Genomic DNA, 55819 nt, shown 5'->3' on the forward strand with positions numbered 1-55819 from the left:
TTGTGCCTGCAAGGGGGCTGATCCGTCGTTGCAAATGCTCGCTGGACATCGAGTCCAGCTCCGCTTTGCGCCTCGGCTGAGCCCCCTTGCAGGCACAACGCGCTCCAGGCCCAAAGCCCGACAGCCTCCTAAGCCTGCCGTCCGGCCCCGTCGAATGGCACGACGGCTATGCCGTGACCGACGACGACTCGCAAGCGCCGCTGCCGGGGCCCGCCGGCGAGCCCGACTACCCCGACCTGGCCGAGCGCATCGCCGACCTGCGCCCACGCAGCAGGCCGCTGGCGGCCGCGGAGCACCCCTTCCGCCATGTGCAGGCACGCCGCTTCACGCAGCTCGTCTTCAACATCCCGGCCTACCAGCGCTTGCTGCTGGACGACTTCGCGCGCGACCGCGGCGAGCTGATCCTGCGCGACCTGCGCACGCCGCGCGACTTCGCCGCGCTGCCGGAGCGCGTCATCGTCAACTGCACCGGCATCGGCGCGCGCACCCTGCTGGGCGACGACAGCCTCACGCCCATCCGCGGGCAGACGGCCCGGCTGGTGCCGCAACCGGCGGTGGACTATGCGGTGATCTATCGCGGCAGGAACGTGCTGGCCCTGCCCCGCCGCGACGGCCTGCTCGTGGCCGCCATGGGCGAGCATGACTTCGGCAACGCCGACCTGCGGCCCGATCACGAGCATTCGGCTGCCGCCGTGCGGCGGCTCGCGGCGCTGTTCGACGGCAACGTGTAGCGCTGCCGGCCAACCGGCGTGTTCTAGAAAGTCTCCCAGTCACCCTCGGCGCCGCTGGGCGCGGGCGCTGCGGCCTTGGGTGCCGGTGCTGAGGCGGCTTCAGCCAGCGCCGGCCGTGGCGCGGCGGCTGGCCGGGGCGCCATGGGCCTGCTGGCCGGCTTGGGCGAAGCCGGCACCTTCACGGCCGGCGCATGGCGCACCACCGGGCGCGGCGCCGCGGCCGCCGGGGCCGGGGCTGCGGCGTCCACACGGAACGCTGACACCGCCTCCACGAGCCGCGAGGTCTGCGTGCGCATGCTTTCGGCGGCGGCGGCCGTCTGCTCCACCAGCGCGGCGTTCTGCTGCGTAGCCTGGTCCAGCTGGCTGACGGCAGCATTGATCTGGCCCACGCCCTCGCTCTGCTCGCGGCTGGACACGGTGATCTCCCCGACCAGGTCCGTCACGCGGCGCACCTCGTTGACCATCTGGCCGATGGTCTCGCGTGCCGACAGCACCTGCGTGCTGCCGCTCTCGACCTTGGTGACGCTGTCGCCGATGAGCAGCTTGATCTCCTTCGCGGCCTCCGCGCTGCGCTGGGCCAGCAACCGCACCTCGCCGGCCACGACGGCGAAGCCCCGGCCCTGCTCTCCGGCGCGGGCCGCCTCGACGGCAGCATTCAACGCGAGGATGTTGGTCTGGAACGCGATGCCATCGATGGTGCCGATGATGTCGGCGATCTTGCGGCTGGAGCCCGAGATCGCGTCCATCGTCGTCACCACCTCGCCCACCGCCGTGCCGCCGGCCTGGGCCACTTCGGACGCGCGATTGGCGAGTTGATCGGCCTGGCGGGCGTTGTCGGCGTTGGCCTTGATCTGCGCAGCCATCTGCTCCACCGAGGCCGCCGTCTGCTCGAGGCTGGACGCCTGGCTCTCCGTACGCGCGGACAGGTCGGCATTGCCCTGGGCGATCTCGGCGGCCGCCACGTTGAGCTGCTCGCAGCCGCTGCGCACGCCGGCCACCATGCGCCCGAGGTTCTGCGTCATCTGGTCCAGCGTCGTCAGCAGCTGGCCGAGTTCGTCGCGGCCGGCGCTGGTCAGGCGCTGGGTGAGGTCGCCGGCAGCCACCGCCTGGATCGCTTCGGAAGCCCGCCGCACGGGCACGGTGATGGAGCGCGTGATGACGACAGCCGCCACCGCGCCGATGGCAACGGCCACCAGCGACGCGAGCGCGAAGGTCCACAGCACACGGCGGTATGCCGCCGACGCCGCCTGCGTGGCCGCGTCGGCAAGCTTCTCGTTGTAGGCCCACCAGGCCGTCGTGCTCTCGCGCAGCGCGCGAAAGACCGTGCGGCCCGCCTCGGCGCTGAGCTTGCGCGCGGTGTCGATGTCGCCTTCGTCGGAGGCCGCCAGCACCTTGTCCTGCAGCGCAAAGTAGGCCTCCGCATCGTCGGACACCTTCTTCATCAAGCCCCGGTCCTGATCGTCAGAGACCAGAGCCTCGTAGTCCTTCAGCCGCTGGCGCAACTCCTGGCGCGCCTTGCCGGCCTCGGCCGCGAGCGCCTTCTTCTCGTTGTCGCCGATGGTCAGCATGTTCTGCTGTTCCAGCCGGCGGCCGCTGGCGCCCAGGCTCTCGACCTGATGAATGATGCGCAGCGACGGCAGCACGTTCTGCGGGTAGTACTCGGCATGCTCGTTAATGGCCGCCGCCAGCAAGGCGCCGACACCGGCCATGGCCAGCGTCAGGCCCAGCACCACCACGAAAGCCACGCCCAGCCGGGCGCCCACACGCAGGTTCTTCAGGAAGTCCACAGCTGTCCCCTCTCGTTATGTCGGGGGACTGTGCCTTTTTCGCTCTACACAGGCAATGCGGGCAGCGCCCGCCGTTGTCAGTTTTCTGACGGTGTATCGGACTCGCTGAGCAGCAGGGCCAGCAGCACCGCCGTGCCCAGCGGCATCAGCACGACGACCGCGATGAACCACGGCACGAACGCGCGGCCCGTGCGCCGCACCAGCTGCAGCATGAACACGCAGTGCATGGCGCCGGCCACCAGCAGGCCCAGGCCCATGACGGCGATCTTGGCCGCCGGCGGGTCCGGCTCGTTGGCGCCGCTGATGAGCTGCCACAGGCACAAGCCCGCCACCAGCAGCGTGATCACCGCGTACTCGACGCCACTCTTGATGTCGCTTCGCATTCAGCTTTCCTCGATCAGTTTTTTCAGCGGCGCCGGCAGCGCGTAGGCGGCGAGTTTCTCGCGGGCGACCCAGTCACCGTCGGGCGCCGCCCCCGGCGATTCGATGCGCAGCGTGTGCAGCACCCAGTCGAAATGCGTCAGCGCATGCTGGATGCGCGGCAACACCTGCGGCTCGGCACCGGCGGGCAGCGCGGCACGGGCGCCGGCCTCGTCGTCGAACATCGGCAGCGTCCACAGCCCCGCCCACACGCCGGTGGCCGGCCGCTGCTGGAGCAAGACCCGGCCCTGATGCTCCACCCACAACCACCAGTTCTCGCGGCGGCCGCGCTTGAGCTTCTTGGTCTTGACGGGAAAGCGCGTCGGGTCGCCCGCCTGCTGCGCGCGGCACAGCGGCTGCACGGGGCAAAGCAGGCAGTCCGGCGAGCGCGCGCTGCAGACGGTCGCACCCAGGTCCATCAGCCCCTGCGTGTAGCGGTCCACGTCGCGCTCGGGCAGCAACGCGGTCGCGTGATCCCAGAGCTTTTTCTCTGCCGCGCTGCTGGCGAGATCGCTCTCGTAGGCGAGCACCCGGGACAGCACGCGCTTGACGTTGCCGTCCAGGATGGCCACGCGCTCGCCGAAGCAGAAGGCCGCGATGGCGGCTGCCGTCGAGCGGCCGATGCCCGGCAGCGTCTGCAGCCCGGCGGCGCTGCGCGGGAACTCGCCCCCATGCAGCTCCGCAACGGCGCGAGCGCAGGCGTGCAGGTTGCGCGCCCGGCTGTAGTAGCCCAGGCCCGCCCACTGGGCCAGCACCTCGTCCAGCGACGCGGCGGCCAGGTCCGTGACGCGGGGCCAGCGCGCCAGGAAGCGCTCGTAATAGCCCAGCACCGTCGTGACCTGCGTCTGCTGCAGCATGACCTCCGACAACCACACACGATAGGGATCGCGCGTGTTCTGCCACGGCAGCGTGTTGCGGCCGTGGCGGCGCTGCCAGGCGACCACCGTCTTGCCGAAATCGGCGATCAACGCTTCTGGCATGACGGGCAGAAGAATGTGGAGCGCTGGCCCTGCACGATGCGGCGGATGGCCGTGCCGCAACGCCGGCAGGGCTCGCCCTCGCGCCCATACACCTGAGCCTGCATCTGGAAGCTGCCGGCCACGCCGTGCGCATCGCGAAAGTCGCGCAGCGTCGTGCCGCCGGCTTCCAGCGCCTGGCCGATCACCTGGCGCACCGCCGCCGCGAGCCGGTCTGCCCGCGGGCGGCTGAGCTTGCCGGCGGGCAGCCGCGGGTCGATGCCCGCCATGAACAGCGACTCGCAGGCGTAGATGTTGCCGGCGCCGACGACGATGTCGCCCGCCAGCAGCGCCTGCTTGATGGCCACGCGCCGGCCGCTGAGCGCCGCGTGCAGATGGGCGCCGTCGAAGCGCTCGTCGAACGGCTCCAGCCCCAGCCCACCCAGCAGCGTCGCCACGGGGTCGGCGTCCAGCGCCTCCGCCCAGACGACGGCGCCGAAGCGCCGCGGGTCGGTCAGCCGCAGCAAGCCACGATCGGTGTGCAGGTCGAAATGGTCATGCGCGCCGGGCGCGGGCGTGGCGTCCAGGAAGGCCAGCGACCCCGACATGCCCAGGTGCATCAGCAGCCCACCGCTGTTCTCCAGCGGAAGCCACAAATATTTACCCCTTCTTTGCACGCTGCCGACCTGGCTGCCGAGCAGAACTTCGGGGTCCACCCCTAACGGCCAACGCAGCGGTTTGCCCAGGCGCAGGCCGGTCACCCGTGCCCCCTGGATGGCGGCCGCAAAGCTGCGGCGTGTGACTTCGACTTCTGGCAACTCGGGCATGGGACGGAAATCATAATCAGCGCCTGCTTCCGGAGTCTCTCGAATGCCGTTGTCCCCTGTCCGTCGCGTCGCCTGGGCCGCCGCCCTGCTGCTGGGCCTGCAAGCCCAGGCCCAGGAAGCCCCCGCCACGCCGATCGCGAATTCGGCGATGGACGCGCCGCTTTTCTACCAACTGCTGATCGGCGAGCTCGAACTCAACAGCGGCCAGCCCGGTGTCGCCTTCCAGGTGCTGCTGGACGCCGCACGCCGCACCGGCGACGAGGAGTTGTTCAAGCGCGTCGTCAACATCGCGCTGCAGGCCCGCGCCGGTGACCAGGCGCTGATGGCCGCGCGTGCCTGGGCCGATGCGGCGCCGAAGTCGGCCGACCCGCAGCAGACCATCGTGCAGTTGCTCGCGTTGCTGAACAAGCCCGCCGAGGTGCCACCGGCGCTGACGGCACTGCTGCGCCTGTCGCCAGCGCCCGAACGCCCCAACCTCATTGCCGCGCTGCCGCGCCTGTTCCAGCGCGCCCCCGACCCCAAGGCCGTGCTCGCCGCGCTCAAGCCGGTGCTGCAGGCCCAGACCGGCCCGCTCAAGCCCGCGGCGCTCTACAGCGAAGCGCGGCTGACCCTTGCCGCCGGCGACAGCGCCCGCGCGCTGACGCTCACACGCGAACTCGACCAGGCCATGCCGGACGGCGACGACGCGATGCAACTCGCGCTGGACCTGCTGCCAACCGAGCCCGACGCCGAAGCCCTCATCACCGCGCGGCTGCAGCAAAAGCCCGACCAGCCCGCGCTGCGCCAGGCCTACGGCCGCTCGCTCATCAAGGCCCAGCGCACCGCCGACGCTCAGCGTGAATTCCAGCAGCTGACACAGACCACGCCCGACAACCCCGCGGCCTGGCTGGCGCTGGGTGCCATCGAGCTGGAGCTCAAGCACCTGCCCGCCGCCGAGGCTGCGCTGCGTGAAAGCCTCAAGCGGCTGGACACGCCCGCCGCTGGCACCGATGCCGAGATCGCCGCGCGCGCCGACGGCCGCCAGAGCGCCTGGCTGCTGCTGTCGCAGGTGGCTGAGCAAGGCGGCGACCTGAAGGCCGCCGAAGCCGCGCTGCAGAAGGTGGAGGGCGACGGGCTGGATCTGCGCTTTCGCCGCGCCACGCTGCTGGCCCGCCAGGGCAAGCTGGCGGAGGGCCGCAAGCTGCTGAAGCCCGCCGCCGACGCCAGCGCGGCGGACGCACGCGCCGCGCTGCTCGCCGAGTCTCAGCTGCTGCGCGACAACCGCGACTTCGCCGGCTCCGCCAGCGTGCTGAAGGGCGCGCTCGAACGCTTCCCCGACGACACCGACCTGCTCTACGAACAGGCCATGATGAGCGAGAAGCTCAGCCGCTTCGACGAGATGGAGGCGCAGCTGCGCAAGGTCGTCGAGCTCAAGCCCAACCACCACCACGCCTACAACGCGCTGGGCTACTCGTTCGCCGATCGGAACGTCCGGCTGCCCGAGGCCAAGGAGCTCATCGAGCGCGCGCTCAAGCTCGCGCCCGGCGAGCCCTTCATCGTCGACAGCCTGGGCTGGGTGGAGTTCCGCCTCGGCCGCCTGCCGGAAGCCACCAAGTTGCTGCGTCAGGCCTACAGCGCCCGTCCCGACGCAGAAATCGCCGCGCACCTGGGCGAAGTGCTGTGGGCCAGCGGCGCACAGGACGAAGCCCGCCGCGTGCTGGCCGAGGCGGCGCAACGCGACCCGACCAACGAAGCCCTGCGCGACACGCTGGCCCGCCTGAAGGTGAAGCCTTGAGGTTGCTGGTCACCGCGAGCCTGCTGCTGGCCCTGGCAGGTTGCGCGCAACTGCAGAAGGCCCCCGCCGTCGCCAGCGACGAAGCCCACCTGAGCGGCCGCATCAGCGTCAGCATCGCGGGCGACATGCACAACCGCGGCACCGGCGGCGCGGCCAGCTTCGAGCTGTACGGCAGCCCCGCGGCAGGCCGGCTGGAGCTGACCTCACCGCTGGGCTCGCTGGTGGCGCGCGCCAGCTGGAGCCCCAGCGTCGTCGCGCTGCAGACACCCGACGGCGAACGGCGCTTCGACGACCTCGACGCGCTGACCCGCGAGATGCTGGGTGAGCCCGTGCCCGTGTCGGCACTGTTCGACTGGCTCAAGGCCCGGCCCTGGCCTGCCGCGCCACATCAGGCGACGGACAAGGGCTTCGAGCAGCTGGGCTGGCGCATCGAGCCGCGCCTGCCCGTGCTCGTCGCCAAGCGGCTTGCCGCCCCCGTCGTGACCCTGCGTGCCAAGCTGGAAGGGAGCGATGAAGGCACTCCATGACCTGGCCGCACCGGCCAAACTGAACCTCTTCCTGCACATCGTCGGCAAGCGGCCGGACGGCTACCACCTGCTGGAGTCGGTGTTCGTGCTCATCGACTGGGCAGACACGCTGCACATCGAGGTGCGCACCGACGGCCGCCTGATACGCCACGACGTGCTCGGTGGCGACCTGCCCGCCGACGACCTCTGCCTGCGCGCCGCGCGTCTGCTGCAGACCGAGACCGGCTGCACGCTCGGCGCCGACATCCACCTCGAGAAACGCCTGCCGGCCGGCGCCGGCATGGGGGGCGGCTCGTCAGACGCCGCCACCACGCTGCTCGCGCTGAACCGGCTCTGGGGCTGCGGCCTGCCGATGAGCCGCCTGCTGGCGCTTGGCCTCAAGCTCGGCGCCGACGTGCCGTTCTTCCTGGGCGGCCGCCCCGCTTTTGTCGAGGGCATCGGCGAGATCCTGCACCCCGTCACGCTGCCACCGCAGCGCTTCGCGGTGCTCAAGGGACCCGGCGGATTGGCCACCAAAGAAATTTTTTCGAGCGAACTGTTGGCAAGGTCCGAAAAGCTGGCTATAGTAGCTGGCTTTCCTGCTTCAGAAATAGCTGCAGAACGAATCGCGAAAGGCATGGGTCGCAACGACCTTCAGCCCGCCGCAGAAGCGATCAGCAGTGATGTGCGAATGGCGCTGGATCTGATGTCGAAGCAATTCGGCAACGCCCGGATGACGGGTTCAGGTGCTGCGGTGTTCTCACTGCTCGAAAATGGAAATGAAGGCAAGGACGACCAGTCCCTGGCGACATTGCTTCAGGCTCTGCCTGAAGGGTGGACAGGTCGAATCTGCCGCAGCTTGGCTCAACACCCGCTCGCGGGCTGGGCTGACTGAAGAAGTTTCAAGGGTTCGGCCGCTCGGCCGGGTCCTGTGTAGGGGAGTCGCCAAGTTGGTTAAGGCATCGGATTTTGATTCCGACATGCGAGGGTTCGAGTCCTTCCTCCCCTGCCAGATTTCTGTATTTCGCTGAACCGGCTCTGCTTCAGCGGGCCACTGACTCAGAGGCTCCCAGTGCTGCTCAATACGGTTCTCTTCACCGGCAACGCGAACCCGGTTCTCTCCCAAGAAATTGCGACCCATCTCGGCCTCGAGCTGGGCAAGGCCGTGGTCGGCCGTTTCTCGGATGGCGAGGTCACCGTCGAGATCCAGCAGAACGTCCGCGCCCGTGACGTCTTCGTCGTGCAGCCCACTTGCGCGCCGACGAACGAGAACCTGATGGAACTGCTCATCATGGTGGATGCACTCAAGCGCGCCAGCGCACGCCGCATCACCGCCGTGATTCCCTATTTCGGCTACGCCCGCCAGGACCGCCGTCCGCGCTCCACCCGCGTGCCCATCTCGGCCAAGGTCGTGGCCAACCTGCTGGAGACCGTGGGCGTCGAGCGCGTGCTGACCATGGACCTGCACGCCGACCAGATCCAGGGCTTCTTCGACATTCCCGTCGACAACATCTACGCGTCGCCGGTGCTGCTGTCGGACCTGAAGAGCCGCAACTACCAGGATCTGGTGGTCGTCTCCCCCGACGTGGGCGGCGTGGTGCGCGCCCGCGCGCTGGCCAAGCAGCTGGGTTGCGACCTGGCCATCATCGACAAGCGCCGCCCGGCCGCCAACGTCTCCGAAGTGATGCACGTCATCGGCGACATCGAAGGCCGCAACTGCGTGATCATGGACGACATGATCGACACCGCCGGCACGCTGGTGAAGGCCGCCGAGGTGCTGAAGGCGCGCGGCGCCAAGAGCGTCTACGCCTACTGCACCCACCCCATCCTGTCGGGCCCGGCCATCGAGCGCATCTCCGGCTCGCAGCTGGACGAGGTCGTCATCACCAACACCATTCCGCTGACCGATGCCGCCAAGGCATGCAAGAACATCCGCCAGCTGTCGGTGGCCTTCCTGTTTGCCGAGACCATCCGCCGCATTTCCGATGGCGAGTCGGTCACGTCCCTCTTCTCCGAGCAGAACAACAACTTCTGATCGGAATTCGCTGCGGCCCCGTCAGGGGCCGTTTTTACTCACGGCGCCTGGTCGCGGGCGCCGTTTCTCTTTTGGAGATAAACCATGAAGTTCGTCGCTTTTGAGCGCAAGCTGCAGGGGACCGGAGCGAGCCGCCGCCTGCGAGTCGCCGGCAAGGTGCCCGGCATTGTTTATGGCGCTGGTGAGCCCGCACTGATCGAACTCGATCACAACGCGCTGTACCACGCCCTGAAGAAGGAAGCCTTCCACAGCTCCCTGCTGGACATGGAGCTGAACGGCACCGTGACGCAGGTCCTGCTGCGTGACTTCCAGATGCACCCCTACAAGCCGCAAGTCAACCACATCGACTTCCAGCGCGTGGACGGCACGACCAAGATCACGAAGAAGGTGCCCCTGCACTTCGTCGGCGAAGAGAACTCCGTGGCCGTCAAGACCGACAAGAACACGGTCAACCACGTCATCACCGAGCTGGAAATCACCTGCCTGGCCCAGCAACTGCCCGAGTTCATCGAGGTGGACCTGTCCGGCCTGACCGCTGGTCACTCGCTGCACGTCAACGACATCAAGATCCCTGCGGGCATCAAGGTCGTCACGCACGGCAAGCCGAACCCTGTCGTCGCGACGCCGGTGGCTCCCGTGGCTGAAGAAATCATCGTCGCCGCCGCTCCGGCCGCCGACGACAAGAAGGGCAAGAAGGGCAAGAAGTAATTCCTGCCTGGCTTCCCGCCAAGACGAAGGGCTCCCGCGAGGGAGCCCTTTTTCGTTGTCTGCCCGGGTTGATGCACGTCGTCATCAGACGACGTTCACCCCCAGTGCGGCAACGAGGCCGGCGGCCTGGTCGACGGAGATGGTGGCGCCCTTGAAGTGCTGCAGAAGGTCGCCCACCTGCAGCGCGCCCAGGCGCGCGCGGCGCAGGTCGGCGCCGGCGAACTTCGCGTGCTTCAGGCTGGCGTTCGAGAGGTCGCACTCGTCGAGAACCGCGTCCGTGAAGTCGCAGCCCGACAGGTCGGCCGACGAGAAGTTCAACCCCTGCAGCTTCTGCTTGCGAAACGACAGGCCGCGCAGGTCCGCGCTGACCAGCAAGGACGCGTGCAGGCTCATGCCCAGTGTTCGCGCCTCGGTGAAGCGCGCGCCGGTCAGCTTGACTTCATTGAACACCACGCCCGCGAGCTTGGCGCGGCACCAGCTGGTGTTGTTCAGATCGCCATGGTCGAAGTGAGCATCGGCGAGGTCGGCGTAGTCGAAGCTCGCGCCCGCACAGCGGCAGCGCTGCCAGCGCGTACCGCCCAGCAGGGCGCGGTCGAGCTGCGTGGCGATGAAGCTGCAGCCGACGAACTCTGCGCCTCGCAGCCCCAGGCGGCTGAGGTCCTCGCCGTCGAACACGCAGCGCTCGAAGCGCAGGCGCGGCGCGGCTTGGGCGAGCAAGGCTTCCAGCGCGTGACGGTCAAGGGATTGATCGGACGTGATCTGCACGTCATCTGAAGCAAGAGGAGGCATGGCCGCACTGGAAACGAGGGAGCGCGACTCTAGTGCCCCGCGTTGCGCCGGCACGCAATGCCCTTGGCGATTCCGAAGGTCTTGCCGGCCCGCATTTGACGGACAGGGCCCTGCTGTGGGCACAGCGCCGGATGCAAAAAGGGCTCCCGAAGGAGCCCTCAGACCGCTGGAAAGTTACGGCCTCAGAAGTTGGCGTGGTCACGCGTGCGCGGTGCGCCGAGATCGGTGACGTAGTTGCCGAACGACGGCCCGGTGGCGCCGGTGGGCACGGCGACGACGAGCACGCCGTTGGTCCACGTGCCACGGGCGACGACCAGGTCGCCGGCCGCCACCGTCGTGGCCTGGCCGCGCATGCGCCAGCCGCGCGGGCTGGCGAAGGTCGCCGGGTCGGCCGACACGCTCAGGCCGTGGACGGCGAAGGTCGTGGGCATCGTCGCGCTGCTGCCGTTCACCGGCGCCGGCGTCGCGTCCACCACGCCCTGCACCGATGCCGCCGTGGAGGCCGGCGCGATCTGCAGTGCCACCGCCGTCAGCTTGCCGGCGTTGTCGGCCGTCGCGTTGACGACCAGGTGCTTGCTCGTGGACGCCTCCAGCACCGTCTGGAAGGTGCTGATGTTGAAGGCCTGGCTGCCCGAGCGCGGGGCCTTGCGGGTGGAGCGGTCGGCCAGGCGCGTGTTGGCGTCGATGTTGATACTCTGGCCCAGCACGGTGACGACGAAGGTGTCGGCCGTGGCGCCAGCCGCGATGGCGGTGAAGTCGCCCTCGATCGACACGGTGCGGCTGACGGCGGCATGCAGCAGCTTGACGGCACTGGCGGTCACGCTGGTGCCGTTGCTGGCCACGGTGCCGGTCACGCGGATGTCGTCGCCGACGACGGGCAGGCTGGCCGACGCCAGGGCCGCACCGTCGATGTTGACGCCGCGCAGCACGAAGCCGGTGCCGCTGGCGCTGGACACCCGACCCTGCAGCTCGATGGTCTCACCGGCGGTCTGCACGGGCAGCTTGCTGCGCAGGGCGGCCGTACCGGCGGCGAAGCTGGTGGCCGGCAGTGCCGGTGCCGTCGCGCCGAACACCGAGACGACCTGGCCCGCGCTGAATGCCGAGGCGCAGGCGGCCGTGCCGCTGTCGCCGCTGCAGGTGGCCTTGCTCAGGTCCACGGTCAGCCCGCCGATGACGAGGCTGCTGGCGCTGACGGACACCACCGAGCCCTCCACCTTGAACGCGGCAGCGCCGCGGCCGGTCGAGGCCGGCACATCGCCGACAGACACCAGCGACGCGACGATGTTGGCCGCGCCGGTGCCGGACGAGAACAGGAAGCCATGCACGGTGACATAGCTGCCGGCGCTGGTGGCGCTCGACGTGGCCGTCAGGTCCGACAAGCCGGCCACGGCCGTGCAGGTGGGCGTGGCGGCTGTCAGGCAGGCGCGCCGGTCGGAGAAGTTGGTGGCCGAGGTGAGCTGCACCGTCTGGCCCATCACGGTCATCGTGCTGGCCGTCGTGTCGGTCGCATCGACATGGCCGCGCGCCAGCGGGTGCAGGCGGATCTCGTCGGCCAGTGGCGCGGACGCGTCCATGGCGGTGGCGGACATGGGCTTCACGTCCACGCTCATGCCGACTTCCAGCATCGATTCGTCGGTGACGACGGCGCCGGTGTCGTTGTCCAGCACCTTGGCATTCTTCGTCGAGAACTCGCGCCCGTTGACGAAGACACTGCCGAAGGCCGTGATCTCGCCGGACGACGCCGACAGCTTGCCCACGCCGGTGCTGGCGGTGGGGGTGGTCGTGGTGGTGGCGGCCGTTCCCGACCCACCACCGCACGATGCAAGCCAGACGCTGGCCAACGATGCGGCCAGCACAGAACCAATTCGTCTCATCTCTTCTGCTCCTCGCAATGGCAGGGCCCCACGGCCCTCGCCTGCGGACCGCAGCTTGAGCTGGTCATGTACCGCGCAGGTATCCGACTTGTGTCCAGCCGCAAGCCCTGCGTGCAGATACATCCACCGGAAGAGACAGCCTCCCGCGCCGAACGGGGTTCCAGCGCAAGGCGCAATTAGGGACTGTTACCTTCCAGGGGCAGGCGCCCCCCTAGGTTTTTAAGCAACACCCCGGCCGCCACGAGCTGGCGGTTGCGTGCGCTGAGCAGGCTGGACTCGGCCGACAGCAGCGCGGTCTGGGCCGTGCCGACGTTCAGGTAGCTGACGGTGCCGGCGCGGTACTGGGCCAGCACGATGTCGAGGTTGCGCTGGGCGGCCTCCAGCGCGTCGCGCTGCAAGGCCAGCGACGCACCGGACTCGGCGAACTCGACGAGGTTGTCCTCGACCTCCTGGAAGGCCGTCAGCACGGCCTGGCGGTAGTTGGCAGTCGCCACATCGGCCGACGCGCGCGCCTGCGCCGACGCCAGCCGGCGCTGCCCGCCGTCGAACAGCGGCTGCGCGACGGCCGCGCCCAGGCTCCACACCAGGTTGGGCGCGGACACGAGCTTGGACCACGACTCGCCCCGGTAGCCGGCGCTGGCCGACAGATCCACGCTGGGGAAAAAGGCCGCATCGGCAATGCCGATCTGCGCATAGGCCGCCACCTGGCGGGCGCGCGCGGCGGCGATGTCAGGCCGCTGGGCCAGCAGGGTCGACGGCAGCAGCGCCGGCACCGGCGGCAGCTCGGGCAGCGCGATACCGGCCGCGAGCTGGAACTGCCCCGGCAGCTTGCCCAGCTGCACCGCGATGGCATGTTCCAGCTGTGCCCGGGTGGCCCGCGAGTCGGCGAGCTGGGACTGCACGCTGCGCAGCTGCGTGCGCGCCTGCAACACATCGCTCTGCGCGACCACGCCGCTGGCGAAACGCGCCTGCGTCAGGTCCAGCACCTTCTGGTTGGTCGCCTCGGTGCGCACGAGCAGCGCCTGCTGGGCCTCGGCCGTGCGCAGCGCGAGATAGTTCTGCGTCAGCGTGGCCTGGGCCGACAGGCGCAGCGCGGCGAGGTCGGCCTGGCTGGCCTGGTAGCTGGCACCGGCCGCCTTGACGCCCTCGGCCAGCCGGCCCCACAGGTCGACTTCCCAGGCGGCGTTGGCGGTCAGCGAGTTGCTGTTCGAGACGCTGCGCTGGCCATTGCTATTCTCGGCCGTGGCGGACCGCGTCGTGCCGGCGCCCAGCGACAGCGTCGGGAAGATGGCCGAACGGCTGGCCTGTAGCACTGCGCGCGCCGACTGCGCCTGGGCCAGCGACGCGGCGAGGTTCTGGTTGCCGACGATGAGGTCGGCCTGCAGACCGTCCAGCACGGGGTCGTGGAACAGCGTCCACCAGGCTTCGGGCACGGCGGCGTCGGGCGCCACGCGTTGCCACTGCGTCGAGCCCTGGAAGGCGGCCGGCGGTGGGCTGTCGGCGGGCGGGCGCTGCGAGGTCACGGCACAGCCGGCCAGCAGCAGGGCCAGCATTAACGGCGTGAGGGCGGTCTTGGGCATGAGCATCAGGTCGTGGCCGGAACGGCGGAGGCGTGGAGCTGCCCGGCGGTGCGCTTCTTGCGGCTGAGCCGGTCCATGCAGCAGAACACGACGGGCGTGGTGTAGAGGGTCAGCAGCTGGCTCAGCAGCAGGCCGCCGACGATGGAAATGCCCAGCGGCACGCGCAGCTCGGCACCTTCACCGTGGCCCAGCGCCAGCGGCACGGCGCCGAAGACCGCCGCCACCGTCGTCATCAGGATGGACCGCAGCCGCAGCAGTGCGGCGCGGTAGATGGCCGCGCCGGGCGACAGGCGCCGGCCGCGCGCGGCGGCCCCGTCCTGGGCCGAGATGGCGAAGTCCAGCATCATGATGGCGTTCTTCTTGACGATGCCGATCAGCAGGATCACGCCGATCAGCGCAATGATCGTGAACTCGGTCTTGAACAGCATCAGCGCCAACAGCGCGCCCACACCGGCGGACGGCAGCGTCGACAGGATGGTGATCGGGTGGATCAGGCTCTCGTAGAGCATGCCCAGCACGAGGTAGATCGTCACGATGGCCGCGAGGATGAGCAGCGGCTGGGACTTGAGCGACGCCTGGAAGGCCTGCGCCGTGCCCTGGAAGCTGCCGCGCACCGACACCGGCGCGCCGCTGCGGGCGACGGCGTCGTTGATCGCGGCCACTGCGTCGGACATCGCCACGCCCTCCGCCAGGTTGAAGCTGATCGTGCTGGCCGGCGTGCCGCTCTGGTGGTTGACTGCCAGCGGCGTGCTGGTGGTGGCCACGCGCGCGATGCTGGACAGCGGCACCTGCTGGCCGCCGCTGTTCGTCAGCATCAGCCGGTCCAGCGTCTGCGGGCTCTGCAGCCACTCGGGCGCCAGCTCCATGACGACGCGGTACTGGTTCAGCGGGTTGTAGATCACGCCCACCTGGCGCTGGCCGAAGGCGTCGTTGAGCGTGCTGTCCAGCCCGTTCATCGTCAGGCCCAGCCGCGCCAGCGCGTCGCGGTCGACGATGAGCGAGGTCTGCGAGCCCTTGTCCTGCTGGTCGGTGTTGACGTCGGTGATCTCGGGCACCTCGGTCAGCGCGCGGCGGATCTTCGGCTCCCAGGTGCGCAGGTCTTCCAGGTCGTCGGCCTGCAGCGTGTACTGATACGACGCGTTGGACTGCCGGCCACCGATGCGGATGTCCTGCACCGGCGCGAGGAACATGTTGGCGCCCGGCACGCGCGCCAGCTTGCCGCGCAGCCGGTTGATGACGGCGTCCACGCTTTCCTTGCGCTCGTCCTGCGGCTTCAGGCTGATGAACATGTTGGCGCTGTTGCGCTGACCACCGCCGGTGAAGCCGGTCACGTGGGCCACGGCGGGGTCGGCGCGGACGATGTCGTGGAAGACCCGCAACTTGCCTTGCATGGACTGGAAGCTGCTGGCCTGATCGGCCTGCACGCCGCCCATCATCAGGCCGGTGTCCTGCTGCGGGAAGAAGCCCTTCTGGATGGTCATGTAGAGGTGGACGTTCAACGCCACGACGCCCGCCAGCGCCAGCAGCGCCAGCGGCTGGTGGCGCAGCGTCCAGCGCAGCGTGCGCCGGTAGCCGCGCATCAGCGCGCGCTGCACGCCGGCCAGCCGCCCACCGAGGCCGGCGGCCCCGCGCTCGGCCTCGCGCGGCTTGAGCAGCGTGGCGGCCATCATCGGCGTGGTCGTCAGCGACACCACCATGGACACCAGGATGGCCACCGACAGCACCACGGCGAACTCGCGGAACAGCCGGCCGACGATGCCGCCCATCGCCAGGATGGGAATGAAGACGGCGATCAGGCTCAGCGAGATGGAGACGACCGTGAAGCCGATCTCCCGCGCGCCCTTGAGCGCCGCCTGCAGCGGCGTCTCGCCGCGTTCGATGTGGCGGGAGATGTTCTCCAGCACGACGATGGCGTCGTCCACGACGAAGCCGGTGGCCACGGTCATGGCCATCAACGACAGGTTGTCGACGCTGTAGCCCAGCAGGTACATGACGCCGGCCGTGCCCGCCAGCGACACCGGCACCGCCACCGCCGGCAGCAGCGCGGCACGCAGGCGGCGCAGGAAGACGAACACCACGACGATGACCAGGCCGAACGAGATCGCCAGCGTGCGCTGCACCTCGGTGATGCTGCCGCGGATGGTGGACGTGCGGTCCATGACGACGTTGACGTCGATGGCCGGCGAGATCGATGCGCGCAGTTGCGGCAGCAGCGCGCGCACCGTGTCGACCGTCTTGATGATGTTGGCGCCCGGCGCCTTGCTCAGGATCAGCATGACGGCGGACTTGCCGTCGGCCAGGCCGTCGTTGCGCAGGTCCTGCACGCTGTCTTCCAGCGTCGCCACGTCACGCAGATGCACGGCGGCGCCGCTCTTGTAGCTCAGCACCAGCGGCGCGTAATCGCGGGCCAGGCGGGCCTGGTCGTTGGCGGCGATCTGCCAGTGGCGCTCGTCGGTCTCCAGCAAGCCCTTGGGCCGGTTGGCGTTGGTCGCGACGACGGCCGCCCTCACCTGCTCCAGCGAGATGCCCTGCGAGGCCAGCTTGTTCGGGTCCAGCTCGATGCGCACGGCCGGCAGCGCGCCGCCGCCCACCGTCACCTGGCCGACGCCGTCCACCTGCGCCAGCCGCTGCGCCAGCACCGTGCTGGCGGCGTCGTACATCTGGCCGCGCGTCAGCGTGTCGGACGTCAGCGACACGATCATGATGGGCGCATCGGCCGGGTTGACCTTGCGATAGGTCGGGTTGCTAGGCATGCCGCTGGGCAGCAGCGAGCGCGACGCATTGATGCCGGCCTGCACGTCGCGAGCCGCGCTGTCGATGTCGCGCCCCATGTCGAACTGCAGCGTGATGCGCGTGCTGCCCAGCGACGACGACGACGTGATCTCGGTCACGCCGGCAATGCTGCCCAGCGTGCGCTCCAGCGGCGTGGCCACCGTGGCGGCCATGGTGTCGGGGCTGGCGCCGGGCAGCGATGCACTGACCGAGATGGTCGGGAATTCCACCTGTGGCAGCGGCGCGATGGGCAGCAGCAGGTAGGCAATCGCCCCGGCCAGCGCGATGCCGCAGGTGATCAGCGCCGTGCCGATGGGCCGCTCGATGAAGATGCGCGACAGGTTCATGCAGCCTCCTGCCGGGCCGCCCCAAAGGAGGCTGAGCCCCCTCGGGGGGCAGCGAGCAACGCGAGCGTGGGGGCCGTCATGCCGGCGCCCCTTCAGGCTTGCCGCGGCGCAGCCGCGCGGCCAGCGCCGCAAAACCCAGGTAGATGACCGGCGTCGTGAACAGCGTGAGCAGCTGGCTGACGATGAGCCCGCCCACCATCACCACGCCCAGCGGATGGCGCAGCTCGCTGCCCACACCGGTGCCCAGCATCAGCGGCAGCGCGCCCAGCAGCGCGGCCATCGTCGTCATCAGGATGGGCCGAAAGCGCAGCAGGCAAGCTTCGTGGATGGCCTCGCGCGGCGACTTGCCGTGGTCACGCTCGGCCTCCAAGGCGAAGTCGATCATCATGATCGCGTTCTTCTTGACGATGCCGATCAGCAGCACGATGCCGATGATGGCGATGATGTCGAGGTCGAGCCGGAAGGCCAGCAGCGCCAGCAGCGCGCCCAGCCCGGCCGACGGCAGCGTCGACAGGATGGTCAGCGGGTGGATGGTGCTCTCGTAGAGCACGCCCAGCACGATGTACATCGTCACGATGGCCGCGAGGATGAGCAGCAGCGTGCTCGTCAACGAAGCCTGGAAGGCCAGCGCGGCGCCCTCGAAGCGCGTCTCCACACTCAGCGGCAGTTGCAGCGCATCGACCTCCGTGCGGATGGCCTTGACCGCGTCGCCGAGCGAAGCGCCCGGTGCGAGGTTGAACGACACGGTGGACGACGGGAACTGCGCCACGTGGTTGACGGCCAACGGCGCCAGCCGCTCGCTGAAGCGCGCCACCGAACTCAGCGGCACCTGCACGCCGCCGGTGCCCGGCACATACAGCCGCCGCAGCGCATCCAGGCCCTCGCGGTCGCGCGGCGCCACCTCCAGCACGACGCGGTACTGGTTGCTCTGCGTGAAGATGGTGGAGATCAGCCGCTGCCCGTAGGCGCTGTAGAGCGCGCTGTCGATGGTCGACACGCTGACGCCCAGCCGCCCGGCCGCGTCGCGGTCGATGTCGACATAGGCCTGCAGCCCCTGGTCCTGCTGGTCGCTGGCGACGTCGGCGATCTGCTTGAGCTCACGCAGGCGCTGCAGAACCGCCGTCGTCGCGCGAGCGAGTTCAGCCGAGTCCGGCGAGCTGAGCGTGAACTGGTATTGCGTCTTGGCGATGCGGTCCTCGATGGTCAGGTCCTGCACCGGCTGCAGGAACAGCGAGATGCCTGCTTCGCCGGCGGCCTCGTCGGCGATGCGGCGCGCCACCTCGGTGGCGCTGGCGCCGCGCGTCTCCTTGGGCTTGAGCGTGATCTGCAGCCGGCCCTGGTTCAGCGTCGTATTGCCGCCGTCCACGCCGATGAAGGACGACACGCTGTCCACCGCCGGGTCCTGCAGCACGCGTTCGGCGATGCGCTGCTGGTGCTGGGCCATGGCCGCGAAGGATGTGGACTGCGCGGCCTCGGTGATGCCCTGGATCTGCCCCGTGTCCTGCACCGGGAAGAAGCCCTTGGGCACGAGCAGGTAGAGCACGCCGGTCAAGCCGAGCGTCGCGGTGAAGACGACCAGCGTCGCGGCCTGACGGTCCAGCACCCAGGTCAGCATGCGGTCATAGCCGGCGACGATGTCGTCGAAGGCCTTGCCCACCAGGCGCCACAGGCGGCCGTGGTCTTCGTCATGCTCGTGCTTCAGCAGCCGCGCGCACATCATGGGCGTCAACGTCAGCGACACGAAGGCCGAGATCAGGATGGACACGGCCAGCGTGATCGCGAACTCGTGGAACAGCCGGCCGACGACATCGCCCATGAACAGCAGCGGGATCAGCACGGCGATCAGCGAGACCGTCAACGAGATGATGGTGAACCCGATCTGCTTGGAGCCGGTCAGCGCCGCGGCGTAGGCCGACACGCTCTCGCCGCCCTCCTCCATGTGCCGCGCGATGTTCTCGATCATGACGATGGCGTCGTCGACGACGAAGCCCGTGGAGATGACCAACGCCATCAGCGTCAGGTTGTTGATCGAGAACCCCGCCATGTACATGACGCCGAAGGTGCCGACCAGTGACACCGGCACCGCGACGGCCGGGATGATGGTGGCCGGCAGGCTGCGCAGGAACACGAAGATGACGCCGATGACCAACACGATGGCAAACAGCAGTTCGTGCTGCACGTCGGTGACCGAGGCCCGGATCGTGTTCGTGCGGTCGGACAGCAGCTGCACGTCGAGCGACGCCGGCAGGCTGGCCTGCAGCTGCGGCAGCACGGCGCGCACGCGGTCCACCGTCTCGATGACGTTGGCGCCCGGCTGGCGCTGCACGTTCAGGATCACGGCCGACACCGACGGCTTGCCCGCCTGCCCGGCCCAGGCCGCCAGGCGCAGGTTCTCGGCGTCGTCCACCAGCACCGCCACATCCTTCAGGCGCACGGCGTTGCCGTTCTTGTAGGCGATGACGAGGTTGGCGTATTCGCTGGCGCTCTTCAGCTGGTCGTTGGCGTCCAGCGTGGAGGCCCGCAGCGGCCCGTCGAAACTGCCCTTGGACTGGTTGACGTTGGCCGCCGAGATGGCCGTGCGCACGTCGTCGATGGACAGGCCCAGCGTGGCCAGCGCGCCGGGGTCGGCCTGGATGCGCACGGCCGGGCGGCGCCCGCCCGCGATGGCGACGAGGCCCACGCCCGGCACCTGCGAGATCTTCTGCGCAAGGCGGTTCTCGACGAGGTCGTGCACGCGCGTGATCGGCAGCGTGGACGAGCTGACCGCGATGGTCAGCACCGGCGCGTCGGCCGGGTTGACCTTGCTGTAGACCGGCGGCATGGGCAGGTCGCTGGGCAGCAGGTTGCTGCCGGCGTTGATGGCGGCCTGCACCTCCTGCTCGGCCACGTCCAGCTGCACGGCGAGGTCGAAGCGCAGCGTGATGACCGACGCCCCGCCCGAGCTGCTGGACGACATCTGCGCCAGGCCCGGCATCTGGCCGAACTGCCGCTCCAGCGGCGCGGTGACGGAGGACGTCATCACGTCCGGGCTGGCGCCGGGGTAGAGCGTCGTGACCTGGATGGTCGGGTAGTCCACCTCGGGCAGCGCCGACACGGGCAGCAGCCGGTAGGCCAGCGCGCCGGCCAGCACGATGGCCAGCATCAGCAGCGACGTGGCCACCGGCCGCGCGATGAAGAGGCGTGACGGGTTCATCGCCCCGGCCTCACTGCGCGGTGCCGGAGGCCGGCGCCGACGCGGCTTGCGGGCGGTTGCGGCCGCGCTCGCGCCCGCCGGCCGCCGAGGCGCCGGCGGCCGGCGCCTGGATGACCTCGGCCTTGCCGCCGTCGCGCAGGCGGTCGGCGCCATCGGTGACGACCTGGTCCCCCGGCTTCAGCTCACCCTGCACCGCCGTCGCCTCGCCGTCGGTCGCGAGAACCTGCACCTTGCGCAGCGCCACCGTGCCATCGGCCACGACATAGACATAGGTGCCCGGCGCGCCGCGCTGCACGGCTGCGGTCGGCACGACCAGCACGCCCTTGAGCGTGTCCAGCTGCAGCCGCACGTTGACAAATTGGTTGGGGAACAGGCTGCCGTCCTTGTTGTCGAACAGCGCCTTGACCTTGATGGTGCCGGTGGTCGCGTCGATGGCGTTGTCGGTGCTGGCCACGTGGCCTTCGCCGAGCTTCACGCGGCGCTCGCGGTCCCAGGCCTGCACCGGCAGCGGCTGCTTGTCACCGAGCTGCTGGCGGATGCGCGCCAGCCGCGCGTCCGGCACGGCGAAGACCACCGCCGCCGGCTGCGTCTGGGCGATGCTGAGGAGGCCGTTGGTGTCGCTGGGCGTCACGTTGTTGCCGAGGTCGGCCTGCTTCAGGCCGGCCTGCCCCGAAATCGGCGCGGTCACGCGCGTGTACGACAGCTGCAGCTTGGCGTTGTCCAGCGTGGCCTGGTCGGACAGCACGGTGGCCTCCAGCTGCCGCACCAGGGCCAGTTGCGTATCGAGCTGCTGGCGTGGCGCGGCCTCCTGCGCGACGAGGTCTTTATAGCGGGCCAGGTCGGCGCGGGCGTTCTCGAGCTGCGCCTTGTCGCGCGCCAGCGCCGCCTGCGCCTGATCGCGCGCGATCTCGTAGCTGCGCGGGTCGATGAGCGCGAGCAGCTGGCCGGCCTTCACCGGCTCGCCTTCCTTGAAGTAGATCGCCTTCAGCTCGCCGCTGACCTTGGCGCGCACGACGGCGGTGTTCGCCGACGCGATGCTCCCGATGGCCTCCACGGCCACCGGCAGGTCACGGCGCTGCACTGCGGCCACCGACACCGGTTGCGTGCCGCTGCGGCCGAAGCGGCCCGCACCGCCGGCACCGGCCGCACGCCCGGCCCCGGCGGCGGCCGATGCAGCACCGGCCGGGCCGCCCGCCACGCCGGCGTCCCGGCTCTTCCACCACCACGCGGCCAGTGCGACGGCCGCAACACCCATGACGATCAGCACCCCCGTCCGGACCTTGCCGGCCGACCTGCTGCGTTGGCATTCGTTGTTCTGCATTCGGGTCTACTCCTGAAGCGCGCAGTGTCCGGGGCGAATGTAGCTGGCGCGTTGCTGGGCCCAAGACCGGCCCGCGAATGGGTGATGCGCTAGGCACCGGGCCCGGCCACGGATCACGCGACACCGCCGGACTGGCCCTACGATGCCCGCATGATCAAGCTCATGGTGGGCCTGGGCAATCCAGGTGCCGAATACGAAGACACGCGGCATAACGCAGGGTTCTGGTGGATCGACGGACTGGCGCGCGGCCTCAAGGCCAGCCTCGCACCGGACAAGGCCTATCACGGCCTGGTGGCACGCGTGAACAACGCGCCCGGGGCCAGCGGCCCGATCTGGCTGCTGCAGCCCATGACCTACATGAACCTGTCCGGCAAGTCGGTCGCGGCGCTCGCGCGCTTCTTCAAGATCGCGCCGGAGGAGATCCTGGCCATCCACGACGAGCTGGACCTGCCGCCCGGCGAGATGAAGTTCAAGAAGGGCGGCGGCAACGGCGGCCACAACGGCCTCAAGGACATGCAGGCCCAGCTGGGCAGCGGCGACTTCTGGCGGCTGCGGCTGGGCATCGGCCACCCGGGCCACAAGGCCGAGGTGGCCGGCTATGTGCTGCGCAAGCCGCCGCTGGCCGAACGCCAGGCAGTGGAGGACTGCATCGAGAAGAGCTACGGCGCCGTCGAGCTGATGCTGCGCGGCGAGATGGACAAGGCGCTGGCCAAGATTCACGCGAAACCGCCCCGGCCCAAGCCCCCCATGCCCGCCCCGCCGACGGACACTGCGGCCTCATGAAACCGCTGCTCGCCGCCCTCGCGCTCACCCTCGCCGTCATGGCGCAGGCCCAGGCCCAGACCCAGGTGCGGCAAGCCCATGTCTACCGCTGCGGCCCCGAGGGCCGCGACCTGCGCGACTCGCCCTGCCAGGGCGCCGCCGCCGCCAGTGCCGTGGCCTACGACGAGCCGAGCGCGGCCGACAGCAAGGCCGCGCGCGAACGCCACCTCGCCGACGCGAAGCAGGCCGCGGCGCTGGCCGCCGCCCGCCGCGCCAGCGAGGCCGAGGCGCGCCGCCAGCGCGCCCAGCACATCGGGCTGCAAAGCCAGGCCGCCCCCGCCCAGGCGGCCAGCGCGCCGCCGGTCACACAGATCAAGCCGCCGAAGACGGCCAAGCCCGTCAAACCCAGCAAGCCCGCGCCCGGGGCCAGCAAGCCCACTCGATAGAATGCGCCTTGTTGGTGCTCGCGCCCGCTTTCACGGCGGCTGCAGTTCAACGGGAATCAGGAGGGCAAGCGGCCACGCCGTGAACCTAACCTGAGCTGTCCCCGCAACGGTAAGTGGACGAGGCCGCCGCGCCTCTCCGTTCGACTCGCAAAGCCACTGGTGCACCGCACCGGGAAGGCGTCGAACGGTGCGCCACCAGCCCGGATACCGGCCAACGAGGGGGCTTCTGCGGAAGCCGTTTTTCATCCTTGCTGCGGGGGTCAGCACGGCTGATTGGTCGTTTGCGCTTTCTCATGTCCCAATTTTTCTTCGCGGCCCGTCGGCCGCTGCTCGCTCTGTCCGCGCTGGCCCTGGCTGCGTCCGCGCACGCCCAGACCCCGACCAAGCTCGACACCGTCGTCACGACCGCCACCCGCACGCCGCAAAAGCTGTCCGACGTGCTGGCCGACATGACGGTGCTGACACGCGACGACATCGAGCGCCAGGCCTTCGGCTCGCTGGCCGATCTGCTGCGCCGCCAGGTGGGCTTCGAGATGATCCGCAACGGCGGCGCCGGCGCCAACACCAGCCTGTTCGTGCGCGGCGCTGACACCCGCCACACGGCCGTGCTCATCGACGGCGTGCGCGTGGACTCGCAGGCCAGCAGCGGCGTGTCGTGGAACGCCATCCCGCTGGCGCAGATCGAACGCGTCGAGATCGTGCGCGGCCCGGCCAGCGCGCTGTACGGCTCCGACGCCATCGGCGGCGTCGTGCAGATCTTCACCCGCAAGGGCGACGCCAAGCCGGTCGTCGACGTCGGCGTGGGCGGCGGCAACCGCGGCCTGGCCAAGGCGGACGTCAGCGTCAGGGGCCGCACCGGCATCGTCGACTACGCGCTGTCCGGCGCACGCGAAAGCAGCAACGGCTTCAACGCCCGGCCTGCCGCCGCCACCGCCACCTTCACGCCCGACGACGACGGCTACAGCAGCCGCAACGCCAGCCTGCGCCTTGGCGTGCAACTGGCGGCCGAACACCGCGTGGAAGTCAGCGCGCTGACCAGCCATGTCGACGCCGAGTACGACTCCAGCGCAACCGCCAAGACCAACGACCGCACGATCTCCGACACCCGCGCCAACCGCCTGGCCTGGGCCGCGCAGTGGAGCGACGCGTTGCGCAGCGAACTGAGCGTGGGCGAATCGACCGAGCGTTACGAGACCCAGCCCAGCCCCTACGTCACGAAGACGCGCGTGCGCACCTACGGCTTCAACACCAGCTTGAACCTGGGCACGATCGGCACGCTGCAAGGCCTGCTGGAACGCCGCGAGGACCAGCTCGACAACAGCGGCCTGGTCTCTGCCGCGCAGCCCGGCCACGGCGAACGCCACCAGGACGCCTTCGGCGCCGGCTGGGCCTGGGCCAACGGCCCGCTGTCGCTGCAGCTCAACGCCCGCCATGACCGCGACAGCGAGTTCGGCGGCACCAGCACCGGCTCGGTGGCCGGCGGCTACAAGCTGGGCGGCGCCTGGCGCCTGCAGGCCTCGGCGGGCACCTCCTTCCGCGCGCCGTCGCTGTACCAGCGCTTCTCCGACAGCGGCAAGGCATCGCTGCGCCCCGAGAAGGGTCGCAACGCCGAGCTGGGCCTGCACTACGCATCGGGCAACGACGAGTTCAGCATCACCGCCTACCGCAACCTGGTGCGCGACCTCATCGTCTACGTGTCCAAGCCCACCCCCGTGGCCGGCCCCTGCCCCAGCCTCTACGGCTGCTACGACAACGTCAGCGAAGGCCGGCTGCAGGGCCTGAGCCTGCGCGGCGCCACGGCACTGGGCGCGGTGCGCCTGTCCGGCACGCTGGACCTGCAGGCGCCCAAGGACAGCGACAAGGCGTCCGCCAACTACGGCAAGCTGCTGGCGCGCCGCGCCAAGGCGCATGGCACCGTGCGCGCCGAGACCGACATCGGCGCCTGGACGCTGGGCGGCCAGGTGCTCGCCAGCAGCAAGCGCACCGACAACCTGAGCACCGGCTACCAGCTGGGCGGCTACGCGACGATGGACCTGGACGCCCAGTACACGCTGTCGCGCCAGGTGGGCCTGCAGTTCAAGGTGGACAACGCGTTCGACCGCAAGTACGAGACCGCGCGCACCTACGCCGTCTCGCCGCGTCAGGTCTTCATCGGCCTGCGCTTCACGCCGCAACTCTGAGGACGCTTCGTGGCCGCCCACCATCTCATCGTCGGCGGCCAGCGCAGCGGCAAGTCGCGCCACGCCGAGCGCCTGGCGCAGGCCTGGCAGCGCGCCGAGGCCGGCCACACGGTCACCATCGTGGCCACGGCGCTGGCCTTCGACGCGGAGATGCAGGCGCGCATAGACAAGCACCGCGCCGACCGTCCGGCCAGCTTCGCCACCGTCGAGGCACCGCTGGCACTGACGGCAGCCCTGCGCGAAGCCGCCGCGCCCGGCCGGCTGCTGCTGGTGGACTGCCTGACGCTGTGGCTGACCAACTGGCTGATGCCGATGGACGACGCGCCCGACCTGCCCGGCTGGGCCGCCGAACGCCAGGCGTTGCTGGACGCGCTGCCCACGCTGCCGTCGCCGGTGGTGTTCGTGTCCAACGAGGTGGGCTGGGGCGTGAGCCCGATGTCGCGCGAAGCGCGCTTCTACGTGGACGAACTGGGCCGGCTCAACCAGGCCGTGGCCCGGCGCAGCCAGAACCTGACGCTGATGGTGGCCGGGCAGGCCTGGACGCGCGCGGTCGAGAAGGACGAGGAATGACGATGACACGACGACTGCTGGCGGCGCCGCTGCTGGCACTGGCCGCGCTGGCCCAGGCCGCGCCGATCACGTTGAAGGACGACCGCGGCGCCACCGTCACGCTGCCCGGCGTGCCGCAACGCATCGTCAGCCTGCTGCCGTCGCTCACCGAGACCGTCTGCGAGCTGGGCGACTGCGCCAAGCTGGTGGGCGTGGATCGCTTCTCCAACTTTCCCGAGCGGGCCCAGAAGCTGCCCAAGCTGGGCGGGCTGGAAGACACCGCCGTCGAAGCCCTGGCCGCGTTGAAGCCCGACGTCGTGCTGCTGGGCGTGTCCGCGCGCATCGTCGATCGCCTCGAAAGCCTCGGCATCAAGGTCATCGCGCTGGAGCCCAAGCGCATGACCGATGTGCAGCGCGTGATCGGCACGGTGGGCCAGGTGCTGGAGCGCCCCGACGAGGCGCGCCGGCTCTGGAACCGCATCGACGGCCACATTGCGCAAAGCGCCGCCACGCTGCCGGCCGCAGCGCGCGGGCTGACGGTCTATTACGAGGTCGACTCGGCCCCGTACGCGGCCGGCGCCGCCTCTTTCATGGGCGAAATCCTGACCCGCCTCGGCGCCCGCAACATCGTGCCGCCGGAGCTGGGCCCCTTCCCCAAGCTCAACCCCGAATTCATCGTTCGAGCGGACCCGCAGGTCATCATGGTCGGCCAGCGCAGCGCACCCGGCCTGCCGCAGCGGCCCGGCTGGGCCGGCCTGCAGGCGGTCAAGAACCAGCGCCTGTGCGTGTGGGTGCCGGCCGAGTCGGACGTGCTGGTGCGCCCCGGCCCGCGCATGTCGGAGGCGGCCGCGCTGATGGCGCGCTGCCTGCGCCAGGCCGCCGCCGGCCCCGTGCCGCTGCCCACCGCCGCATTCACCGCCCCGCCCGGGGGCATGCGTTGAACGTCGGCACGCGTGGCCGCGCTGCGCTGCTGCTGGCCGCCACGGCGGGGCTTTTCGCGCTCGGGCTGAGTATCGGCAGCACCGGCTGGAGCCCGCTGACGGCGGCCGACGACAGCCTGCGCCAGCTCCTGTGGGACATCCGTGCGCCGCGCACGCTGGGCGCCTGGCTGGCCGGTGCGCTGCTGGCGCTAGCCGGCGCCATCGGCCAGGGGCTGTTCCGCAATCCGCTGGCCGACCCCTATCTGCTGGGCAGCTCCGCCGGCGCCAGCCTGGGGCTGGCCGTGATGCTGTTCTTCGTGGGCATCTCGCCCGCGAGCACCATGCTGGCGCTGCGTGTGGGCATGACCGGCTCCGCCTTCATCGGCTCGGTGGCCGCCGTGCTGCTGACGCTGACGCTGGCCCGCGGCGTCGAGCAGACGCTGCGCCTGCTGCTCGCCGGCGTCATCGTCGGCGTGGTGCTGGGCTCCGGCACGGCGCTGCTGACCCTGATCAACCTCGACGTGATGCGCACCATGCAGTCCTTCATGCTCGGCAGCACCGGCTTCCTGGGCTGGACCTCGGTGCTGGTGCTGTTCGCGGCGCTGGCACTGGCCGGCCCCATGGCGCTGGGCTGCAGCCGCGGGCTGGACGCGCTGAGCCTGGGCGAGGCCACCGCCCGCACGCTGGGCGTGCGGCTGACACTGCTGCGGCTGCTGCTGATCGCCGCCATGTCGCTCAGCACGGCCGCTGCGGTGGCTCAATGCGGCCTGGTGGCCTTCGTCGGCCTGGTCGCACCGCACCTAGTGCGCAGCTGGGGCAGCGTCACGCACGGCGCGCTGCTGCTGCTGGCGCCGCTGACCGGCGGCACGCTGCTGCTGGCGGCCGACATCGCCGCGCGCTGGGTCATCGCGCCGCAGGAGCTGCCGGTGGGCACCATCACCGCGCTGCTCGGCGGCAGCTATCTGCTGTGGCTGATGCACCGGCGCGGCCTGCCCCTCGGGGGTCGGCGATGAACGCGCCGGCACGCCTGGCCCTGGCGCTCAACGGCCTCGCCCTCGACGGCCGGCCCGTGCTGCAGCCGCTGCAGTTCGCACCCGAGCCCGGCCGCTGGACGGCGATCGTGGGGCCCAACGGCGCCGGCAAGTCGACGCTGCTGCGCGCCCTCACCGGCCTGCTGCCGTTCGACGGCCAGCTGACGCTGGACGACCGCCCGTGGCCGGCCTGGCCGGCGCGCGAACGCGCGCGTGCGGTGGCCTGGCTGGGCCAGAACGAGGGCGACGCGGACGAGCTGTCGGCCGAGGACGTCGTCATGCTCGGGCGGCTGCCGCACCAGGCGTGGCTCGCACCGCCCACGGCGCAGGACCACGCCGCCGTGCAGCAGGCCATGGCGCAGACACAGAGCTGGGACTGGCGCGGCCGGCGGCTGGCCCAGCTGTCGGGCGGCGAACGCCAGCGCGTGCTGCTGGCGCGGGCGCTCGCCGTCCAGGCCCGCGTGCTGCTGATGGACGAGCCGCTGGCCCACCTCGACCCGCCGCACCAGAGCGACTGGGTGCGCATCGCGCAGGCCCAGGCCCGCGCCGGCGTCGCCGTCGTCAGCGTGCTGCATGAACTCAACATCGCCCTGCAGGCCGATTGCCTGCTCGTCATGGACCAGGGCCGCATCGTGCACAGCGGCGCGCCCGGCGACGCCGCCACCCACGCGGCGCTGCAACAGGTCTTCCAACACCGCCTGCTCATCCTGCAGGCCCAAGCGCGCTGGATCGCGCTGAACGCATGAGTACCACGCCCGCCCTCTTCATCAGCGCCCCCTCCTCCGGCTCGGGCAAGACCAGCGTCACCGCCGCCATCGCGCGCTCGCATGCCCGGCGCGGCGAGCGTGTGCGCGTGTTCAAGACCGGCCCCGACTTCCTCGACCCCAGCATCCTCGAACGCGCCAGCGGCCATCCCGTCTACCAGCTGGATCTCTTCATGGGCGGCTTCACGCACTGCCAGGCGTTGCTGGCCAGCGCCGCCCGCGAGGCCGACCTCATCCTCGTCGAGGGCGTCATGGGCCTGTTCGACGGCGACCCGAGCAGCGCCGACCTGGCGGCCACCTTCGGCCTGCCGGTGGTCTGCGTCATCGATGCCTCGTCCATGGCTCAGACCTTCGCGGCGCTGGCCACCGGGCTGGCGGGGTTCCGGCGCGACCTGCGCCACCTCGGCGTCATCGCCAACCGCGTGGGCAGCGCCGCGCACGCCCGCATGGTGGGCGAAGGCCTGCCCGACGAGCTGCCGCTGATCGCCGCGCTGCCCCGCGAGCCGCGCCTCACGCTGCCGGAGCGGCACCTGGGCCTGGTGCAGGCGATCGAGCAGCCCGGGCTGGATGCGCTGCTCGACGCCTGGGCCGATGCCTGGGACGCCGCGCTGCGCCCAGGCCTGACGCTGCGGCCCCATCCCATCGAGGACGTGGCTGAAGAGGCGCCGCGGCCGCTGCTCGCCGGCCGGCGCATCGCCATCGCGCGCGACGCGGCCTTCGGCTTCATCTACCCCGCCAACATCGACCTGCTGCGCGCCATGGGCGCCGAGCTGGCGTTCTTCTCGCCGCTGCGTCACGAGCCACTGCCCGACTGCGACGCGCTGTGGCTGCCGGGTGGCTACCCCGAGCTCTACGCTGACAAGCTCGGCGCCCACCCGACGCTGGCCGCCGCGCTGGCCGCGCACGTGGCGGCGGGCAAGCCGCTGCTGGCCGAATGCGGCGGCATGCTGGCCTTGCTGGACGAGCTGGTCGACGTGGCCGGCGACCGCCACCGCATGGCCGGCCTGCTGCCCGGCCGCGCCCATGTGCGGCACCGCCTGGCCGCGCTGGGCCTGCAGGCCATCGACTGGCCCGAGGGCCCGCTGCGCGGCCACACCTATCACTACTCGACGCTCGAGACCCCGCTCACGGCGATCGCCACCGCCACCAACCCGAACGGCGGCAAGGCGGCCGAGGCGCTCTACCAGCAGGGGCCGCTGCGCGCCACCTACGTGCACCACTACTTCCCGTCCAACCCCGAGGCCGTCGCGGCCTTCTTCCTCGGCACCGATGGCCATGCTTGAAACCACCTTCGCCCACATCGCCCAGGCCCTGCTGTGGCCGGTGCTGCTGCTCGTGGCCCTCGGCTTCGTCTACGCGCTGTGGACGGCGGGCGCCACGCTGATGGAGGCGCTGCAGCGCCGCCGCCCCGGCTACCGCACGCTGCAGGTGGCCGACGACAGCAGCCTGGAGGGGCTGGAGCTGCAGATCGCGCGCCGGCTCGAACCCACGCGGCTGCTGGGCCGCGTCGCCCCGCTGCTGGGCCTGATCGCCACCATGGTGCCGCTGGGCCCGGCGCTGCAGAGCGTGGCCGCCGGCCAGGGCCAGCAGGCGCTGGCGGTGTTCAGCTCGGCGTTCTCGGGCGTGGTGCTGGCGCTGGCGGCCGCAGCCATCGCGCTGGTGGTGTATTCCGTGCGCCGCCGCTGGCTCATCGCCGAACTGTTGAGCATCAAGGCCGAGAAGGGCTGGGCATGAGCCGGCGGCTGAACATCCTCGCCGAAGAGGACGACGACCCCATGCTGTCGGCCGTCAACCTGGTGGACGTGTTCCTCGTGCTCGTCGTCGCGCTGCTGACGGCGGTGGCCATGCAGCAGCAGTCGCAGGCCGACGAAACCATCATCCGCAACCCCGGCCAGCCGGGCATGGAGATCATCGTGCGCCGCGACGGCCAGGAGGTGCGCTACCGCGGCAACGGCGGCAGCGCCGAGGGCCAGGGCGAGCGCGCCGGCGTGGCCTACCGCATGAAGGACGGCAGCATCATCTACGTGCCCGAAGGCGGCGACGCCGCATCCGCGCCGCGATGAGCCGGCTGGCGCGCTGCCTGGGCCTGGCCCTGCTGTGCCTGCCGCTGCTGGCGCAGGCCGCCGGCCGGCTGCTGTTCATCGGCGTGGACATCACGCCGGCCGCCAAGCAGGCGCTGATCGAGCGCGAGGGCCGCGCCGCCGGCTTCAGCGTGCAGCGGCTGGAATACCCGCTGCGCGGCGGCGTGCCGGCGCAAGACCCGGCCCTGGCGCAGGCGCTGCGCGGCGCCGATCTCGTGTGGGTGGACATGCCGCACGCCAGCGTCGAGGCGCGGCTGCATCAGCTGCTCGACACCGCGCTGCAACGCGCCGCGCTGCCGGCGGACCGCGTGCTGTGGATCCCGGCCGGCGAGCCCGCCGCCGGCGACCTCAGCCCGCGTGCCTATCTGCAGGCCGGCGGGCCCGCCAACACGCGCGCCGCGTTCGCGCTGGCACGCGCCCAGCTGCTGGGCCAGCCCGCACCCGCCCTGGCGCCGCCGCTGCCGCTGCCGCAGCGCGGCGTGTACTTCCCGGGCGCGCCGGCGCTGTTCGCGAATGCCGGCGAGTTCCGCGCCTGGGCGGCCCGCGAGGGCCACACGGGCGAGCCCGTGGCGCTGCTGCTGCATCGCTACCACTTCGTCCAGGGTGACACGGCCTGGCTGGACCGCTGGCTCGCCATGTTCCGCCGCCGGGGGCTGCTCGCCTACGCCGCCTTCAGCAGCCAGCTGGGCGACGCACCGCTGACGCAACTGCTGGAAGCCGACGGCCAGCTGCAGGCCCGCCTCGTCGTCAACCACAGCCTGCTGACGCAGGGCGCCAACCTGCAGCCCACCTTCGAGCGCTGGGGCGCGCCGGTGCTGCAGACCCAGCCCTACCGGCAGGACGCGGCCGCCGCCTGGGAGGCCAGCGAAACCGGCCTGGCGCAGTCCGACATCCCGTTCTACTTCGCCCAGCCCGAGGCCGCCGGCCTCATCGACCCGGTGGTCGTGGTGGCGCACCCCAAGCAGGGCGAGGCCCAGCTCATCGACCGCCAGGCCGCCAGCGTCGCGGCCAAGGCGGCACGCTGGGTCGCACTGCAGACCAAGCCTCACGCCGACAAGCGCCTGGTCGCCTTCGTCTACAACTACCCGCCGGGCGGCAGCAACTTCGGCGCCTCCTTCCTGAACGTGCCGCGCAGCCTGGCGCGCGTGACCGAGGGCCTGCGCGACGCCGGCTACACCGTGACACCGCGCGCTGAGGGCGAGTGGATCGCCGAACTCCAGCCGCTGCTGTCGGCCTACTACCCGGGCGCCGACCTGCGCGCGCTGCTGCAGGCCGGCCAGGCCGCCGCGCTGCCGCTGGCCCGCTACCAGGCCTGGTTCGACGCGCTGCCCGCCGCCGTGCGCCAGCCCATCGTCGCGCGCTGGGGCGTGCCGGCCAGCAGCCGCTATGTTCAGGCCTGGCAGGGCGAGCCGGTGTTCGTCATTCCGCGCCTGCAGCTGGGCGCGCTGGCCGTGCTGCCGCAGCCGCCGCGCGAAGAGACGCTGCGCAACGGGCAGGACCCGTTCATGCACCGCAGCAAGACGCCGCTGTCGCACCACTACCTGGCCACCTACCTGTGGGCCCGCGAGGCCGACGCCGTCATCCACTTCGGCACCCACGGCACGCAGGAATGGGCGCCGGGCAAGCTGCGCGGCCCCGACGTGCTCGACCCCGTCTGGCTGCCGCTGGGCGACGTGCCCGTCATCTACCCCTACATCGTCGACAACCTCGGCGAGGCGCTCACCGCCAAGCGCCGCGGCCGCGCGCTGATGGTCAGCCACCGCACGCCCAGCTTCGCGCCGGCCGGCTTCAATGCCCGCATGGCCCACATGCACGAGCTGATGCACGAATGGGAAACCGTGGACCCCGGCCCGACGCGCCAGGGGCTGGAGCGGCAGATGATTCAGCAGTTCGTGGAGCACCAGCTGCACCGCGACCTGGGCTGGACGGCCGAGCAGATCGCCGCCAACTTCAGCGGTTTCCTGGAACTGCTGCACCCCTGGCTGGACCGCCTCGCGCAGAGCTCGCAGCCCAAGGGCCTGGCGGTGTTCGGCGTGGTGCCCGACGAGGCCCAGCGGCGCGGCTCCATCCTGCAGCTGCTGCGCGTGCCGCTCATCGAGGCGCTGGGCGAAGACATCGACGAGGCCTTCCTGATCGACCATGAAGGCGTGGGCCAGGCCCGCCCGGCGCGCTGGCTGGCGCTGGCACTGCAGGACGCCAAGGCCGCCAGCCACCTGGACCTGCGGCCCTCGGCCTGCATCGCCGCCGGCACGGCCGCCGCAGCGTCGGCAGCGTCCGCGGTGGCCGCCGAGCTGCGCCATGCCGCCTCGGCGCCGGCCGGCGCCGCCAGCGCCCCGCTCGTCACCTGCGGCGACGGCTTCGTGCCCAACCGCGCGGCCCGCAAGCCCATCGACACGGCGGCGCTGCACGCGCTGGCACTGCGCGCCCAGCAGATGTGGGCGCGCCTGGCCATCGAGGGCGAGATGCCCGGCCTGCTGCGCGCCCTCGACGGCCACTTCATCCCGGCCGCCTACGGGGGCGACCTGCTGCGCAACCCCGACAGCGTGCCCACGGGCCGCAACCTCACCGGCCTGGACCCCAACCGCCTGCCGACCCGCCAGGCCTACGAGGCTGCCCAGGCCTTGTTCAAGCGCTGGTATGCCGAACAGGCGCGCACCGGCCAGCCACCGCAGCGGCTGGCGCTGTCGCTGTGGGCCGGCGAGACGCTGCGCCATCAGGGCGTCATGGAAGCGCAGGCGCTGGTGGCGCTGGGCGCGCGGCCCGTGTGGGACGCCACCGGCCGGCCGACCGGCGTGGCGCTGATCGCGCCGGCCGAGCTGGGCCGCCCGCGCGTGGACGTGCTGCTGTCCGTCACCGGCTCCTACCGCGACCAGTTCCCCGCGCTGATGAAGCTGCTGGACCAGGCCGTGGCCGCCGCCGGCGCGGCCGAGTCCGACAACGCCATCGCGCGCAACAACCGCGCCATCGAGGGCGAGCTGCGCAAGGCCGGCGTGAAACCCGCCCAGGCCCAGGCCTTGTCGCTGGCCCGCGTGTTCGGCAACCCGGCGGGCGACTACGGCACCGGCATCGCCGACGCCGTGCAGTCCGACGGCCTCCAAAGCGGCAACGGCCGGCCCGACCCGCGCCTGGGCCAGCTCTTCCTGAGCACCATGAGCCAACCCTATGTCGACGGCGAGCCGCTGGCCGTGCCCGCCGCGCAGGCCCGGCAGGCGCTGGGCGCCCACCTGCGCCACACCGACGCGGCGCTGATGTCGCGCAGCAGCCACCTCTACGCCATGGCCAGCAGCGACGACCCCTTCCAGTACCTCGGCGGCCTGGCCGCCGCCGCCAAGGTGGCCGGCAAGACCGGCGACATCGCGCTGCACGTGAGCCAGCTGCAGGACGCCGCCGAACAGCACACCGAGACCGCCGCCCAGGCCATCGCGCTGGAGATGCAGACGCGCTACCTGCACCCGGGCTGGCTCAAGGCGCAGAAGGCCGAAGGCTGGGCCGGCGCGCTGCAGGTGCTCAAGGCCGTGCAATACAGCTACGGCTGGCAGCACATCGCCCCGGGCACGGTGCGCGCCGACCACTGGCAGAGCTTCCACGACGTGCTGGTGAGCGACAAGCACAAGCTCGGCGTGCCCGACTGGCTGCGGCAGAACCCGCAGGCCTACGCGCAGGCGCTGGAGCGCCTGGTGCAGGCCGACCGCATGGGCTACTGGCATCCCGACGCCCAGACCCGCCGCGAGCTGGCCAGCCGCTACCGGGAGCTGACCGCCGCCGCGCCGCTCGCCAACGAGCTGGCCGGCGTGCGCCGCTGGGCGGCCGACCAGGCCACCCAAGCCGTGCCTGCCGCCCCGGCACCTGCCGTCGCGCGCGCGGCGCGTCCGCCCGCCCAGGCGGCCGCACCCGCAACGGCGGCACCTCCGCCCCGCGTGCGCGGCCTGCAACTGCAGGCGCAGCAGCGGCCGGCCCCCGCCGGCGCTGCGGCCTCGCCGCTGGCCCAGGCGCTGGCCGGCGTGGGCATGCTGCTGCTCGTCGCCCTCGGCGCCGCGTGGCAGGGCCGGCGCGGCCTGACGCCGGCTGCGGCCGATGCAGGCACGCACCGTGCTGATGGAGCCGGCCGGCGCGTGACGCCGGTCGTGTCCTGACTTGTTGATGGAGAGTTCCGAAGATGGAGATCGAGCAACCCCCGGTGAACCGCGAACGCGTCATCCCCATGGGCGAGCGGCGCGGCCTGGTGCTGGTGCACACCGGCGACGGCAAGGGCAAGAGCACCGCCGCCTTCGGCCTGGCCCTGCGCGCGCACGGCCGCGGCAAGCCGGTGCTGATCTACCAGTTCATGAAGGTGCCCAGCGCCCGCTTCGGCGAACACCGCGTGTTCGAGCAGCTGGGCGTGCCCATCATCGGCCTGGGTGACGGCTTTTCCTGGAAGAGCCGCGACCTGGAGCACAGCGCCGCACTGGCCCGCGAGGGCTGGGCGCGCGCCGAGGCCACCATCCGCAGCGGCGACCACTTCCTCATCGTGCTCGACGAGATCATGTACCCGCTGCGCTACGGCTGGGTCTCGCTGCCACTGGTGCTGGCCTGCCTGCGCGAGCGGCCGGCGCACGTCAACGTCGTGCTGACCGGGCGCGGCGCACCGGCCGAGCTGATCGAGCTGGCGGACACGGTCACCGAAATGGTGATGATCAAGCACCACTATCAGGCCGGCGTGCCGGCGCAGCGAGGGATCGAGGATTGAGCACGCTGACGATCTGCACCACCTGCGCCGACGGCCAGGGCCTGGCCTTGCTGGAGGCTGTCGAGAACGAGGCTCTTGCGCGTGATGGCACGGTGCCCGTGCGCGGCCAGGCCTGCATGGCAGCCTGCGCGCAGAGCTGCACCGCCGCGCTGCAGGGCGCCGGCAAGCACAGCTATCTGTTCGGCCAGCTGACGCCCGACGCGGCCTGCGTCGACGCGCTGCTCACCGTGGCGGCCGAGCACGCCGAGCCCGGCGACGGCCTGCTGGCCTGGAGCCGCCGCCCCGAGCGGCTCAAGCGCAGCGTGCTGGGCCGCCTGCCGCCGCTAGGCTGAGCGAGATGACGATGGGCATGCCCCTGCTGTTGCCGCTGGCCATCGGCGTGGCGCTGCTGGTGGACCGCCTCGGCGAGCCGCCGGCCTGGATGCACCCGGTGGTCGGCATGGGCCGCTACCTGGGCTGGTTCCGGCTGAGCCGGCTGCCCGCGCCGGTGGCCTTCATCGGCGGCGCACTGGCCTGGCTGCTCGGCGCGGCGCTGGTGGCCTTCCTGTCGCTGTGGCTGGCGGGCTGGGTGCTCATCGCGCTGGCGCCGGCCACGTCGGCACCGGGCCTGCTGGGCGCGGCGCTGCTGCTGGGCCTGCTGCTCAAGCCGCTGCTGGCCTGGCGCATGCTGGCCGACGAAGCCATGGCCGTGGAGGCTGCACTCGCGCAGTCGCTGGACGCCGGCCGCCAGCGGCTGTCGCGGCTCGTCAGCCGCGACACCTCGGCGCTGTCCGAGACCGAGGTGCGCGAGGCCGCCATCGAGACGCTGGCCGAGAACCTCAACGACTCGGTCATCGCGCCGCTGTTCTGGTTCGCGCTGTTCGGCCTGCCGGGTGCGGCGATCTACCGCTTCGCCAACACCGCCGACGCGATGTGGGGCTACCGCGATGAGCGCGAATGGTCCGGCAAATGGGCCGCACGCGCGGACGATGTGCTGTCCTGGCTGCCCGCCCGGCTGACGGCGCTGCTGCTGTGGCCGCCGTCGCTGCGCGCCCTGCTGCGCGAGGCGCGCCGCACGCCGTCGCCCAACAGCGGCTGGCCCATGGCCGCGATGGCGCTGCGGCTGGGCCGACGCCTGGCCAAGCCGGGCGTCTACACGCTGCACGCCGACGGCCAGGCCGTGCAGCCCGGCGACCTGGCTGCGGCGCGCGGCATGGCGCGGCAGGCCGTCGTCGCCGGCGCGCTGCTGATGGCGGCATTCGCCTGGGCGCTGCGCGCATGACCACGCCGTTGCTGGCCGAGCACGGCGGCACCGACGACGGGCCCACGCCCGCGCACGACTTCTCCTCCAACGCCAGCCCGCTGGGCCCGCCACCGGCGCTGCTGCAGGCCGTGCAGGCCGCCGACCGCCACGCCTACCCCGACCCGCACTACCGCGCGCTGCGCCGCCGCCTCGCGGGCCCTGGCGACGACAAGCTCGTGCTGCCCACCGCGGGCGGTGCCGAAGCCATCCGCCGGCTGACGCTGGCCGCATGGCTCGACGGCCGGCGCGAGGCCTGGGTGCCGCAACCCGGCTTTGGCGACTACGCGCTTGCCGCGCAGGCGCTGGGCCTGGCGGTGAAGCCCTATGCCCGCACGGCCGACATCCGCCCCACGGCACCGGCCCTCGTGTGGCTGTGCGAGCCCTGCAACCCCACCGGCGCCAGCCCTGCCACGAGCGACACCGACTGGCCTGCGCTGGCTGGGCATCACGTCATCGTCGACCGCGCCTACGAGCCGCTGCGGCTGCACGGCACCGCCCCCGAACTGCCGCCCGGCGCCTGGCAGCTGGTGTGCCCCAACAAGGCGCTCGGGCTGACCGGCATCCGCGCCGGCTACGCCATCGCACCCGCCGCCGATGCGCTGTGGTCGCAGGCACTGTCGCTGGCGCCGAGCTGGGTGCTGTCCGCCGAAGGTGTGGCCTTGCTGACGCACTGGCTGGACGACGACACGCAGGCCTGGCTGGCGCAGGCCCGCGCGACGCTGCGCGATTGGTGCACGGCCCAGCGCGCGCTGCTGGCGGCGCTGGGCTGGCAGCAGCAGCCCAGCTGCACGAACTTCTGGCTGGCCCGCCCGCCCGTGGCCGACACGCCGCGCCGCCTGCGCGAGCACGGCCTGCGCGTGCGCGACGCCACCAGCTTCGGCCTGCCCGGCTGGGTGCGCGTGTCGGCCCAGCCGCCGGCCGCGCAGCAGGCGCTGCGGCAGGCGCTGCACGACATTCAGGGAGAAAAAACATGAAACCACGCCGCAAGGCCGTCATGGTGCTCGGCACCACCAGCGGCGCGGGCAAGAGCTGGCTCGCCACCGCGCTGTGCCGCTGGTATGCGCGCCAGGGCCTCAAGGTGGCCCCGTTCAAGGCCCAGAACATGAGCAACAACGCGCGTGTCGTGCCGGGCCTGGACGGTCGACTCGGCGAGATCGGCAGCGCGCAGTACTTCCAGGCCCTGGCCGCGCGGCGCGTGCCCGAGGTGCGCATGAACCCGGTGCTGCTCAAGCCCGAGGCCGACACACAGAGCCAGGTCGTCATCATGGGCGAGGTGGACGCCGCGCTGTCGCGCATGCCCTGGCGCGAACGCAGCGGGCTGCTCAGGCCGCGCGCCCGCGCGGCGCTGCACGAGTTGATCAGCGAGAACGACGTCGTCGTCATCGAAGGTGCCGGCTCGCCGGCCGAGATCAACCTGGCCGGCAGCGACTACGTCAACCTCGGCACCGCGCGCGACTCGCGGGCCGCCTGCCTGCTGGTGACCGACATCGACCGCGGCGGCGCCTTCGCCCACCTCTACGGCACGCACCAGCTCATGCCCGAGGACGTGCGCGCACAGGTGCGCGGCTTCGTGCTGAACCGCTTCCGCGGCGACGCCGGCCTGCTCACGCCCGGCCCCGAGGTGCTGGAGCGCCTGACCGGCGTGCCCACCATCGCCACGCTGCCCATGTGGCGCGGCCACGGCCTGCCCGAGGAGGACGGCGTGTTCGACGACGCCACCACCGGCGGCGGGCTGCACATCGCCGTAATCGCCTACCCGCGGCTGTCCAACCTCGACGAATTCCAGCCGCTGCGCCAGCTGCCGGGCGTGCGGCTGTCCTGGGCGCGCTCGGCCGCCGACCTGGCGGCCGCCGACTGGATCATCCTGCCCGGCTCCAAGGCCACCGCCGCCGACCTCGCCTGGCTGCGCGCGCAGAAGCTGGACCTGGCCATCAACGCCCACCGCGGCCGGATCTTGGGCATCTGCGGCGGGCTGCAGATGCTGGGCGAAGCGCTGATCGACACCCACGGCGTGGACGGCAACGCGCCCGGCCTGGGGCTGCTGCCGCTGGTCACCGTGTTCGAGACCGAGAAGCTGCTGAGCCGCACCGCGCTGCAGTTCGGCGCCACCGACGGCCCCTGGGCCACGCTGTCCAACGTGCAGACCGAAGGTTATGAAATCCGCCACGGCCGCACCCAGCCCCACCCTGGCCTGCCGGCCCCGCAGGTGGCGCTGCGCAACGCGGATGGCGAGGCCATCGGCTGGCAGACCGGCCGCGTGCTGGGCGTCTATGCCCACGGCCTGTTCGAGCAGCCGGCCGTGCTGCAAGCCCTGTTCGGGCAATCGGGCCGGTCACTGGAAGCCGTGTTCGACGGCCTGGCCGATTACGTCGACCTACATTTCCAGCCGGGCTGGCTGGCCAGCCTGATCGACTGACGCCGACACCGGCGGGCCCCAGGGCCGTCGTCGTGCCGTACAGGAACTGCCAGCCGCCGTCAGGCCGCCGTGAGGCGCTGGTACTTCTGCAGCAGCGTCTCGCGGGTCTCGATGTGCGCCGGGTTGACCGGGATGCACGCCACCGGGCACAGCATCACGCATTGCGGCTCATCGAAATGGCCCACGCACTCGGTGCACTTGCCCGGGTCGATCTGGTAATACTCCTCGCCCATGCTGATCGCGTTGTTCGGGCAGGCGGGCTCGCAGACGTCGCAGTTGATGCACTCGTCCGTAATCATCAAGGCCATCTCACGCCCCCTTGAACTTGGCGTCGAGCCGCGCCAGCACGCCGGGCGACACGAACTCGGCGACCTCGCCGCCCAGCGTCGCGATCTCGCGCACGAAGGTGCTGGACGTGTACTGGTGCTGCTCGCCGGGCGTGAGGAAGATGGTCTCCACCTCCGGCATCAGCTTGCGGTTCATGCCGGCCATCTGGAACTCGTACTCGAAGTCGCCGCCGGTGCGCAGGCCGCGCACGACGACCCGCCCCTCGTGCGAGCGCACGAAGTCGCGCAGCAGCCCGTCGAAGGCGAACACCTCGACGTTGCCTTGTGGACAGCACTGCGCCGCCACCTCGCGCGCCATCGCCAGCCGCTCGTCCAGCGAGAACAGCGTCTTCTTGTGATGGCCCACGGCCACCGCCAGCACCAGGCGCTCGAACATGCCGGCAGCGCGGCGCATCAAGTCCTCATGGCCCAGCGTGATGGGGTCGAAGGTGCCGGGGTAGACGGCCGAGATGGTCTTGCGCGAAGTCATGGCGCTGGATTGTCCTCGCGGCGCAGCAGGTGGTAGTGAACGGCGCCGGCCCGCCCCTGGCGCAGCACGGAGAAGCCCGCTGGCGCAGCGATCTCGCGCGGCGCCTCGACATAGATCAGCCCACCCTCGCCCACCAGCGGCATCGCCGCCGCCAGCGCGGCATCGAACAGATCGGCGGCGAACGGCGGGTCCAGCATGACCAGATCGAACCCGGCACGCGGCGCCGACTTCATCCAGACCAGCGCATCGGACGCGTAGACGGTCATGGTCGTAGCCTTCAGCCGCTGCACGCTGGCGCGCAGGCCGGCCACGAGCTTGGCATCGCGCTCGATGAGCACGACCTCGCCCGCCTCGCGCGAAGCCGCCTCGAAGCCCAAGGCACCGCTGCCCGCGAACGCGTCCAGCACACGCCAGCCGGTCAGCGTCTGGCCCAGCCAGTTGAACAGCGTCTCGCGGACGCGGTCAGACGTGGGACGCAGCCCCGGCGCGTCAGGCACCGGGAGCTTGGAGCGCTTCCACTGGCCGCCAATGATTCGGATCTCACCCATGCCGGGATTGTCCCGCCATCAGCGCCAGCGTCAGGGCCTCACTGCCGCACCGGAATCCCGCGTGCGGCCATCAGCGCCTTGGCCTCGCCCACCGTGTGCTGGCCGAAGTGGAAGATGCTGGCGGCCAGCACGGCGTCGGCGCCGCCCTGGGTGATGCCGTCGGCCAGGTCGTCCAGCGAGCCCACACCACCGGAGGCGATGACGGGCACCGGCACGGCGTCGCTGACGGCACGGGTGAGCGCCAGATCGAAGCCGCTCTTGGTGCCGTCGCGGTCCATGCTGGTCAGCAGGATCTCGCCGGCACCGAACTCGGCCATCTGCCTGGCCCAGGCCACCGCATCCAGGCCCACGTTCTTGCGGCCGCCATGCGTGTAGACATCCCAGCCGGGGCCGCGCGCGGCGAGGTCGTCGCCCTGGCGGCGCTTGGCGTCGATGGCGACGACGATGCACTGGGCGCCGTATTTGTCGCTGGCGGCGCGGATCAACTCGGGGTCGGCCACGGCGGCGGAATTGAAGCTCACCTTGTCGGCGCCCGCGTTCAGCAGCCGGCGCACGTCGGCCACGGCGCGCACGCCGCCGCCCACCGTCAGCGGGATGAAGACCTGGCTGGCCACCGCCTCGATGATGTGCAGGATGAGGTCGCGGCCATCGCTGGTGGCGGTGATGTCGAGGAAGGTCAGTTCGTCGGCGCCCTGCTCGTTGTAGCGGGCGGCAATGTCCACCGGGTCACCCGCGTCACGCAGGCCGACGAAGTTGACGCCCTTGACGACACGGCCGGCCGTGACGTCCAGGCAGGGGATGATGCGTTTGGCCAGCACCGGCGTTATTCCGCAGCGGCCATCAGTTCGTCGGCGCGCGCCTGACCGGCCGCGAAATCGAGGTCGCCCGTGTAGATGGAGCGGCCGCAGATGACGCCTTCGACGCCGTCCTCGTACACGGCGCACAGCCGCTCGATGTCGGCGATGTTGGACAGGCCGCCCGACGCGATGACGGGGATGGTCAGCGCCTGGGCCAGCTTGACGGTGGCGTCGATGTTGATGCCCGTCAGCATGCCGTCGCGGCCGATGTCGGTGTAGATGATGCCTTCGACGCCGTAGTCCTGGAACTTCTGGCCCATGTCGATGACCTCGTGACCGGTCAGCTTGCTCCAGCCATCAGTCGCGACCTTGCCGTCCTTGGCGTCCAGCCCGACGATGATGTGGCCGCCGAAGGCGCTGCAGGCGTCTTTCAGGAAGCCGGGGTTCTTCACCGCGGCCGTGCCGATGATGACGTAGCTCAGGCCGTCGTCGAGATAGCGCTCGATGGTGTCGAGGTCACGGATGCCGCCGCCCAGCTGGATGGGGATCTCGTCGCCCACCTCCTTGATGATGGCCTTGATGGCCGCCTCATTGACCGGCTTGCCCGCGAAGGCGCCGTTCAAATCCACCAGATGCAGCCGCCGCGCGCCCGCGTCGACCCAGCGGCGGGCCATCGCGGCGGGGTCTTCGCCGAAGGTGGTGGAGTCGTTCATGTCGCCTTGCTTGAGGCGGACGCAGCGACCGTCTTTCAGGTCGATGGCAGGGATCAGCAGCATGGCTGGTGGCTAGATCAAAACAAGGGTTGGAAGGCGTGGTGTCTTACCGAGTGGCCGCCGTGGAATCGGCTTTGCCGGGCCACCAGCGGCGCCCCCTTGAGGGGGCCGGCGAAGCCGGTAGGGCGTGGGTCAAGGCCGCCAGTGCAGGAAGTTGCGATAGAGCGCGAGGCCCAGAGCGGCACTTTTCTCGGGGTGGAATTGGGTCGCAAAAATATTATCCCGGGCCACCGCACAGGTAAAGCGCAGGCCGTAGTCGGTCTCGCCGGCGCTGTGCTCGGGCTGCGCGGTCGTCGCGTAGAAGCTGTGCACGAAGTAGAACCAGCTGGCGTCGGGAATGCCATCCCACACCGGGTGCGGGCGCGGCTGGTGCACGCGGTTCCAGCCCATCTGCGGCACCTTGAAGCGGCTGCCGTCGTCCTGCAGCCGGCCCTCCAGCCGGAAGCGCTGCACGCGCCCCGGGATCAGGCCCAGCCCCGGCGTGTCCTGTTCCTCGCTGTGGTCCAGCAGCATCTGCATGCCCACGCACACGCCCAGCAGCGGCTTGGTGGCGGCGGCTTCCAGCACGGCTTCCTTGGCGCCCGACGCAGCCAGCTCGGCCATGCAGTCGCGCATGGCGCCCTGGCCCGGCAGCACCACGCGCTCGGCGGCGCGGATGGCGTCGGGGTCACAGGTAATGGCGACGTCATAACCCTGCCCCTCGGCGGCATGGATGACGGCCTGCGACACGGAGCGCAGATTGCCCATGCCGTAGTCGACAACCGCAACTGTTCGGCTCACAGCGACCCCTTCGTCGACGGAATCACGCCGGCCGAGCGCGGGTCCAGCGTCGTCGCCATGCGCAGCGCGCGGCCGAAGGCCTTGAACATGGTTTCGGCCTGGTGGTGAGCGTTGTGGCCCTTGAGGTTGTCGATGTGCAGCGTGGCCAACGCGGCGTTGGCGAAGCCCTGGAAGAACTCGAAGGTGAGCTGCGTGTCGAAGGCGCCGATGCTGCCGGCCGTGAACTTGCAGTCCATGTGCAGGCCCGGGCGGCCGGACAGGTCGATGACGACACGCGACAGCGCCTCGTCCAGCGGCACATAGCTGTGGCCATAGCGTGTCAGGCCGGCCTTGTCGCCCACGGCCTTGGCGATGGCCAGCCCCAGCGTGATGCCCACGTCTTCCACCGTGTGGTGGCCGTCGATGTGCAGGTCGCCTTCGCAGTGGATGTCCAGGTCAATCAGGCCGTGGCGGGCGATCTGGTCCAGCATGTGATCGAAGAAGCCGATGCCGGTGTGCAGCTTGGACTGGCCCGTGCCGTCGAGGTTGATGCGCACCGTGATGCGCGTCTCTTTGGTGTTGCGGGTGACTTCGGCGATGCGTGCCGTGACGGTGGGGGAGCTCATGACAGGCAGTCTTGGAGTTCGGCCAGCAGGCGGGTGTTTTCGTCGGGCGTCCCGACGGTGAAGCGCAGGCAGTTCGCGAGCAGCGGGTGCAGGGCGGAGACGTTCTTGATCAGCACGCCGCGCGCTTTCAGGGCCGCAAAGGTGGCGGCGGCGTCCTGCACTCTGGCCAGGATCATATTGCCCTGGCTGGGCCAAGGGCTCACGCCCGGCAGGGCCTGCAGGGCCTGGAACAGCCGGTCGCGCTGCTGGCGCAGCTCGGCAGCCTGGGCGGCGTAGACGTCTGCATGCGCCAGTGCGAAGAGCGCCGCCTCGGCGTTCAGCACGCTGATGTTGTAGGGCGGGCGCAGCTTCTCGACCTGCTCCACCAGCGCGGCCGCGCCCAGCAGGTAGCCGATGCGCACGCCGGCCAGGCCGAACTTGCTCATCGTGCGCATGACCAGCACGTTGGGCTGGCGCGCCATCAGCGCGAGGCTGCTCTGGCCGCTGACCTGGTCGACAAAGGGCTGGTAGGCCTCGTCCATGACGACCAGCCCCGGCGCGGCCTGCGCGATGCGCTCGATGACGGCAGCATCCCACAGCGTCGCCGTGGGGTTGTTCGGGTAGGCCAGGTAGATGAGCGCGGGCTGGTGCTCACGAATAGCGGCCAGCATGGCGGCCTCGTCGAGCTGGAAGTCGTCGGCGCGCAGCGGCACGCCGATGAAGTCCAGCCGCTGCTGGCGCGCGAAGGCCTCGTACATGACGAAGCCCGGCACCGGCGCGAGCACGCAGGCGCCGGGCCGCGCGACGGCGATGCTCAGCAGGCCGATCAGCTCGTCGGAGCCATTGCCCAGCGTGACGCCCACGTCGTCGGCCGCGCCGGCATGCCGGGCGAGCGCGCGGGCCAGCTCGGCGGTGCGCTCGGCCGGGTAGCGGTTCAGCGCGACGGTGGCGAGCCGCTCACCCAGCGCCCGCTGCAGCTCGGGCGGCAGGCGGTAGGGGTTCTCCATCGCGTCCATCTTCAGCAGCCCGTGGCTGGACTGCACGACATAGGCATGCGCCGCGCGCACGTCGGGGCGTATTTGATCGATCGCTTGGGTGAGGGCTCGGTCGAAGGCAGCAGTCATGGTGCAGTCGGGACGGGGACAACAAGGGGGTTGAGCACCTGCACGCTGTCGTACACGGCGTCATGCGGCAGGGCCAGGCTCAGCAGCCGCGTGCAGCCCTGCGCCTTGGCGCTGGCCACGACCAGCGCATCGGCGAACGGCAGGCCGAAGCGGCTTTCCAGCGACCAGGCGGACTCGACGGTGGCCTGATCGGCCGCCCACGGCCGCCAGTGCTGATAACGGCGCACCTCGGCGCGCACATCGCCCTGCGGCATGGGCGGCTGCACACGCTGCGTGGCCAGCAGGTAGAAGTCGTTCAGCACCTGCACCGACACGCGGCCGGTGCGCCCGGCCCACAGCACCCGCAGCCAGGCCAGCACCTGTTCCCGCTCCGCCGGGCGGGCGCCGTCCTCGCTGAACAGCAGCACGGAGGTGTCGACGAAAACGGGATCCATGGAATTCATGTCAATGCACTCGCGGGCCGAGCGCCGGGCCGCTCCCAAGCCGGCCCGTCATGGCGATGTGCGTGCGGCTCAATGCCGCATGCATCGCCGTCCCCGCGGGGGCTGAGGCTGGACACAGGGAGCCCAGTGGGCTCAATGTGCCTGCCGAAGAGCGGCGGCGCGAGCCGCAGCGCGGCCTGCAAGGCCGGCCAACGTACGCGTTGGACGAGGGGCGTCATGTTCTGCCTGGGTAAGGGTTGCCGTCCGACGACCAGCTGCGCTCGCGGTGCAACCAGTCCTGCAGCGCGCGCTCGTAGGCGTCGTCGTGCCGCATCTTCTCGGCCAGCAACTCACCGAGCAGCCGCGAGACGCTGGTGTTGCACCGCGCGGCCTCCAGCCGGGCCCATTCGGCCACGCCGTCGTCCATGGAGACGGTGACATTCTTCATGGCCCGCAGCGTATCACGAACTTCGTGCAACACGAACTTCGTGTGATTAACCACCTTGCGCGGGACCTACGGGCTGCGTCGCCGCAGCACCTATCCTTGAGGCCCCTCGTCTTTCATCGCCTCGATGTCCGCATCACGCCTCGTCAAGCAACCCCTGCAAGCCACCGTCGCCAAGCTCAAGCGCACCGGGCGCGCGCTCGGCAAGCTCAAGCCACAGCCGGTCAACCCCGTGCAGGCGCTGCAGGACATCAAGGCGCGGCGCATCGCGCGGCGCTCGGCGTCGGGGCTGCAGCTGGTGCTGGCGGACCGCATCGACTTCGTGAACCCCACGCACTGGGACGCGCTGGCGGCGCAGACCGTCTTCCTGTCGCGCGACTACCTGCGCGTGCTGGAGGCACAGGCGCCCGAGAACCTCGAGCCGCGCTACGCGATGGCCTATGCCGACGGCGAGCCGGTCGCTGCGCTGCTACTGCAGCGCGTCAGCATCGGCGGCATGCAGCTGCGCAAGCCGGGCGAGAAGAAGCTGCTGGACCCCATCGCCGGGCTGCGCGAACACCTGCTGGTGTGCGGCAACCTGCTGGTGTGGGGCGCGCGCTCGATGGCGCTGGCGCCGCATGCCGACGAAGGCCAGCTGTGGCATGCCGTCTGCGAAGCCATCTACCGCGTGCGTCGCGCGGACAAGCTCAGCGGCCAGTCTGACCTGGCCATGATCAAGGACCTCGGCGTGGCCGGCGAGCAGGTGCCGCCGGCACTGCGCCTGCTGGGCTACCGCAGCGTGGAGACCGAGCCCGACATGGTGCTGACGCTGCGCCCCGAGTGGAAAAGCTGGGACGACTACCTCGCCAGCATGACCTCGGGCTACCGCAGCGCGGCCAAGAAGCTGCTGAAGGACTGCGCCAACGCCTCGATCACGCTGCGCCTCGCCACGGCCGAGGAGATGGCCGCACGCGCCGACGAACTGCACGGCCTCTACGGCCAGGTGCACCAGGCCCAGGGCCTGCGGCTGGCGACGCTGACACCCGGCTATCTGCCCGCAATGGCCGCCGCTTTGGGCGAGCGCTTCCGCTGCCGCGTGGCCGAGCATGCCGACGGCCGCTGGCTGGGCTTCGTCACCAGCGTGCACGACGGTGACACGACGCTGGGCTACTACATCGGCTACGACCGCGCCGCCAATGCCGACGCGCCCATCTACCTGACGCTGCTGCAGTCCACCGTGCAGGATGCGATCGCCTTCGGCTCCACGCGGCTGAGCCTGGGCCGCACGGCGCTGGAGCCCAAGGCCAAGATGGGTTGCAAGCCCGAACCGCTGAGTTGCGCGGTACGGCACCGCGTGTCGGCGCTGAACTGGATCGTCACCGCGCTGACCAAGACGGCCGAACACGACGAGCCACCGGAGCGCAGCCCGTTCAAGGCCGTGGCCTGAGAGGCCAAGACCCGGGGCACCGTGCGGGACGCGGGCGCCCTGGTCGCCCCCGCCGCGCGGACCGCCCACAAGCGCGCGACCACGCGCGCGCCGCTCACTTCAGCCTGAGTTCGGCCGCTCGCGCATGGGCCTGCAGGCCCTCGCCGTGCGCCAGCACGCTGGCGATGCGGCCCAGCGACTGCGCGCCCTCGGCGCTGACCTCGATGAGGCTGCTGCGCTTCTGGAAGTCGTAGACGCCCAGCGGCGACGAGAAGCGCGCCGTGCTGGCCGTGGGCAGCACGTGGTTGGGGCCGGCGCAGTAGTCGCCCAGGCTCTCGCTGGTGTAGGCGCCCATGAAGATGGCGCCGGCATGGCGCAGCAGCGGCTCCCAGCGGGCCGGCTCGGCGGCGCTGATCTCCAGGTGCTCGGGCGCGATGCTGTTGCTGATCTCGCAGGCCTCTTCCATCGAGCGCGTGTGGATCAGCGCGCCACGGCCCTGCAGCGACGCGCGCACGATGTCGGCGCGCGGCAGCTCAGGCAGCAGCCGCTCCATGCTGGCGCGCACGGCGTCGAGGAATGCCGCGTCGGGGCTCAGCAGGATGCTCTGCGCCAGCTCGTCGTGCTCGGCCTGGCTGAACAAGTCCATGGCCACCCAGTCGGGCGGGGTCGTGCCGTCGGCGATGACCAGGATCTCGCTGGGACCGGCGATCATGTCGATGCCGACCTGACCGAACACATGCTTCTTGGCCGACGCGACGTAGGCATTGCCCGGGCCGGTGATCTTGTCGACCCGCGGGATGGTGGCCGTGCCGTAGGCGAGCGCGGCCACGGCCTGCGCGCCGCCGATGGTGAACACGCGGTGCACGCCGGCCACGGCGGCGGCGGCCAGCACCAGCGGGTTGCGCGCGCCGTCGGGCGTCGGCACCACCATGACGATTTCCTGCACGCCCGCCACATGCGCGGGAATGGCGTTCATCAGCACGCTGCTCGGGTAGGCCGCCTTGCCGCCCGGCACATACAGGCCCACGCGGTCCAGCGGCGTGACCTTCTGGCCCAGCAGGCTGCCGTCCTCGTCGCGGTAGCTCCAACTGCGGCCCGAGGCCTCCAGCTGACGCTCGTGGTAGGCCCGCACACGCCGCGCGGCCGCCTGCAGCGCATCGCGCTGGGCGGGCGTGATGGACGCCAATGCGGCCTGCAGCTCGCCTTGAGTGATCTCCAGCGCGGCGACGCTGTCGGCGTTCAGGCGGTCGAAGCGCGCCGTGTACTCGAGCACGGCGGCGTCACCGCGTGCCTGCACATCGGCCAGGATCTCGGCGACACGGCCTTCGATGGCCGCATCCGTCTCGGCCGACCAATGGCGCAGGCGTTCGAACTCGACGGCGAAGTCGGCCGACGCGGTCGAGAGTTGGCGCACGAGGCTCATGCGGTCACCGCCTTCGAGAACGCGTCGATCAGCGGCCGCAGCGTGTCGCGCTTGAGTTTCAGCGCGGCCTGGTTGACGACCAGGCGCGACGAGATGTCCATGATCTGCTCCACCTCTACCAGCTTGTTCGCACGCAGCGTGCCGCCGGTGGAGACGAGGTCAACGATGGCGTCGGCCAGGCCCGTCAACGGCGCCAGCTCCATGGAGCCGTAGAGCTTGATGAGGTCCACGTGCACGCCCTTCTCGGCGAAGTGCTGGCGGGCGATCTCGGTGTACTTGGTGGCCACGCGCAGCCGCGAGCCCTGCTTCACGGCGGTGGCGTAGTCGAAATCGGCCCGCGTGGCCACGCTCATGCGGCAGCGGGCGATATTCAGATCCAGCGGCTGGTAAAGGCCATGCGAGCCGCCCTGGGCGAGGGCTTGCTCATGCAGCACGTCGCGGCCGGCCACGCCGAGGTCGGCGCCGCCGTACTGCACATAGGTCGGCACGTCGCTGGCGCGGACCATGACGATGCGCACGCCTTCGCGGTTGGTCGGCAGGATGAGCTTGCGCGAGGTCTCGGGGTCTTCCAGCACCTCGATGCCAGCGGCGCGCAGCAGCGGCAGCGTCTCTTCGAAGATGCGGCCCTTGGAGAGGGCCAGCGTCAGGCCGGTGTTCGCGGCGCTCATTGCTGCCACTCCTCGGGCGTCAGCGTCTTCATCGACAGCGCGTGGATCTCCTCGCGCATGCGCTCGCCCAGCGCCGCATAGACCCGCTGGTGCCGCTTGATGCGCGTCAGGCCCGCGAACTCGCTGGAGACGATGGTGGCGAAGAAATGTCGGCCGTCGCCCTCGACTTCCAGATGCGCACAAGGCAGGCCTGCGGCAATGAAATCGCGCACTTGTTGCGGGGTCGGGTCGGCCATCACGGGTCCTCGGTGGAAACCTCGAATTTTAGAGGCCCTGCAGCAGGCGCATCGGCGCCCCGCCGGCACGGGCAGTCGCCCGCCCCGTCAAACCGGCTCGCGCGCGTAGGCCACGCTGGCGGGGATGCGCAGCGCCACGCGGGTGCCCTGCCCCGCCTGCCCCTCGACGCGGAACTGCGCGCCGATGCGCTGGGCGCGTTCCCGCATGCCCAGCAGGCCGAAATGGCCTTCGGGGCTGACCGCCCCGGCGCCGGCAGCCGGCAGCCCCACCCCGTTGTCACGCACGACGATCTGCAGCGACTGCCCCCCGTAGTCGGCCAGCACGTCGACCTCGGAGGCCTGGGCGTGCCGGGCCGCGTTGAACAAGGCTTCGCTGACGATGCACAGGATCTCGTCGAAGGCGCAAGGCTGCAACCGCCGCGCCTGGCCGGTGCTCGACACGCTGACCCGTGTGCCCTCGCCGAAGGGCAGTTCCGCCGACAGCCGCCGCAGCTCCACCTCCAGGTCGCCGGTTTCCACCCGACGCAGGCCCTGCAGGCGGTCACGGCCTTCCACCACGACGGCCTCGGCCCGGTCCAGCGCCTGGGTCATGGCCTCGCGGGTCTGCGGGTCGCCGTGCAGGCGATCGGCCACCGACTGGAAGCGCAGGATCAGGCCCTGCACGCTCTGCAGCAGCGTGTCGTGCATCTCCCGGGCGATGCGCTCGCGCTCGCGGCTGCGCTCCTCGCCGCGCTCCCGCAAGCCCGACAGGATGTGCCGCAGCCGCACGAGGTAGAGGCCGTACAGCAGCAGCAGGCTCAGCGCGGCCGCGGCGACCTTGAAGCCCGTCGACTGGGTGAACGTCTCCGGGATCGTCAAGGTGAGCTGCGTCGGCCGCTCGGACCAGACGCCGTCGTTGTTGCAGGCGATCAGCTCCAGCCGGTAGCGGCCGGGCCGCAGGTCAGCCAGCAGCACCTCGCGCTCGCCGCCCGGTTCGCTCCAGGCATCGCGCAAGCCCACCAGGCGGTGGCGGAACTTCACGCGCCCGGGCACGCTCAGGCTCAGCGCCGTGAAGGCGACGCGCACCGTCGTCGTGCCGGCCGGCAGTTCAAGGTCCGGCGCCGGCGCGAAACGCTGATCACCGGCCTGGATCGCCCGCACCACGACCGGCGGCGGCAGGCGATTGGGGACCAGCCCCGGGGCATGGACGCGCAACAGGTTGCCCCGCGTCAGGAACCAGACACGGCCATCGCCGCCCACGGCCACCTGGGCGCCCGGCGCCTTCTGGACGAAGCTGTTGAGCCCGTCGTGGAAGTCGATGATCCTGGCCGGCACGGCGCCCGGCCCGCCGCGCAACGCCTGGGCCATGTCGGACGAGCGCAGCCGCACGATGCCGGCATCGCCGATGGCCCAGGTGTCGCCGTCGGGGGTCTGCGCCAGCCCGTTGACCGACGCTGCCCACGGATGGGTCTGGTCGGACATCAGCGCGCCGGCCGGCGCATCGACCGCCGCCATGCCGCGCGAACCACTGACCAGCAGCCCGGCCTCGGAAGGCAGCAGGCCCTCGACACCGCCCACGGCAGACTCGGCGGCGGCGATTGCCCGGAACGGCAGCGCGCCCTCGGGAATGCCGGCGCGGAACAGCACGGCCGCACGGCCATCGCGGTCCCGCGCGGCATTGGCCGGCAGCGACGGCGACGGCGCCGCCTCCGGCCAGCGCTGCCAGCGCCCCCGCGCCAGCCAGTACAGCCCCTGCTCCAACCCAGGCATCCACAGCCGGCCGGCGGCATCCTCCACGCAACCGTAGGCGGTACTGCCCGCGGGCTTGGCATGCGTGGTCACCGCGCTGCCGTCCACCTGCAGCACACGGTCGGCGAGGAACAGCCACACGCCGCGGTCGCCGCTCGCGCACAGCGCCTCGGCCGGTGAGCCCAGCCCCAGCACACGTGACGGGTCGCGGCCCGGCGCGATGGCATACAGCGCCTGGGCATCGGCCACGTAGACGGCGCCGTCGCGGCTGGCCGCCATCCGGTAGCTGGTGGGTGAATTGCCCGGCACGCCCGGCTCCACCCTCACGGCGGCGGGGCGCAGCAGATCCAGCCCGAGCTCGGTGCCTATCCACAGGTTGCCCTCCCGATCCTGGAACAGCGCGCGGGCCTGGTCGGAGCTCAGGCCGTCGCCGACGCCGAGCGACGCGACGCGGCCCGCCGAGCGGGCCTCGGCCGGCAGGGCCCGCCCCGGCGCGAGGATGCGCAGCACGCCGCTGTTCCAGGTGGTGGTCCAGAGGTCGCCCTGGGCGTCGAACAGCAACCGGGCACCGCCGACGGGGTTGGGGTGGGCGAAGAACGTGTCGGTGCCGGCCGGCCGGTCCAGCGAGCGCGTGCCCTGCGAATCCGAGATCCAGACCTGCCCCTGCGCATCCTCGGACAGGCTGGCCCGCGGCGAGAGGCCCTGCGCGACGACCTGGAACGCCGCATCGCCCGGCCGTCGCCGCGCCAGCGTGCTCGACAGCACCACCCACATCGTGCCGTCACGGGCGAAATGCAGTTGCCACACCTGTTGCGCCGGCAGGCCGCTCTCGGTCCCGAACTCCTGCCAGACGCCCTGATGGAAGCGGGCCAGCATGCCCTCGCTGCGCCCACCGCGCGCCACCCAGATGCCGCCCTCGGCGTCCTCCCGGATGTCGTTGACCTCGCGCGAGGGGCGCGGCATCCGGGCGTCGACCAGTTGGCCGTCGTGAAACCGCGCCACACCGCGCCCGCGCGCCAGGCCGACCCAGAGATCGCCCGACCGCGCCGCCCACAAACTGGACACCACCAGGCGCGGGCCCGCCGGGGCGCCGCTCGGCCGCACGGGTTCGAAGACCACGCCGTCGAAGCGGAACAAGCCCTCGACGCTGCCGATCCAGAGAAACCCGTCCTGCGTCTGGCTGATGGAATTGATGCGACTCGGCGCACCGCGCTCGATCGACCAGGCCTCGTGCTTGAACCCCAGCAGGCCGGCCGGCAGCGGCGCGGACAAGGCCTGCCCCGCCCAAACGGCCAGACACAGCAGCACCAGCCGACACCACGACAGGCCCACCACCGCGGCAACGCCCGCGGTCAGCGTGAAGGGTGTGGGGAGGGGGCGCTGCATCGTCTCGGCGGGATGATAGGTGGGGGCTCGGCCACGGCCGCGCGGTCCACCCACCCCTGCCGGATTGCCTGCGCCGCCAGCGCCGTGCGCTGGGACGTGCCCGTCTTGGCCAACAAGGCCTTGACGTGGCATTTCACCGTGCCGAGCGCGATGCACAAGCGCTCGGCGATCGACCGGTTGTCCAGCCCATCGCACAGCAACGCCAGCACCTCGCTCTCGCGGCCGGTCAGATCGAAGGGCTTCAGCGCGCCGGCCAGCAGGCTGCTGGACAAGGGGCAGACATAGCTTGCGCCCGAACGCAAGGCGTCGACGGCACGCAACAGCTCTTCGGCGCAGCCCTCGGCGCAGACGCAGCCCTGCACGCCAGCACGCAGCAAGCCGCGAACGACCTGGGTGGTCAGCCCGCTGTCCACCACGAGGACGGCCGCATCGTGCTGCGGCCGCAGCGCCTGCTGCAGGTCCGTGATCAACACGGCGCGGCCCGGCAGCGGCTCGGGGCGCCACGCGGCCCGCTTGTCGAGCGTGGCAAGAATGCCCGCGGTGAGCAGCGCGCTGGCATGCGTGACGCGCACCGCCCCGGGGCAGGTCCAAGCCCCTGCGTTTGGAGGCCACGCGTGATCGGCAGGGATGGATGCAGCCATGGCTGCATCCTGCACGGCCCGGCCGCGCGCTGGCATCCCCCGACGGGTGATTCCGGCTTACCCGAAAGAGTCGCCCGCGCCGCCTAAACTTGACTGCACTGGCACATGACTACGCCCGCTTCACAGGTTCGCCTGCTCATCGTCGACGACCACCCGCTGATGCGTGAAGGCATCGCCGCCGTGGTGCAGCACCAATCCGACATGTGCGTCGTGGGCGAGGCCGCCAACGGCGCCGAGGCGGTGGAGCGCCACGCCGAATTGCAGCCCGACGTGACCCTGATGGACCTGCAGATGCCCCGCATGGACGGGCTGCAGGCCATGCAGCGCATCCGCCAGCGGACGCCGCACGCGCGCATGCTCGTGCTGACGACCTACAGGGGCGACATCCAGGCCTGGCGCGCGCTGAAGGAAGGGGCCACCGGCTACCTGGTCAAGACGACGGTGCGCACATCGCTGGTCGACGCGATCCGCATGGTGCATGGCGGCGGCCGCTGGGTGCCCTCGGACATCGCCGTCGAGATCGCCCGGCATGCCGGTGACGAGATGCTGACCGACCGTGAGGTCGAGGTCGTTCGCTACATCGCGCTGGGGCACTCCAACCGGGAGGTGGGCGCGCTGCTGTCGGTCACCGAAGACACCATCAAGGCACGGATGAAATCCATCCTGCTCAAGCTCAACGCACGCGACCGCACCCACGCCGTCACGATCGCGCTGCAACGCGGCCTGCTCCAGCTCTGACGCCCTGAACGGCGCCGCGACAGCGGCACGCCCGCCGCAGTGGCCTATCTCCAAAGGGATAGCTCGGATTGCCCGTTAGGGGCTGGGCCGTTGCATGGCCGATTCCTAGCATGACCTCCGGTAATTCCACACCGCAGGACATGCGCCATGACCTCTGACCCCAACCTCACCTCGGACCCCAGCCGCCGGCAGGTCATCTCGATGGGCGCCGGTCTCGGCACCGCCCTCGCATGGCCCCTGGCCACCGCGTCGCTGGCAGCAGCCGGTGACGCCCAGGCCGCCGCCAGCCCCTCCCAACCGCAACAAGGAATGCAGATGAGCACCATCACCACCAAAGACGGCACCACGATCTTCTACAAGGACTGGGGCCCCAAGACGGCCCAGCCCATAGTCTTCCACCACGGCTGGCCGCTGTCCAGCGACGACTGGGATGCCCAGCTGCTGTTCTTCGTGCAGCGCGGCTTTCGCGTCGTCGCCCACGACCGCCGCGGCCACGGCCGCTCGGCCCAGGTCAGCGAGGGCCATGACATGGACCACTACGCCGCCGACGCCTTCGCCGTCGTCGAGCACCTGAATCTGCGCAACGCCGTGCACATCGGCCACTCCACCGGCGGCGGTGAAGTCGCGCGTTATGTGGCCAAGCACGGCCAGCCGGCCGGCCGCGTGGCCAAGGCCGTGCTGGTGGCCGCCGTGCCCCCCATCATGGCCAAGACCGCTGCCTACCCCGACCACCTGCCCATCGAAGTCTTCGACGGCTTCCGCAAGGGCGTGGCCGACAACCGCGCGCAGATGTTCATGGACGTGCCCGCCGGCCCGTTCTACGGCTTCAACCGCCCCGGCGTGAAGCCGCTGCCGGGCGTCATCAACAACTGGTGGCGCCAGGGCATGATGGGCAGCGCCAAGGCGCACTACGAAGGCATCAAGGCCTTCTCCGAGACCGACCAGACCGCGGACCTGAAGGCCATCACCGTGCCCACCCTCGTGATGCACGGTGACGACGACCAGATCGTGCCCATCGCCAACTCGGCGCTCAAGGCCGTCAAGCTGCTCAAGAACGGCACGCTCAAGGTCTACCCGGGTCTGTCGCACGGCATGCTGACCGTCAACGCCGACGTGCTCAACGCCGACCTGCTGGCTTTCATCAAGAGCTGAGCATGACGCAGCGCCTGACCCACGCCAACGGCGCGCCGGTGGCAGACAACCTCAACATCCAGACCGCCGGGCCGCGCGGGCCGGCGCTGCTGCAAGACATCTGGCTGCTGGAGAAGCTGGCCCACTTCGACCGCGAGGTCATCCCCGAGCGCCGCATGCACGCCAAGGGCTCGGGGGCTTACGGCACGTTCACCGTCACACAGGACATCAGCCGCTACACGCAGGCCGACGTCTTCTCGGCGGTGGGCAAGCAGACAGAGGTGTTCCTGCGCTTCTCCACCGTGGCCGGCGAGCGCGGCGCGGCCGATGCCGAGCGCGACATCCGCGGCTTCGCGGTGAAGTTCTACACGCAGGAAGGCAACTGGGACCTGGTGGGCAACAACACGCCGGTGTTCTTCATGCGCGACCCGCTGCGCTTTCCCGACCTGAACCACGCCGTCAAGCGCGACCCCTGCACCAACCTGCGCAACGCGCAGAGCAACTGGGACTTCTGGACGCTGATGCCCGAGGCGCTGCACCAGGTCACCATCCTGATGAGCGACCGCGGCCTGCCCGATGGCTACCGCTACATGCACGGCTTCGGCAGCCACACCTTCAGCTTCATCAACGTCGAGGGCGAGCGGCACTGGGTGAAGTTCCACTTCCGCAGTCAGCAAGGCGTGCGCTGGCTCAGCGACGCCCAGGCCGAAGCCCTCATCGGCCGCGATCGCGAAAGCGCCCAGCGCGACCTGTTCGACGCCATCGCCCGCGGCGACTTCCCGCGCTGGACGCTGTGCGTGCAGCTGATGACCGAAGCCGAGGCCAACGCCTGCCCTTTCAACCCCTTCGACCTGACCAAGGTCTGGCCGCATGCGGAGTACCCGCTGCACGAGGTGGGCGTGCTGGAGCTCAACCGCAACCCGCAGAACTACTTCGCCGAGGTGGAGCAGGCCGGGTTCTCGCCGGCCCACGTCGTGCCGGGCATCGGCTTCTCGCCCGACAAGATGCTGCAGGCGCGGCTGTTCAGCTACGGCGACGCGCTGCGCTACCGGCTGGGCGTCAACTTCCAGCAGATCCCGGTGAACGCACCGCGCTGCCCGGTGCACAGCTTTCACCGTGATGGCGCGATGCGCGTGGACGGCAACCACGGCGCCACGCCCGGCTATGTGCCCAACAGCCTGGGCCTGTGGCCCGACCGCCAGCATCCGGCCGAGCCGCCGCTGGCGCTGCACGGCACGGCCACGCACTGGGACCACCGCCTGGACGACGACTGCTTCAGCCAGACCGCGGCGCTGTTCCGCCTGCTGCGCGCCGACGAGCGCCAGCGCCTGTTCGACAACACCGCCCGCGCCATGCATGGCGTCAGCCGCGAGGTGCGCGAGCGCCACGTCGACAAC

The 55819-nt window shown here is 70.9% G+C and carries 51 protein-coding genes, 1 tRNA gene and 1 riboswitch (1 of these 53 cut by a window edge); of the genes, 27 read left to right on the forward strand and 25 right to left on the reverse strand.

What is annotated here, in order from left to right:
* Window positions 1-173: 173 nt before the first annotated feature.
* On the forward strand, window positions 174-731 hold the full coding sequence (locus tag ACG00X_RS18550) for an FAD-dependent oxidoreductase (RefSeq protein WP_394490220.1): 558 nt from the start codon (window positions 174-176) through the stop codon (window positions 729-731).
* 23 nt (window positions 732-754) lie between these two features.
* Here ACG00X_RS18550 and ACG00X_RS18555 read toward each other — a convergent pair whose 3' ends face one another.
* From ACG00X_RS18555 to mutM, 4 genes are all read right to left on the reverse strand, one after another.
* Complete coding sequence (locus tag ACG00X_RS18555) at window positions 755-2518, reverse strand: methyl-accepting chemotaxis protein (RefSeq protein ID WP_394490222.1); 1764 nt, start codon at window positions 2516-2518, stop codon at window positions 755-757.
* A 77-nt stretch (window positions 2519-2595) separates the two neighbouring features.
* Window positions 2596-2901 carry a hypothetical protein gene (locus tag ACG00X_RS18560; protein ID WP_394490224.1) on the reverse strand — a complete coding sequence of 102 codons (306 nt, stop codon included), beginning with the start codon at window positions 2899-2901 and terminating at the stop codon, window positions 2596-2598.
* Complete coding sequence (gene mutY, locus ACG00X_RS18565) at window positions 2902-3918, reverse strand: A/G-specific adenine glycosylase (protein ID WP_394490226.1); 1017 nt, start codon at window positions 3916-3918, stop codon at window positions 2902-2904.
* A complete protein-coding gene (mutM, locus tag ACG00X_RS18570) occupies window positions 3903-4721 on the reverse strand; it encodes a bifunctional DNA-formamidopyrimidine glycosylase/DNA-(apurinic or apyrimidinic site) lyase (protein ID WP_394490228.1) in 819 nt (272 codons plus the stop codon). The genes mutY and mutM overlap by 16 nt, the downstream gene beginning before the upstream one ends.
* Window positions 4722-4764: 43 nt before the next feature.
* Between mutM and ACG00X_RS18575 the strand changes: the two genes are divergently transcribed.
* The 6 genes from ACG00X_RS18575 (at window position 4765) to ACG00X_RS18600 (ending at window position 9744) form a co-directional block, all read left to right on the forward strand.
* Window positions 4765-6495, forward strand: coding sequence for a tetratricopeptide repeat protein (locus ACG00X_RS18575; protein WP_394490230.1), 1731 nt, complete (start codon window positions 4765-4767; stop codon window positions 6493-6495).
* Window positions 6492-7022 (forward strand): lipoprotein insertase outer membrane protein LolB, encoded by a 531-nt coding sequence (locus ACG00X_RS18580; protein ID WP_394490232.1) that lies wholly within the window; start codon window positions 6492-6494, stop codon window positions 7020-7022. The genes ACG00X_RS18575 and ACG00X_RS18580 overlap by 4 nt, the downstream gene beginning before the upstream one ends.
* Window positions 7006-7896: a 4-(cytidine 5'-diphospho)-2-C-methyl-D-erythritol kinase gene (gene ispE, locus ACG00X_RS18585; protein WP_394490234.1), complete on the forward strand. Its 891-nt coding sequence runs from the start codon at window positions 7006-7008 to the stop codon at window positions 7894-7896. The genes ACG00X_RS18580 and ispE overlap by 17 nt, the downstream gene beginning before the upstream one ends.
* Window positions 7897-7936: 40 nt before the next feature.
* Window positions 7937-8013, forward strand: a tRNA-Gln gene (locus ACG00X_RS18590).
* Window positions 8014-8073: 60 nt separating this feature from the next.
* Window positions 8074-9036: a ribose-phosphate pyrophosphokinase gene (locus ACG00X_RS18595; RefSeq protein WP_394490236.1), complete on the forward strand. Its 963-nt coding sequence runs from the start codon at window positions 8074-8076 to the stop codon at window positions 9034-9036.
* An 84-nt stretch (window positions 9037-9120) separates the two neighbouring features.
* Window positions 9121-9744, forward strand: a complete 624-nt coding sequence (locus ACG00X_RS18600) for a 50S ribosomal protein L25/general stress protein Ctc (RefSeq protein WP_394490238.1) — start codon at window positions 9121-9123, stop codon at window positions 9742-9744.
* An 84-nt stretch (window positions 9745-9828) separates the two neighbouring features.
* On the opposite strand, the gene ACG00X_RS18605 is transcribed toward ACG00X_RS18600, so the two are convergent.
* The 6 genes from ACG00X_RS18605 to ACG00X_RS18630 form a co-directional block, all read right to left on the reverse strand.
* Entirely contained in the window at window positions 9829-10533 is a 705-nt protein-coding gene (locus tag ACG00X_RS18605; protein ID WP_394490240.1) for a pentapeptide repeat-containing protein, read from the reverse strand.
* Between the two features lie 182 nt (window positions 10534-10715).
* Window positions 10716-12407: a DUF5666 domain-containing protein gene (locus ACG00X_RS18610; RefSeq protein WP_394490242.1), complete on the reverse strand. Its 1692-nt coding sequence runs from the start codon at window positions 12405-12407 to the stop codon at window positions 10716-10718.
* Between the two features lie 176 nt (window positions 12408-12583).
* On the reverse strand, window positions 12584-13987 hold the full coding sequence (locus ACG00X_RS18615; protein ID WP_394490244.1) for an efflux transporter outer membrane subunit: 1404 nt from the start codon (window positions 13985-13987) through the stop codon (window positions 12584-12586).
* A gap of 5 nt (window positions 13988-13992) precedes the next feature.
* Window positions 13993-17106 (reverse strand): multidrug efflux RND transporter permease subunit, encoded by a 3114-nt coding sequence (locus ACG00X_RS18620; protein WP_394490246.1) that lies wholly within the window; start codon window positions 17104-17106, stop codon window positions 13993-13995.
* A gap of 76 nt (window positions 17107-17182) precedes the next feature.
* The gene (locus ACG00X_RS18625) at window positions 17183-20299 is read right to left on the reverse strand and encodes an MdtB/MuxB family multidrug efflux RND transporter permease subunit (RefSeq protein ID WP_394490248.1); all 3117 of its coding nucleotides are present in this window, start codon (window positions 20297-20299) and stop codon (window positions 17183-17185) included.
* A 10-nt stretch (window positions 20300-20309) separates the two neighbouring features.
* Window positions 20310-21620: an MdtA/MuxA family multidrug efflux RND transporter periplasmic adaptor subunit gene (locus ACG00X_RS18630; protein WP_394490250.1), complete on the reverse strand. Its 1311-nt coding sequence runs from the start codon at window positions 21618-21620 to the stop codon at window positions 20310-20312.
* A 150-nt stretch (window positions 21621-21770) separates the two neighbouring features.
* Here ACG00X_RS18630 and pth point away from each other — a divergent pair, with 150 nt between their 5' ends.
* The 16 genes from pth to ACG00X_RS18710 all read left to right on the forward strand — a co-directional run bounded on the left by pth (window position 21771) and on the right by ACG00X_RS18710 (window position 38777).
* Complete coding sequence (gene pth / locus ACG00X_RS18635; protein ID WP_394490252.1) at window positions 21771-22403, forward strand: aminoacyl-tRNA hydrolase; 633 nt, start codon at window positions 21771-21773, stop codon at window positions 22401-22403.
* On the forward strand, window positions 22400-22828 hold the full coding sequence (locus tag ACG00X_RS18640) for a hypothetical protein (RefSeq protein ID WP_394490254.1): 429 nt from the start codon (window positions 22400-22402) through the stop codon (window positions 22826-22828). Before pth ends, ACG00X_RS18640 begins: the two co-directional genes overlap by 4 nt.
* A riboswitch (cobalamin riboswitch) is annotated at window positions 22824-23058 on the forward strand. (Overlaps the previous gene by 5 nt.)
* 63 nt (window positions 23059-23121) lie before the next feature.
* Window positions 23122-25008 carry a TonB-dependent receptor domain-containing protein gene (locus ACG00X_RS18645; protein ID WP_394490256.1) on the forward strand — a complete coding sequence of 629 codons (1887 nt, stop codon included), beginning with the start codon at window positions 23122-23124 and terminating at the stop codon, window positions 25006-25008.
* A gap of 9 nt (window positions 25009-25017) precedes the next feature.
* The gene (gene cobU, locus ACG00X_RS18650; protein WP_394490258.1) at window positions 25018-25578 is read left to right on the forward strand and encodes a bifunctional adenosylcobinamide kinase/adenosylcobinamide-phosphate guanylyltransferase; all 561 of its coding nucleotides are present in this window, start codon (window positions 25018-25020) and stop codon (window positions 25576-25578) included.
* Between the two features lie 2 nt (window positions 25579-25580).
* Window positions 25581-26498: an ABC transporter substrate-binding protein gene (locus ACG00X_RS18655; RefSeq protein WP_394490260.1), complete on the forward strand. Its 918-nt coding sequence runs from the start codon at window positions 25581-25583 to the stop codon at window positions 26496-26498.
* Window positions 26495-27490 (forward strand): FecCD family ABC transporter permease, encoded by a 996-nt coding sequence (locus tag ACG00X_RS18660; RefSeq protein WP_394490262.1) that lies wholly within the window; start codon window positions 26495-26497, stop codon window positions 27488-27490. The genes ACG00X_RS18655 and ACG00X_RS18660 overlap by 4 nt, the downstream gene beginning before the upstream one ends.
* On the forward strand, window positions 27487-28254 hold the full coding sequence (locus ACG00X_RS18665; protein ID WP_394490264.1) for an ABC transporter ATP-binding protein: 768 nt from the start codon (window positions 27487-27489) through the stop codon (window positions 28252-28254). Before ACG00X_RS18660 ends, ACG00X_RS18665 begins: the two co-directional genes overlap by 4 nt.
* Window positions 28251-29555, forward strand: a complete 1305-nt coding sequence (locus tag ACG00X_RS18670; RefSeq protein ID WP_394490266.1) for a cobyrinic acid a,c-diamide synthase CobB — start codon at window positions 28251-28253, stop codon at window positions 29553-29555. The genes ACG00X_RS18665 and ACG00X_RS18670 overlap by 4 nt, the downstream gene beginning before the upstream one ends.
* Window positions 29542-30006 (forward strand): hypothetical protein, encoded by a 465-nt coding sequence (locus tag ACG00X_RS18675; RefSeq protein WP_394490268.1) that lies wholly within the window; start codon window positions 29542-29544, stop codon window positions 30004-30006. The genes ACG00X_RS18670 and ACG00X_RS18675 overlap by 14 nt, the downstream gene beginning before the upstream one ends.
* Window positions 30003-30335, forward strand: a complete 333-nt coding sequence (locus ACG00X_RS18680; protein ID WP_394490270.1) for a DUF2149 domain-containing protein — start codon at window positions 30003-30005, stop codon at window positions 30333-30335. Before ACG00X_RS18675 ends, ACG00X_RS18680 begins: the two co-directional genes overlap by 4 nt.
* Window positions 30332-34486 carry a cobaltochelatase subunit CobN gene (gene cobN / locus ACG00X_RS18685; protein WP_394490272.1) on the forward strand — a complete coding sequence of 1385 codons (4155 nt, stop codon included), beginning with the start codon at window positions 30332-30334 and terminating at the stop codon, window positions 34484-34486. Before ACG00X_RS18680 ends, cobN begins: the two co-directional genes overlap by 4 nt.
* Before the next feature lie 23 nt (window positions 34487-34509).
* Window positions 34510-35079, forward strand: a complete 570-nt coding sequence (gene cobO / locus ACG00X_RS18690) for a cob(I)yrinic acid a,c-diamide adenosyltransferase (protein WP_394490274.1) — start codon at window positions 34510-34512, stop codon at window positions 35077-35079.
* A complete protein-coding gene (locus ACG00X_RS18695; protein WP_394490276.1) occupies window positions 35076-35411 on the forward strand; it encodes a DUF1636 family protein in 336 nt (111 codons plus the stop codon). The genes cobO and ACG00X_RS18695 overlap by 4 nt, the downstream gene beginning before the upstream one ends.
* A 17-nt stretch (window positions 35412-35428) precedes the next feature.
* Window positions 35429-36340, forward strand: a complete 912-nt coding sequence (cbiB, locus tag ACG00X_RS18700) for an adenosylcobinamide-phosphate synthase CbiB (RefSeq protein ID WP_394490278.1) — start codon at window positions 35429-35431, stop codon at window positions 36338-36340.
* Window positions 36337-37335 (forward strand): aminotransferase class I/II-fold pyridoxal phosphate-dependent enzyme, encoded by a 999-nt coding sequence (locus ACG00X_RS18705; RefSeq protein WP_394490280.1) that lies wholly within the window; start codon window positions 36337-36339, stop codon window positions 37333-37335. The genes cbiB and ACG00X_RS18705 overlap by 4 nt, the downstream gene beginning before the upstream one ends.
* Window positions 37332-38777, forward strand: coding sequence for a cobyric acid synthase (locus ACG00X_RS18710; RefSeq protein WP_394490282.1), 1446 nt, complete (start codon window positions 37332-37334; stop codon window positions 38775-38777). The genes ACG00X_RS18705 and ACG00X_RS18710 overlap by 4 nt, the downstream gene beginning before the upstream one ends.
* Window positions 38778-38836: 59 nt before the next feature.
* Here ACG00X_RS18710 and ACG00X_RS18715 read toward each other — a convergent pair whose 3' ends face one another.
* The 10 genes from ACG00X_RS18715 to ACG00X_RS18760 form a co-directional block, all read right to left on the reverse strand.
* Entirely contained in the window at window positions 38837-39085 is a 249-nt protein-coding gene (locus ACG00X_RS18715; protein WP_394490284.1) for a YfhL family 4Fe-4S dicluster ferredoxin, read from the reverse strand.
* Between the two features lies 1 nt (window position 39086).
* On the reverse strand, window positions 39087-39593 hold the full coding sequence (gene coaD, locus ACG00X_RS18720) for a pantetheine-phosphate adenylyltransferase (protein WP_394490286.1): 507 nt from the start codon (window positions 39591-39593) through the stop codon (window positions 39087-39089).
* Entirely contained in the window at window positions 39590-40141 is a 552-nt protein-coding gene (gene rsmD / locus ACG00X_RS18725; protein WP_394490288.1) for a 16S rRNA (guanine(966)-N(2))-methyltransferase RsmD, read from the reverse strand. The genes coaD and rsmD overlap by 4 nt, the downstream gene beginning before the upstream one ends.
* A gap of 38 nt (window positions 40142-40179) precedes the next feature.
* A complete protein-coding gene (gene hisF / locus ACG00X_RS18730) occupies window positions 40180-40959 on the reverse strand; it encodes an imidazole glycerol phosphate synthase subunit HisF (protein WP_394490290.1) in 780 nt (259 codons plus the stop codon).
* Window positions 40960-40964: 5 nt separating this feature from the next.
* A complete protein-coding gene (gene hisA / locus ACG00X_RS18735; RefSeq protein ID WP_394490292.1) occupies window positions 40965-41714 on the reverse strand; it encodes a 1-(5-phosphoribosyl)-5-[(5-phosphoribosylamino)methylideneamino]imidazole-4-carboxamide isomerase in 750 nt (249 codons plus the stop codon).
* 129 nt (window positions 41715-41843) lie between these two features.
* Window positions 41844-42491 (reverse strand): imidazole glycerol phosphate synthase subunit HisH, encoded by a 648-nt coding sequence (hisH, locus tag ACG00X_RS18740; RefSeq protein ID WP_394490294.1) that lies wholly within the window; start codon window positions 42489-42491, stop codon window positions 41844-41846.
* Window positions 42488-43096 (reverse strand): imidazoleglycerol-phosphate dehydratase HisB, encoded by a 609-nt coding sequence (gene hisB, locus ACG00X_RS18745; RefSeq protein ID WP_394490296.1) that lies wholly within the window; start codon window positions 43094-43096, stop codon window positions 42488-42490. Before hisB ends, hisH begins: the two co-directional genes overlap by 4 nt.
* Entirely contained in the window at window positions 43093-44199 is a 1107-nt protein-coding gene (gene hisC / locus ACG00X_RS18750; RefSeq protein ID WP_394490298.1) for a histidinol-phosphate transaminase, read from the reverse strand. Before hisC ends, hisB begins: the two co-directional genes overlap by 4 nt.
* On the reverse strand, window positions 44196-44642 hold the full coding sequence (locus ACG00X_RS18755) for a PIN domain-containing protein (protein WP_394490300.1): 447 nt from the start codon (window positions 44640-44642) through the stop codon (window positions 44196-44198). Before ACG00X_RS18755 ends, hisC begins: the two co-directional genes overlap by 4 nt.
* A gap of 214 nt (window positions 44643-44856) precedes the next feature.
* Entirely contained in the window at window positions 44857-45069 is a 213-nt protein-coding gene (locus ACG00X_RS18760) for a CopG family transcriptional regulator (RefSeq protein ID WP_394490302.1), read from the reverse strand.
* A gap of 124 nt (window positions 45070-45193) precedes the next feature.
* Between ACG00X_RS18760 and ACG00X_RS18765 the strand changes: the two genes are divergently transcribed.
* Entirely contained in the window at window positions 45194-46492 is a 1299-nt protein-coding gene (locus ACG00X_RS18765) for a GNAT family N-acetyltransferase (RefSeq protein ID WP_394490304.1), read from the forward strand.
* Window positions 46493-46586: 94 nt separating this feature from the next.
* Here ACG00X_RS18765 and hisD read toward each other — a convergent pair whose 3' ends face one another.
* From hisD to ACG00X_RS18790, 5 genes are all read right to left on the reverse strand, one after another.
* A complete protein-coding gene (hisD, locus tag ACG00X_RS18770) occupies window positions 46587-47894 on the reverse strand; it encodes a histidinol dehydrogenase (protein ID WP_394490306.1) in 1308 nt (435 codons plus the stop codon).
* A complete protein-coding gene (gene hisG, locus ACG00X_RS18775; protein WP_394490308.1) occupies window positions 47891-48562 on the reverse strand; it encodes an ATP phosphoribosyltransferase in 672 nt (223 codons plus the stop codon). Before hisG ends, hisD begins: the two co-directional genes overlap by 4 nt.
* On the reverse strand, window positions 48559-48798 hold the full coding sequence (locus tag ACG00X_RS18780; protein WP_394490310.1) for a BolA family protein: 240 nt from the start codon (window positions 48796-48798) through the stop codon (window positions 48559-48561). Before ACG00X_RS18780 ends, hisG begins: the two co-directional genes overlap by 4 nt.
* Before the next feature lie 87 nt (window positions 48799-48885).
* Entirely contained in the window at window positions 48886-51912 is a 3027-nt protein-coding gene (locus ACG00X_RS18785) for a sensor histidine kinase (RefSeq protein WP_394490312.1), read from the reverse strand.
* A complete protein-coding gene (locus ACG00X_RS18790; protein WP_394490314.1) occupies window positions 51879-52553 on the reverse strand; it encodes a helix-turn-helix transcriptional regulator in 675 nt (224 codons plus the stop codon). Before ACG00X_RS18790 ends, ACG00X_RS18785 begins: the two co-directional genes overlap by 34 nt.
* Window positions 52554-52658: 105 nt before the next feature.
* On the opposite strand from ACG00X_RS18790, the gene ACG00X_RS18795 reads away from it, so the two are divergent.
* The 3 genes from ACG00X_RS18795 to ACG00X_RS18805 form a co-directional block, all read left to right on the forward strand.
* Window positions 52659-53291 carry a response regulator transcription factor gene (locus tag ACG00X_RS18795; RefSeq protein ID WP_394490316.1) on the forward strand — a complete coding sequence of 211 codons (633 nt, stop codon included), beginning with the start codon at window positions 52659-52661 and terminating at the stop codon, window positions 53289-53291.
* A gap of 315 nt (window positions 53292-53606) precedes the next feature.
* The gene (locus tag ACG00X_RS18800) at window positions 53607-54443 is read left to right on the forward strand and encodes an alpha/beta fold hydrolase (protein WP_394490440.1); all 837 of its coding nucleotides are present in this window, start codon (window positions 53607-53609) and stop codon (window positions 54441-54443) included.
* Between the two features lie 2 nt (window positions 54444-54445).
* Window positions 54446-55819, forward strand: partial view of a catalase gene (locus ACG00X_RS18805; protein WP_394490318.1) — the 5' portion only. It continues 60 nt past the right edge of the window; only the first 1374 of its 1434 coding nucleotides appear in the window; the start codon lies at window positions 54446-54448; its stop codon lies beyond the right edge, outside the window.

The organism is Pelomonas nitida (genome assembly GCF_043555975.1).
GTDB classification, from domain to species: domain Bacteria; phylum Pseudomonadota; class Gammaproteobacteria; order Burkholderiales; family Burkholderiaceae_C; genus Pelomonas; species Pelomonas nitida.

What these genes read in the sequence shown, in the direction of transcription:
- ACG00X_RS18560 (WP_394490224.1), bottom strand. Translation starts at nt 2,901, where the DNA reads ATGCGAAGCGACATCAAGAGTGGCGTCGAGTACGCGGTGATCACGCTG.
- mutY (WP_394490226.1), bottom strand. Translation starts at nt 3,918, where the DNA reads ATGCCAGAAGCGTTGATCGCCGATTTCGGCAAGACGGTGGTCGCCTGG.
- mutM (WP_394490228.1), bottom strand. Translation starts at nt 4,721, where the DNA reads ATGCCCGAGTTGCCAGAAGTCGAAGTCACACGCCGCAGCTTTGCGGCC.
- ACG00X_RS18575 (WP_394490230.1), top strand. Translation starts at nt 4,765, where the DNA reads ATGCCGTTGTCCCCTGTCCGTCGCGTCGCCTGGGCCGCCGCCCTGCTG.
- ispE (WP_394490234.1), top strand. Translation starts at nt 7,006, where the DNA reads ATGAAGGCACTCCATGACCTGGCCGCACCGGCCAAACTGAACCTCTTC.
- ACG00X_RS18600 (WP_394490238.1), top strand. Translation starts at nt 9,121, where the DNA reads ATGAAGTTCGTCGCTTTTGAGCGCAAGCTGCAGGGGACCGGAGCGAGC.
- ACG00X_RS18605 (WP_394490240.1), bottom strand. Translation starts at nt 10,533, where the DNA reads ATGCCTCCTCTTGCTTCAGATGACGTGCAGATCACGTCCGATCAATCC.
- ACG00X_RS18610 (WP_394490242.1), bottom strand. Translation starts at nt 12,407, where the DNA reads ATGAGACGAATTGGTTCTGTGCTGGCCGCATCGTTGGCCAGCGTCTGG.
- ACG00X_RS18615 (WP_394490244.1), bottom strand. Translation starts at nt 13,987, where the DNA reads ATGCCCAAGACCGCCCTCACGCCGTTAATGCTGGCCCTGCTGCTGGCC.
- ACG00X_RS18620 (WP_394490246.1), bottom strand. Translation starts at nt 17,106, where the DNA reads ATGAACCTGTCGCGCATCTTCATCGAGCGGCCCATCGGCACGGCGCTG.
- ACG00X_RS18625 (WP_394490248.1), bottom strand. Translation starts at nt 20,299, where the DNA reads ATGAACCCGTCACGCCTCTTCATCGCGCGGCCGGTGGCCACGTCGCTG.
- ACG00X_RS18630 (WP_394490250.1), bottom strand. Translation starts at nt 21,620, where the DNA reads ATGCAGAACAACGAATGCCAACGCAGCAGGTCGGCCGGCAAGGTCCGG.
- pth (WP_394490252.1), top strand. Translation starts at nt 21,771, where the DNA reads ATGATCAAGCTCATGGTGGGCCTGGGCAATCCAGGTGCCGAATACGAA.
- ACG00X_RS18640 (WP_394490254.1), top strand. Translation starts at nt 22,400, where the DNA reads ATGAAACCGCTGCTCGCCGCCCTCGCGCTCACCCTCGCCGTCATGGCG.
- ACG00X_RS18645 (WP_394490256.1), top strand. Translation starts at nt 23,122, where the DNA reads ATGTCCCAATTTTTCTTCGCGGCCCGTCGGCCGCTGCTCGCTCTGTCC.
- ACG00X_RS18655 (WP_394490260.1), top strand. Translation starts at nt 25,581, where the DNA reads ATGACACGACGACTGCTGGCGGCGCCGCTGCTGGCACTGGCCGCGCTG.
- ACG00X_RS18665 (WP_394490264.1), top strand. Translation starts at nt 27,487, where the DNA reads ATGAACGCGCCGGCACGCCTGGCCCTGGCGCTCAACGGCCTCGCCCTC.
- ACG00X_RS18670 (WP_394490266.1), top strand. Translation starts at nt 28,251, where the DNA reads ATGAGTACCACGCCCGCCCTCTTCATCAGCGCCCCCTCCTCCGGCTCG.
- ACG00X_RS18675 (WP_394490268.1), top strand. Translation starts at nt 29,542, where the DNA reads ATGGCCATGCTTGAAACCACCTTCGCCCACATCGCCCAGGCCCTGCTG.
- ACG00X_RS18680 (WP_394490270.1), top strand. Translation starts at nt 30,003, where the DNA reads ATGAGCCGGCGGCTGAACATCCTCGCCGAAGAGGACGACGACCCCATG.
- cobN (WP_394490272.1), top strand. Translation starts at nt 30,332, where the DNA reads ATGAGCCGGCTGGCGCGCTGCCTGGGCCTGGCCCTGCTGTGCCTGCCG.
- cobO (WP_394490274.1), top strand. Translation starts at nt 34,510, where the DNA reads ATGGAGATCGAGCAACCCCCGGTGAACCGCGAACGCGTCATCCCCATG.
- cbiB (WP_394490278.1), top strand. Translation starts at nt 35,429, where the DNA reads ATGCCCCTGCTGTTGCCGCTGGCCATCGGCGTGGCGCTGCTGGTGGAC.
- ACG00X_RS18705 (WP_394490280.1), top strand. Translation starts at nt 36,337, where the DNA reads ATGACCACGCCGTTGCTGGCCGAGCACGGCGGCACCGACGACGGGCCC.
- ACG00X_RS18710 (WP_394490282.1), top strand. Translation starts at nt 37,332, where the DNA reads ATGAAACCACGCCGCAAGGCCGTCATGGTGCTCGGCACCACCAGCGGC.
- ACG00X_RS18715 (WP_394490284.1), bottom strand. Translation starts at nt 39,085, where the DNA reads ATGGCCTTGATGATTACGGACGAGTGCATCAACTGCGACGTCTGCGAG.
- coaD (WP_394490286.1), bottom strand. Translation starts at nt 39,593, where the DNA reads ATGACTTCGCGCAAGACCATCTCGGCCGTCTACCCCGGCACCTTCGAC.
- rsmD (WP_394490288.1), bottom strand. Translation starts at nt 40,141, where the DNA reads ATGGGTGAGATCCGAATCATTGGCGGCCAGTGGAAGCGCTCCAAGCTC.
- hisA (WP_394490292.1), bottom strand. Translation starts at nt 41,714, where the DNA reads ATGCTGCTGATCCCTGCCATCGACCTGAAAGACGGTCGCTGCGTCCGC.
- hisB (WP_394490296.1), bottom strand. Translation starts at nt 43,096, where the DNA reads ATGAGCTCCCCCACCGTCACGGCACGCATCGCCGAAGTCACCCGCAAC.
- hisC (WP_394490298.1), bottom strand. Translation starts at nt 44,199, where the DNA reads ATGACTGCTGCCTTCGACCGAGCCCTCACCCAAGCGATCGATCAAATA.
- ACG00X_RS18755 (WP_394490300.1), bottom strand. Translation starts at nt 44,642, where the DNA reads ATGAATTCCATGGATCCCGTTTTCGTCGACACCTCCGTGCTGCTGTTC.
- ACG00X_RS18760 (WP_394490302.1), bottom strand. Translation starts at nt 45,069, where the DNA reads ATGAAGAATGTCACCGTCTCCATGGACGACGGCGTGGCCGAATGGGCC.
- ACG00X_RS18765 (WP_394490304.1), top strand. Translation starts at nt 45,194, where the DNA reads ATGTCCGCATCACGCCTCGTCAAGCAACCCCTGCAAGCCACCGTCGCC.
- hisD (WP_394490306.1), bottom strand. Translation starts at nt 47,894, where the DNA reads ATGAGCCTCGTGCGCCAACTCTCGACCGCGTCGGCCGACTTCGCCGTC.
- hisG (WP_394490308.1), bottom strand. Translation starts at nt 48,562, where the DNA reads ATGAGCGCCGCGAACACCGGCCTGACGCTGGCCCTCTCCAAGGGCCGC.
- ACG00X_RS18780 (WP_394490310.1), bottom strand. Translation starts at nt 48,798, where the DNA reads ATGGCCGACCCGACCCCGCAACAAGTGCGCGATTTCATTGCCGCAGGC.
- ACG00X_RS18785 (WP_394490312.1), bottom strand. Translation starts at nt 51,912, where the DNA reads ATGCAGCGCCCCCTCCCCACACCCTTCACGCTGACCGCGGGCGTTGCC.
- ACG00X_RS18790 (WP_394490314.1), bottom strand. Translation starts at nt 52,553, where the DNA reads ATGGCTGCATCCATCCCTGCCGATCACGCGTGGCCTCCAAACGCAGGG.
- ACG00X_RS18795 (WP_394490316.1), top strand. Translation starts at nt 52,659, where the DNA reads ATGACTACGCCCGCTTCACAGGTTCGCCTGCTCATCGTCGACGACCAC.
- ACG00X_RS18800 (WP_394490440.1), top strand. Translation starts at nt 53,607, where the DNA reads ATGAGCACCATCACCACCAAAGACGGCACCACGATCTTCTACAAGGAC.